The sequence below is a fragment of the Methylorubrum salsuginis genome, assembly GCF_900114375.1.
GTDB classification, from domain to species: Bacteria; Pseudomonadota; Alphaproteobacteria; order Rhizobiales; family Beijerinckiaceae; genus Methylobacterium; species Methylobacterium salsuginis.
The window spans coordinates 1-50,665 of sequence record NZ_FOSV01000030.1 but is presented as its reverse complement, the minus strand read 5'-3'; the positions used below and the strand labels follow the sequence as shown (position 1 = coordinate 50,665).

The following is a 50,665-nucleotide window of genomic DNA, read 5'->3' as shown; positions in this document are numbered from 1 at the left end:
CCGTCCTCACGTTCGGCCCTCACGTCCGGCCGCGGCTGCTCGGCGGCGTGGATCGTGTTTTTTTGTGTGTGATGCGGTGGCGCTTGAAGAAGCGCGACAAGCCGCTCTGGCTGGTGGCGATGCCACGTTCGGCCAGCAGGGCACGCAACTCCGACAGGATCAGGTCGGCATGGGCTTCGATGTGCTGCCAACGCTGGTCGCCGCCGCGCGGCTTGGCCGAGACCCGGCCCTCGCGCTCGAAGCTCTCCTGCCAGCGAATGGCGCTGGCGACACTGACCCCGAACCGCGCCGCCGCCTGACGGCGCGAGGCACCCTCCGCGACGGCCTTCACGACACGCTCGCGCAGATCCGACGAGAACGACGATGCCATCAACCCTCACGCCGATCGCCGAAAGGGAGTCAGATCACCCCACCTCATAAAACCCCAGGCCGACTCACCACGGTCGGCAACAGCTCTAGCTTCAGAATGATGGCAGGCCAGGGGGCCAAGTCAAGAGGAAGCCGGGCCGGCCGCGCGTTCTGGGTCAGCCTCGGCACGCAAGACGAGGTGACGCGCGCGACCCAGCGCGCCGCGGGGATGGCGAAGCGGACCCGCCAAGCGTCGCGTGATCTGAGGGTTAAGCCGCAGCTATGAAAGCTCGCCGACACGGCGTTTCAGAACTTGATCGCGAGTGTTCGCCATCGCGCGCTCGCACCGACAAAACGCGGTCGCGTGGCGCTCAAACCCCTAATTCGTGAGGGGTTCGACACGATCGAGTCCTGGCCCATCCGCGTTCTCGATCCGCGACGCGACACTGTCGATACACAACACTTCGGAGGCGGTGCGCCCGAACGCACCGCGACCGCTCGTTCAGAGGCCGATCACTCGGCCGCCATCGGCGCGGCCTCCACCGGTGCGACCCGCGCGGCGCAGAACTTGAACTCGGGAATCTTGCCGAGCGGGTCGAGGGCCGGGTTGGTCAGGAGGTTGGCGGCGGCCTCGGCGTAGCAGAACGGCATGAAGATCATGCCGGCCGGCACGTCGCGGTCAGAGCGCACCTTCAGCTCGACGGCGCCGCGGCGCGTCTCCAGCCGCATCGTGCCGCCGGGGCGCAGGCCCAGGCGATAGAGCTCCTTGGGCGCCATGAAGGCCACCGCCTCGGGCTCCAGCGCATCGAGCACGCCCGCGCGCCGGGTCATCGAGCCCGTATGCCAGTGCTCCAGCACGCGGCCGGTCGAGAGCACCATCGGGAACTCGGTGTCCGGCACCTCGTCCGGCGGCACGATCGCCGCGGGCACGATCTTGGCGCGCCCGCTCTCCGTGGGGAAGCCGGCGTAGAAGATGATCTCGTTGCCGGGCTGGTCCGGCGCATCGACCGGGTAGGTCACCGCGCCCTCGCGCTCCAGGCGCTCCCAGGTGATGTTGTTCAAGGACGGCATCACCTGCGCCATCTCGGCGAAGATCTCGGCCGGGCCGGCGTAGTTCCAGTCGAGGCCCATCCGCTTGGCCAGCTCCTGGATGATCCACCAATCCTGGCGCGCGTCGCCGGGGGGCGCGACCACCGGCTGGGCGATCTGCACGCGCCGGTCGGTGTTGGTGAAGCTCCCGGCCTTCTCGGCGAAGGCGGAGGCCGGCAACACCACGTCGGCATGGAAGGCGGTCTCGGTCAGGAACAGGTCCTGCACCACGAGGTGGTCGAGCATCGCCAGCGCATGGCGGGCGTGGTTGAGGTCGGGGTCGGACATCGCCGGGTTCTCGCCCTCGACGAACATGCCCTTGATCTCGCCTGCGTGGATCGCGCGCATGATCTCGACGACGGTGAGGCCCTTCTGCGGATCGAGGGACTGGCCCCAGAACTCCTCGAACAGCTCGCGCACGGCCGCCTTCTCGACCGACTGATAGTCCGGATAGACCATCGGGATCAGGCCGGCGTCGGAGGCGCCCTGGACGTTGTTCTGGCCGCGCAGCGGATGCAGGCCGGTGCCTGGGCGGCCGATCTGGCCGGTGATGAGGGCGAGCGCGATCAGGCAGCGCGAATTGTCGGTGCCGTGGACGTGCTGGCTGACGCCCATGCCCCAGAAGATGATCGAGGACTTGGCCCGGGCGTAGAGGCGCGCCACCTCGCGCAGGGTCTCGGCGTCGATGCCGCACACGGGCGCCATCTTCTCCGGCGTGAAGTCGACGATCTTCTCCTTCAGAGCCTCGAAGTTCTCGGTGTAGCCGGCGATGTATTGCTCGTCGTAGAGCTTTTCCTCGACGATGACGTTCAGCATCGCGTTGAGCATCGCCACGTCGGTGCCGTTGCGGAAGGCGAGGTGCTTGTAGGCGTGGCGCGACAGGGTCTGGCGCCGCGGGTCCATGATGATCAGCTTGGCGCCGCGCTGCTTCACCGCGTTCTTGAGGAAGGTCGCGGCGACCGGATGGTTCACGGTCGGGTTGGCGCCGATCACCACGATCACCTCGGCGTCGAGCGCCGCCGAGAACGGCGCGGTCACGGCACCCGAGTTCAGCCCCTCCATGAGGGCCGCCACCGACGAGGCGTGGCACAGCCGCGTGCAGTGATCGACGTTGTTGGTGCCGAAGCCCAGGCGCACGAGCTTCTGGAAGAGGTAGGCCTCCTCGTTCGAGCCCTTGGCCGAGCCGAAGCCCGCGAGCGCCTTGCGCCCGTCGGTGTCGCGGATCTTCTTCAGGCCGCCCGCCGCGCGGTCGAGCGCTTCTTCCCAGGTCGCCTCACGGAAATGCGTCCAGGGGTTGGCCGGATCGACCTGATCGTTGGCGTCCTTGGCCACGTTGTCGAGGCGGATCAGCGGCACCGTCAGGCGGTGGGGATGGTGGACGTAGTCGAAGCCGAAGCGGCCCTTCACGCACAGCCGGTTGTGGTTGGCCGGGCCGTTGACGCCCTCGGCGTAGACGATCCGCTCGTCCTTGACCTTATAGGAGACTTGGCAGCCGACGCCGCAATAGGGGCAGAGCGACTTCACCTCGCGGTCGGGATAGACCGTGCGGGTCTGGTTCGCGTCGAGATAGGCGGACGGCATCAGCGCGCCGGTCGGGCAGGCCTGGACGCACTCGCCGCAGGCGACGCAGGTCGAGGCACCCATCGGATCGTCGAAGTCGAACACGACCTTGGCGTCCGCCGAGCGGTAGGCCATGCCGATCACGTCGTTGACCTGCACCTCGCGGCAGGCGCGGACGCAGAGGTTGCACTGGATGCAGGCGTCGAGGTTGACGCTCATGGCCGGGTGGCTGACGTCGCTCGCCCAGCGCTCGGCGGCGGGGAAGCGGCTCTCCGACACGTCGAGATAGTCGGCCTGGACCCAGAAATGCGACGACGGGTCGTGCGAGGTCGCGCGCTCGGGCTGGTCGGCGACGAGCAGTTCGAGCACCATGGCACGGGCCTTGGTGGCGCGCTCGGTCGCGGTCTTCACCTTCATGCCGATGGCCGGCGTGCGCTTGCACGAGGCGGCGAGGACGCGCTCGCCCTCGATCTCGACCATGCAGGCGCGGCAATTGCCGTCCGGGCGGTAGCCGGGCTCGGGCTTGTGGCAGAGATGCGGGATATGCGTGCCGAGCCGCTTCGACACCGCCCAGATGGTCTCGCCGGGCTGCGCCTCGACCTGCTCACCGTCGAGTTCGAACGTGATGGTCGCGGGCGCGACCGGGGCGTCCTTCAGGCCGAAGGTGCCCGTGGGCTCGGGCGCGGCCTGCCCGCCGGCCTTGGCGCCCTGCGAGTAGGCGCCGCCGGAGGCCGGCTGCGGGCCGCCCACCGGGCCGCCGGCATCCTGCCGTCCGTTGGCGCGAATTTCCGGCCGCTCGGTCTTGTCGCCGCTGCTCATGCGTCCGCTCCAGGCTCTGGCTTCGTCGGGGGCGTCGGTATCGGGATAGTAAGGGGAACGGGCGTCACTCGGCCGCCACGGCCCGCGGCGCCGGAAAGAGATCCGGGAAATACTTGATCACGGAGCTGACGGGGTTCGAGGCCGCCTGTCCGAGACCGCAGATCGAGGCGTCGCGCATGCACTGCGCGAGGTCGCCGAGGAGTTCGGTGTCCCACACGCCGTTCTCCATCAGCATGCGGGCCTTCTGGGTGCCCGAGCGGCAGGGCGTGCACTGGCCGCACGACTCGTCCTCGAAGAACCGCATCAGGTTCAGCGCGGCGCCGCGCACGTCGTCGTGATCCGACAGGACCACGACCGCGGCCGAGCCGATGAAGCAGCCGTATTTCTCCAGCGTGCCGAAATCGAGCGGGATGTCGTTCATGGAGGCCGGCAGGATGCCGCCCGACGCACCGCCCGGCAGGTAGGCCGCGAAGGTGTGTCCGTCCGACATGCCGCCGCAATATTCGTCGATCAGTTCCTGGATCGTCAGGCCGGCCGGCGCCAGCTTCACCCCCGGCTCCTTGACCCGGCCCGAGACCGAGTAGGAGCGCAGGCCCACGCGGCCGTTGCGGCCGTGGCTCTTCCACCACTCGGCGCCGCGCTCGATCAGGTCGCGCACCCAGAACAGGGTCTCGATGTTGTTGATCAAGGTCGGGCGGTTGAACAGGCCCACTTGGAACGGGAAGGGCGGCTTGTGCCGCGGCAGGCCGCGCTTGCCTTCGAGCGACTCGATCAGCGAGGATTCCTCGCCGCAGATATAGGCGCCCGCGCCCCGTCGCAGGTGGATGCGGGTGCCGCCTTCGGGGAGCTTGGCGATCTCGCGGGTCAGGATCTCGCGGGCAATCGGGTACTCGTCGCGCAGGTAGATGTAGACGTCGCTCGCCTCGACCACGTGGGCGCCGATCAGCATGCCCTCGAGGAAGCGGTGCGGATCGGTGTTGAGGTAGAGCTGGTCCTTGAACGTGCCGGGCTCGCCCTCGTCGCCGTTGACCGCCATGAGGCGGGGCCCCGGCTCGCCGCGCACGGAACGCCACTTGCGCCCCGTCGGGAAGCCGGCGCCGCCGAGGCCCCGCAGGCCGCCGTCGTCGAGCACCTTCAGCACGTCATCGACGGGCATGTCGCCGCTGCGCAGCCGCTCCAGCACGGCGTAGCCGCCGCCCGCCCGATAGGCGTCGTAATCGACGTATTCCGGGATGTGGGCGTGAGTGTCCTCGGCCTCGACCGCCGCGCGGACGGAGGCGAGATCGGCCTTGTGCAGGAAGTTGTGGCCGACCTCGACCGCGGGCGCGTGGTCGCACAGGCCGACGCAGGGGGCGCGCACGACGCGCACCGCGTCGGAGGCGAGTTCGCGCTGCAGCGTCTCGACCAGTTCGTCGGCGCCGAACATCGCGCAGGTGATGCTGTCGCAGACCCGGACCGTCAGGCGCGGGATGTCGGCTTCCCCTTCCTTCACCACGTCGAAATGCGCGTAGAAGGTCGCGGTCTCGAACACCTCGGCGAAGGCGAGGCTCATCTCGTCGGCGAGCGCGGCGAGATGGTCGGCGCTGATCTGGCCGTAGGTGTCCTGCACCAGATGCAGGTGCTCGATCAGCAGGTCGCGCTGGCGCGAGCGGGTGCCGAGCAGGCCCTCGATCTCGACCTTGGCCTGCGGATCGACCTGACGACCCTTCGGCACGGCGCGGGCGACGTTGCGGCCACGGCCCGGATGCGCAAAGCGCCGGACGGTCCCCGTATCCTCACTCATGGCGCGACCTGTTTTCAACGTGATGGGCAAAGGGGGCGTGATGCTGCCGGCGAGGGGGCTTACTGCCCGCCGAAGGCCCGCAGGGGCTGACCGGCTTCCGAGCGATGCCGGGTCGTGACCTCGGCCGAGGCCGCGTCGAGCGAGGCGATCCGCGGCCCGACCACCGCGTCGAGCTCCGTCTCGAACGCGTCGAGCGCGGCGTTCAACCGGTCAAGCCGGTCCGTCTCCGCAGCGGCGCCCGGTTCCTCGATGGCCGCCAGCAGGGCGTCCCGCACCTGAGCGACCAATTCCTCCGTGAGCGGCGGCTTCGCCTCGGCGGCGTAAGCCTCCGCGGCTGCGCTCGCCAGTCGGCTGGCATCCATCGACATTCTTACCGGGATCCCTGGGGGAGGAAGCGACGCATTTCGAACCCGTCCATGCCGGCATCACATCAATCTGCGATATAATGCATGTGTATGCCGAACTGGGATCATTTCAAACTGCATCTGAGGCATACCCCGCCAGCGTCTCGCGCATCCATCAGTCCGGCCCTTGCATGCATCTCATTGGAGAGCTTCATGTATCCGGACGTACTTACATTACAGCGCACGCCACATCTTAAGGAAAAAATCTATTTCAATCAAGCACATTACATAAATTTATTGCTGTGTAGGCACGCCCGACAGGTATATATCGAAAAATATTTCATACTAATTCGGATCAATAATTTACTTATGGAGGACTAGGATCGGAAAGTGCCTCGGAAATACGCACCTTCAAATCTTCTGCATCTTTTGGAGAAAGAAGAATCAATGCCTCATTTGCATCAGATTTCCTGATACGAATAGCCATTGTCCTTCCACCATCGATCAACGATGCGCTCACAATGCGTACGGCCGAAAACATGTCAATTTTATCTTTTTCAGACACAGTATCACGCAACGTTGAAATGATTGAATGAGCACATGGGCGGATATGCGGTCAAAGGCGAGCAGTCTACCGCGCGACAGTCCCGATGAACCATAATTTACTGCCCGCCTCGATTTACGTCGCAACATATGTTTCCGTCAACCTCTGAAAGTAGGGCTGCAATACGCAAAAGCTGCCCATAATTTCGGAATTTTTTCTGAGGCTGTGAAGAATATGAAAAGAGTGCCGTTATAGCGTGCTCCATATGAATTATGCATCATATTGCAGCCTTGCCGCCCTCCCGGTCGTTTTAGTTAACAATTATGATTTAGTTTTCAAAATAGGTACCCAAAATAATATCCATTAATTCCAACCGATTCACCGAAATAAAAATGTTTTCTGATTGAAAAGGGCGCCCTTCATGCATCTATCCTCGCTTCTGATTGGCACCATATGGGTTTCAATATTGCAGCATCCTGAATCCCACGAGCCGCAGAGATCGGCTCGCCTTTCAGCGGCGGTAGCGCTCCATGATCTGACATTCGAGCGGAACTGCCATGATCTCGGTCCTTGTTCCAATCGCTGCTGTAAAACTGGTGCTCGGCACGCGCCAAGGATTGTAGGCTCAGCCGAGGAGGGGCGCTGTGCGATCAAATCGGTAGCGACTGCCCAGATATCGGTACGGCCAGTCAGCGTCGTCAGCTCGCTCACCGCCACGCTGCGGGTCGCGGCCATCACGTCGGGAGCTTCGACTTCGTGCAGGCTCAGAGTCCGTCCGATAAATCATGATCCTCGTCCGAGGCGTCGGACGAGGATCATGACGGCGGCCGCGTAGAGGAGGGCCTGCGCCGAAGCCAGGGTCGCCTCCGGGTCCTTCCAGAGGCGGCGGTTGCGGCCGATCCAGGCGAAGAAACGCTCGACGGCCCCGGCGGCGCGGATGGACGGCGAAGCCGACCTGTCCCGGCGGCTTGCGCACGATCTCGATATCAATGCTCGTGGCGGTCGCAGGTCGATCGCCCGCGTGACCCGCATCGGCGGACGCCTTGGTGATAAGGGGAAACGTACGCCGTGACAGTCTCAGCACCGGCACCGCCCCGTCGCGATCCTGCACATCGGCGGGCTGCGGATCGAGGACGAGGGCGCGCCCGTCCGTATCGACCAGAGCTTGGCGCTTGCGGCCCTTCACCTTCTTGCCGGCATCGTAGTCGCGCGGCCCGCCACTCTCGGCGGTCTTGATGCTTTGACTGTCCAGAACCGCCGCGGAGGGCGAATCCTAGCGTCCGACCCGTTCACGGTTGGCGGAGGGGCCCAGGCAACTCATAACGCGTGGCAAGGGAAGCGGAGCGCCGACCGAGATGACGACGGGCGTTGCAGCCCCATTCCGGGACGGTCGGCGCCCCGCGCATGGTCCTAGCAGAGCGCCGACAGACAGCTCCGGGCAAGCCGCGCATTCGGCGAGCGTCTCGATGCCGCGGACTCGGCCGCAACGGGGAAGCCGGAGGGAGGCAGCCCCTTCCTCCGGCTTCCGTGGCCGTTCCCTTTTTCGAACCCGCTCAGAACGCGGCGGCCTGCTTGATGCGGTCGTCGGTGGCCGGGACCTTCCACTGAACGGCGCCGGGCAGGGCGTAGCCGCCCTGGCGGTGCACCGAGCCGGTGTCGGTGGCGAGACCCTGGGTCTCCAGGGTCAGCGCGCCGACCGTCTTGGCGTTGTCGATGCGGCCCGGCTCGCCCGCGAAGGCGGCGGTGGTCAGGAGGGTCAGCGCGAGGCCGGTGACGGTGCGCGCGACGATCTGCTTGGACATGTCAGCCTCTTTTTCGGTTTTCGCGGCGGGCCCCCCGTCGCTTCGTGAGACCGAATGTGCTGATGTCGAGCCCATGAATCAAATGGGCTGATTTCATAATGCGCATCGATCATGTGCATCATGAAATCGGCCCGACCGCGCGGCGCGTCCGGCACGGGGCCGGGAGCGTGTCCGCGCCGTCCTTCCGAGCCCGTCGATCCCGGGTATGGGTCAGGGGCATGGGTGAGGGGCATTCCTCGGAACACACCTTCCACGCTTTCAGACCACGAAGACATCGGCCGCCGTCAGCGCCACCTTGGTATCGATGATCGCGAACTGGACCGCCGCCTTCGAGCCACTGCCGTCCGCATCGTAGGACAGGGCGCCCGTCTTCTTGTCGTAGAGGATACGGTCGTCGGCATCGACCTTCGCACCCGCCACGCTCAGATCCTTGAACGCCGCGGCGGCGAGCGATCCGGCCGATAGGGCCGAGAAGACGCTCTTGCTCAGCCGCACCGTGTCCTCGGTCGCGAAATCGACGAGGTGATCGACGTTGCCCGTGCCGAGCGCCGTGGAGAAGGCGAAGCTGTCCGCGCCGCCCCGCCCGAGCAGCAGATCGGCGCCGCCCTTGCCGTCGAGCACGTTGGCGCCGTTGTTGCCCACCAGCGTCTGGCCGAATTCGTTGCCGGTCAGGTTCAGCGCCGCCGTGCCGGTCGAGGAGAGCAGTTGCAGTCCCTCGACCTGCTGGCCGGCGGCGAGGGCATAGCTGACGGTCGCGACGGCCCTGTCCGTGCCCTGGTTGGCCCCCTCGAAGATCCGATCCGCGGCGTTATCGATGGAATAGACGTCGTTTCCGGCGCCGCCATACATCTGATCGGCCCCGCCCCGCCCGTCGAGGGCATTGGCACCGGCATTGCCGCGCAGGATGTTGGCGAATTCGTTGCCGGTCAGGTTCAGGGCCTGCGTACCGGTGCTGGCGGCGAGCTGGAGCGCCTCGATCGATTGACCCGCTCCGAGGGTGTAGCCGGTGGTGGACACCACGGTGTCGGTGCCTTGGCCGTTCGCCTCGACCACCCGGTCGTCGGCATTGTCGACGGCGTAGGTGTCGTTGCCGATCCCGCCGATCATCGTATCGGCGCCCCCGCCGCCTTCGAGGACGTTGTTGCCGGCATCCCCGGTGATCGTGTCGGCGAAGGCCGATCCCTTCACGTTCTCGACCCCGACGATCACATCGGGCAGCCGGAAGGTGAAGGCCTGCGTCGTCGCGTTGTCGGCGCCCAGCCCCGCCACGAGGCCGAGGAAGGAGCCGTCGGCCACCGCATCGACCGAGCAGCCGTCCTTGGTCATCAGGCCGATGAAGGATTCGATGTAATCCGCGGAGGCGTCGCCGCCGTCGTTCTCCCACCAGCGCAGCAGGGAGACGGTGACGCCCGCCCCCGAGGCACCGTAATCGACCGTGTCGGCTCCAGTGCCGCCGAAGATCAGGTCGAAGCCCGCACCGCCGTCGAGGCGGTCGTTGCCGTCGCCGCCTTCGAGGACGTCGGTGTCGCGGCCGCCGATCAGGGTGTCGTTGCCGATTCCGCCGACGAGGCAATCCTGGCCGTCGCCGCCGTCGAGCCGGTCGTTGTCCTCCTCGCCGAACAGGTCGTCGTGACCGGCCTGCCCGTAGAGCACGTCGTTGCCGCAGCCGCCTTCGAGGCGGTCGTCGTAGGACTTCTCGGGCGTCGCCCCCGCAGGCACGGTCGGATCGCAGCAGACGTTGGGGTTGAGATCGGCGGTGGGCCTCAGGTCGCCGGTGCCGGCGGGCACCTTCGAGGCCGGGTCCGCCTCGCCCCAGATCGTGTCGTTGCCGTCGCAGCCGATCAACCGGTCGTCGCCGTCGCGGCCCTCCAAGACGTTGTCGCCGGTGTCGCCCCGGATCACGTCGGCGAAGCCCGAGCCGACCACGCCCTCGACGTTGACGTAGAGGTCGCCGTCCGATTCCGCGCCGGGTACGGTGGCCCCGTCGATCACCGCCAACCCACCCTGACCGGAGAGCAGGTCGGCGGAGATCGAGGTCTTGGCATCCCGGTAGGAGACGATGTCGAAGCCGATGCCGCCGTCCATGACATCGCTGCCCTCGCCGCCGATCAGGATGTCGCGGAAGGCGTAGGCGTAGAGGGCGGGGGACTTCGACAGGTCGATGTCCCACTGGGCGTCGCCGACGAGGATGTCGTTGCCGCTGCCGCCGTCGAGGACATCGTTGCCCGCACTGCCCTGGACGGCGTCGTCGCCTTCCTCGGCAAAGACGGTGAAGTTGTAGGTCGCGCTCCCGTAGGCGGTCGGCGTCGCGTAGAGGCTGCTGAACCCCTTGATCTCGTCGCCGAAGGCCGAGCCGATCGCGCCCTGATTCAGGCTGATGTTCTGGAAGGTATCCACGATCGCCGAGTTCGCGACCTCGACGCCGTCCGCATCGACGAAATGCGCGCCGGGGCCGCCGACCGGCCCGAGATTGATCTCGAGATGCTGCCCGTTCGTGAACAGGGTGCCATCGGTGATGCCGTGATAATCGACGAAATCGAGGCCGCCGCCGCCGACGATGGTGTTCTTGCCGAGCCCGCCGGCAAAGATCTCGTTTTTGGCCGAGCCCGACATCCGGTCGTCGAACTGCGTGCCCTGGTACTGCTCGATGTTTCTGAGGATGTTGAGTTCCTGGCGCAACTCGCCGGTATCGAAGGTATTGTTGTTGTTGGCGTCGTACCAGATCTCGTAGAGGGCCACACCGTCGCCGGTCTTGAGCTGGCCGGCCGGCAGATTGAAGACCGCGGCGAGTTGCGCGGCGCGGGTACCGTAGGCGATCTCGAACGGCGCCATGACGCCGGAGGGGGCGGTGCCGGCCGGCAGCACCTTGTAGCCGGTCAGAAAACTGGTCGCCGCGAAATAGCCGTCGACGCCGCCGCGCCCGTCGTAGATGTCGACGACGCCGTTTCCGTTCGCGCCGACGAACTCGCCATGCTCGAACGTGTTTCTGTTTGCATCTCCGCTGATGCTATCCGACATCCTCGTGCCGACGACGCCCTCGATATTGTAGAGCGTTGCGTATTTATGGATTTCCGATGACAGGCTATCATCGTCGTAGCGCAGGTCGAGCGTGTGCGCCTGCAGATCGACGGTCAGGCCCCATGTGGCGCCGGCGCGCGTGTTGACGAGCCCCTCGACGATCCCCTGCACGGTGTCGAACCCGTAGCCGCCGTCGATGGTGTCCTTCTCGTACGAGGCCGAGAAAGTCCCGTTGTAATCATAGAACCAGAAGGGAACGAAGGTGTCGTCACCGTTTCCGCCGTACGACCAATCGTCCCCGAGACCTCCAAACAGAAAATCCTTTCCGTTCCCTCCGTACAAGCGGTCTTGACCGTCGTTTCCGTAGAGCACGTCATCGCCGTTCAGGCCGGAGATGTAATCGCCGGCTCGCGATCCTTGAATCGTGTTGGCGTTAGCGTTTCCCGTGTAGATCGCCATGACCGTCGCCCCTCGATTGCATGAGCGAAGAAGACTTCGCCCGCCCAAGCGCGTACGTTCTTAAGGCGATTCACATCCGAAGAAAATCGAAGAGAAAACGTTCATCCCGATATGTTGCTTTCGGGAAACGACCGCCCGAGATAGACTGTCAGGTTGCGTACAATCCGCATCCTTGACCCGGCACTTCGACCGATCGGGCTTCCCTCGGCAAAGCGTCCGGGCACGCGGAAGGCCAAGCACAAAAATGAATTACGTTTCTCGCACGAAATAATCGCGCTCACGCGCAATAGCATTACAGCTTTCAGCAAAATCGAGACCAAGCGGCAAGCGAAGACAAGAGAAACACCGAAGGCATGCGCGACGAAGGCCGGCGAGGCGTCGGTCACACCTCCCCGCCGGCCACCGGAATCGCCTGTCCGGTCACGGCGCCCGCCGCCGCGCCGCAGAGCCACGCCACCGCGTCGGCGACTTCCTCGGGGCGGACGAGGCGGCCCTGCGGGTTGTGGCGCACGAGCGAGGCCAAGGCCGCGTCCCGGTCCCGGCCGGTCGTCGCCATGATCCGCTCCAGGCTGTCGCCGACGATGTCGGTGTCGGTGAAGCCGGGGCAAACCGCGTTGACGGTGATGCCGCTGCGGGCGGTCTCCTGCGCCAGCGATCGGACGAGGCCGACCACCGCGTGCTTGGCCGCGCAATAGGCCGAGACGTAAGGGTAGCCCTTCTGGCCCGCGGTCGAGGCGATGGCGACGATCCGGCCGAAGCCTCTCGCGGTCATGCCCGGCAGCACGGCCTGCGCGGCGTGGACGGTGCCGAACAGGTTCACGTCGAGCATCCGCTGGAACAGGGCCGGCTCGCTGCGGCCGAAGGGGGCGGATTCCGCCGCCCCGGCATTGGCCACGAGGATGTCGATCGGCGCCCGTGCGGCGATCTCCGCGAAGGCGCGGGCGACCGCCGGCCCGTCCGTCACGTCGAGGGCAAGCGCGTGATGCGCGACGCCCTCGGCCACCGCCCGCTGCAAAGCCTCGGCGTTGCGACCGAGGATCGTCACCGTGGCGCCGTCGCGGACGAGCCGCCCGGCGATGGCGCGGCCGATGCCGCGGGCGCCGCCCGTGACGACGGCGTGGCGGGTGGGGCCGGCCACGGCTCAGGCTCCGGGCCGGACGTAGCCCGGCAGGCTCGCATCCGGCACGTCGTCGAGGTTGACCACGATGTTCTCCGGCGTGCGCGCCGTCAGCCAGACCAGTTCGGCGTCCCGGCTCATATTCGCCTCCACATGCGGCATGAAGGGCGGCACGAACACGAAGTCGCCCTCGCTCATGTCGATGTATTCGGCGTAATCCGCGCCGAAATAGATCCGCGCCCGGCCCTTCAGCACGTAGCCGCCGGTCTCGGCCTCGCCATGGTGGTGCGGCAGCGAGCGGTAGCCCGGCTCGTTGCTGACCTTGCCGTACCAGATCCGCGTGGCCGGCGTGTGCTGCGGGCTGACGCCGGAGACGCGCACGGCGCCGCCGGACTGGCCCGTGCGGGTGTCCTCGTGGCCGGCGCGGGTGACGATGGGCTTCACGGTCTCGGACATGCTTGTCTCCCTCGGGATGATCACAGAAGGCCGGTCTCGACGGCGACGCGGCGATAGGCGGCGCCCGCGGTGAAGCCGCCGTCGATCACGAAATCCTCGCCGGTGATGAAGCTCGCCTCCTCGCTCGCCAGGAAGCGGACGAGGCGGGCGACCTCGTCGGGCTCGCCCGCGCGGCCCATCGGCGTCAGGCCGATCATCGGGGCGAGATGGGGCGAGCCGGCATTGAGGCCGGTCACGACGAGGCCGGGGCAGACCGCGTTGACGCGGATGCGGTGGCCCACGAGCTCCATCGCCGCGGTCTTGGTAAGCCCGCGCAGGCCCCACTTGCTCGCGGTGTAGGCCGGGTCGGCATGGCCCGAGAAGGCCGAGTTCGAGGCGATGTTGACGATGCTGCCGCCGCCCGCGTCGCGCATCGCGGGCGCGACCGCCCGGATGCCGAGGAAGGCGCCGGTGAGGTTGACGGCGAGCACCCGGTTCCAGGCGTCGAGATCGGTCGCCGCGACGCCGGTGCGGTTGATGATGCCGGCATTGTTGACGAGGATGTCGAGGCGATCACGCCACGCCAGCGCCCCGGCCACGAGAGCGTCCCAGCCCTCCGGCGCGGTGACGTCGGCGGCCTGGAAGCGGGCCTCCAGCCCCTCGTCGCGCAGGCTCGCGGCATAGGCCTCGCCCTCGTCGGCCAGCACGTCGCAGATCGTCACCGCGACGCCGGATTGCGCCAGCAGGCGGGCCTGGGCTGCGCCCTGGCCGCGGCTGCCCCCGGTGACGAGGGCGGCCTTGCCCTTGAGGTCGGAGAAGGCGCTCATCTCACTCCCCCTGCACCACGGCCTGGCGCTGCTCGCCGAGCCCATCGATCCCGAGCCGCATGGTCTGGCCAGCGCGCAGGAAGACAGGCGGCTTCTGGCCGAGGCCGACGCCGGGCGGGGTGCCGGTGGCGATGACATCGCCGGGGTGGAGCGTCATGAATCCGCTGATGTAGCTGACGAGCTCAGTGACGCCGAAGATCATCCGTGCGGTGCTGCCGGTCTGGCGGCGCACGCCGTCGACATCGAGCCAGAGCCCGAGCGCCTGCGGATCGGGCACCTCGTCGCGCGTCACCAGCCAGGGGCCGAGGGGGCCGAAGGTGTCGGCGCTCTTGCCCTTGGTCCATTGCCCGCCGCGCTCGGACTGGAAGGCGCGCTCGGACACGTCGTTGACGACGCAGTAGCCGGCCACGTGCTCCAGCGCCTCGGCGCGCGTCACGTGCTTGGCGCGGCGGCCGATCACGATGCCGAGTTCGACCTCCCAATCCGTTTTTTGGGAGCCGCGCGGAATCTCGACCGCGTCGTTGGGGCCGCAGACGGCGCTCGTCGCCTTCATGAACAGCACCGGCTCGTCGGGGGCGGGCTTGCCGGTCTCGGCGGCGTGGTCCGCGTAGTTGAGGCCGACGCACACGAACTTGCCGATGGCGCCGACGCAGGCGCCGATGCGGGGCGTGCCCTCCGCCAGCGGCAGGCGGGCGGGATCGAGGGCGCGCAGCCGGGCGAGGCTCTCGTCCGTGAGGAACGGCCCGGCGATGTCGGGCACGTGGTCGCGCAGGTCACGGATGCGCCCTTCCGCATCGAGCAGGCCGGGGCGCTCGGCGCCGGGCTCTCCGTATCGCAGCAGCTTCATGGCGTGTCTCCCGATGGTCGGTTCAGTAGAAGGCCGGCGCCTGACGCAGCGTCGGCCACAGGGCTGGGTCGTGCCCCGGCACCACGCGGGCCTGCGCCCGCTCGGCGACCGCGCGCAGCTTGGCGACGGAGCGCACCGCCTCGGTCACCGAGGTGACGGCGCCGGGGAGCGCCCGGTCCTCCCAGTGGTCCATCGTGTCGGCGGCATCGACCGCCAGCAGCGTGGCGCCGCGGGGCGTGCGCACGAGGAAGGATTGGTGCCCGACCGTGTGGCCAGGGGAGCGGATGCAGGTGATCGCCCCGTCGCCGTAGAGATCGAAGAAGTCGCCCCAGGCCTCGTCGAGCAGGCACCAATCGAGGTTCGGGCGGTCGAAATCGGCCCGCACGAAGGCGCCGGCGCAGAACCAGTCGGGGGCCAGCGCGTAGGCGAGGGCGTCCCGCTGGACGACGTGGCGGGCGTTGGGAAACACCCCGATCGCGCCGGTATGGTCGAGATGGAGATGCGACAGCAGCACGGTGCGCACGTCGGCCGGATCGAAGCCCGCCGCCCGGACTTGCGCGGCGCAATCCCGCCCCGGCGCGACGCGGGGCTCGAACACCGCGGCGACCGGCCCCCAATGCCCGCGCGGATCGGTGACGCAGATGGCCGGGAAGCCGCCGTCGATCACCACGTGCCCGCGCGGATGGGTGACGAGGTACCACGGCACCGGGATCTCGAACGGCTCGCCCAGGCCCTGGTTCAGGTAGATGTCCTGACGGCGGCAGCCGAGCGTGCCGGTCTGGAAGAGATGGAGGCGGATCTCGGACATCGTTCCTCCCGGATCGAGGGGGATCTTTTGCTTCAAGCTTGAAACTTTCAGCATAAGGCCGCCGATCCGCCGCCCTGTCAAGGATAATTTCAAGCTTGAAGCTTGTGCCGACAAAGGTCCGCGCTTAAGGTCCGGCGCAGCGGCGGACGGCCCCCTCTTCGAGGACGAGACCCATGAGCGAGACATCGGCACGCGACGCGGCGGATACCGAAACAGCCCCGCCGCTCCTGCGCACCCTGACCCTGCCGTCGGAGGCCAATCTCAACGGCGGCGTGTTCGGCGGCTGGATCATGGCCGAGCTCGACAAGGCCGCCGGATTGCTCGGGATGCGGCGCGCGAAAGGGCCCTGCACGACCGTCGCGGTCGAGAACCTGCGCTTCGTCGCGGCACTCAAGGTGGGGGAGGAGTTCTCGGTCTACGGGCAGGTCGAGTCGGTCGGCCGCAGCTCGATGCGGCTCAAGCTCGACGGCTTCGCGGGTTCACCGGCCGGGGGCGAGCGGCGGCGCGTGGTGGAGGCGCTGTTCGTCTCGGTCGCCCTGGACGACGAGGGGCGGGCGCGGCCGGTGCCGTAGGGCCGGTGCCCGGCACCGGTATCGGGGCCGCCATCCGAGCGCTGGACGATCGGCTGCTCTCAGTGGCGAGCGATCCTCCACAAGACGTCGAACCGCGGACATCCGCTGCTGAATCCACAGGAAAGGCAGGCCCCGTCAAGCCTGCGGACGGCTCATACCGATCGGCGACGACCCTGACGCATCGCCGATGGCCCCCGCGACGGCGGGACGGCGGGCGTCCGCCGGAGGCACGGAACAGGACCATCGGTCCGGTTCCGTGCCGCTAGGTATGACTTGAACGCGTTCCGACGAAATGGATGCCGGTTCGTCGAATGAATGCCCAGCAAAAATAAGGCCTGAGAGACACTGACCCGATGCAATAAGGTCAGATAGGGTTTTTTGCCCAGTTCAGTCGCAGATTTTCACTCGTATAGGCGCAGCCCGATGAGCGGCCGCGGCGATCTCTGCCCCAAAAATTAGATTTGGTGCATTTGCCGCATATGAGGATGGCAAAAAATAATTGACTGATTTACATCTCAAAAATATCGAATCCGCGAGGGCGGAATTGATTGGGGGCAATCATGGCAATCGAGTGGATCGGCCCATTTTATTCAGAGACGTATGAAAATAGCGGCAACCCAGGAATGGCGATCAGCGCCCGTGATAGCAACGGCTGGTCGGTGCATCTTTCCGTCGAAGACGGCGGTAACGGTGCCTTGCTGGAGAACTACTACAATTACCTGCGCATCAAGCCCGCGCTCTGGGAGGGATCGGAGGGCTACGAGGCCCATCTGACCTCCGACAACCTGTTCACCGCCAAGATCAAGGCGACGGTCTACGATCCCAGCACCGGCGGCGTGGCCTACACGGCCTATCAGACCTACAGCTTTCGCGTTCTCGACTCGTCGCCCCCTGGCCGCGACGGCGACATCATCATCGATGAAATCATCGGCGAATGCTCGGCCACCGATACGCCGATCACGGACGCCTACGGCAGGCCCTATTATTACGGCAAGGCTTACGCGAGCGACGGCTGGGGCAACGGCACATTGAAGCTCGTCGACGACGCGGGCGGGCGCTTCAAGCTCGAGACGGTGGGCGACAACCAGTACCTGCGCGTCGCCGATGGAGCGAAACTCGATTTTCAGACCTACGCGGCCGCCGGCGGTCAGGCCTACAAGCTCGCCTTCGAGGTCTCCGACGGCACGACCACGCTCACGAAGGTCGGTTACATCTCCCTGAGGAATGCCACCGGCACGCTGACGGGCGATTTCTCGGCGGAGGTCGCGCCCAAAGGCGCCTACACGCTCACCGCTGCCGATCTGGGTGCGGAGAAAGCCGGCGCCAATCCCATCTTCGTCGTCAGCAACCCAACCGGCGGAAACCTCGTGCTCAAAGGCGCCACCACGCCGGTGACGAGCTTCACCGGTGCCGATGTCGCCGCTGGCAAGGTCCAGTTCGTCCAATCCGGCAAGGGCCTGACGGCCTCCTTCGACGTTGCCGCCAGGGACGGGGGCGAGCTCACGGCGACCAAGACGTTCAGCCTCAGCGTCGCCAACCAGGCGCCGAAGGATATGATTTATGTCGGGCCGCTTGGCGGGGGGGCGACCACCCTCAACTACCAAGAGGAGACGGAGCAGAGCTGGGGCCTGCGTGTCACTGACCCGGAGGGCGAGACAAACACCACCGGACTGAAATGGTCGATCGTCGGCGGTGCCGATCGGAACGCCTTCACGATCCTGGAAAAGGGCATTGGGGGCGGCACTCTCGACTTCAAGACCGCCCACGACTTCGAGGCGCCGACGGATGCGAATCGCGACAACCGGTACGAGGTCGTCGTTCGGGTCGCCGACAGCTACGGCGCATACCTCGACAAAGCCTGGACGGTCTCGGTCATCAACCTGAAGGAGGTCGTGGTTGCCGAGGGTGCGGCGGCGGGCACCCTGGTTCAGGGAGCGCAATCGATCCCGGTGCCCGGCTCGCCGATCTCCATGAAATACGCCCTGCCCGCGGGCGAGGGCCGCTTCACCATCGACCGCAACACCGGTGCCATCAAGGTCGCCGCCGGGTTCAAGATCGACTTCGAGCAGGCGAGCACGATTCGTCTGACGGTCATGAAGGATCCGTTCGCGCCGGAGGCGGTCGATGCCTCGCACTCCACGCCGATCCTGATCAAGGTCCGGGACGTGCGCGATGAAATCGTCAGCGGCGACGGTCGCGACAACACGCTGGTCGGCGGGGCGGGCAACGACACGTTCTTCGGCCTCGGCGGCGCCGACGACCTGACCGGTGGGAACGGGCGCAATCGCCTCGATGGGGGCACCGGAAACGATCGGCTCATCGGTGGGCTGAACGAAGACACCTACGTCGTCGACAGTCTCAAGGACATCGTGTCGGAACAGACCGGCGGCGGCCGCGACACCATCGAGGCCAGGATCAGCTACGATCTCGACGCCCAGGCGAAGGCGAAGTTCATTTTTGGAGCCGTCGAGGATCTGACGCTGCTGGAAGGCCGCGCCGCCCTGAAGGCGACCGGCAACGCGCTCGCCAACACGCTGCGCGGCAACGGCAACGCCAACACGCTCGACGGCAAGGGGGGCATCGACACGATGCAGGGCCTGGGCGGCAACGACACCTACTTCGTCGATCATGCCCGCGACAGCGTGATCGAGGCCGCCAAGGGGGGCGTCGATACCGTGCTGACGAGCGTCGGCTACACACTGGCCGCGCGACAGGAGATCGAGGCGCTGCGCACGGTCAACGCCGCTGCCAAAACGGCACTAAACCTGACCGGCAACGAGTTCGGGCAGACGCTGCAGGGCAACGCGGGCGCCAACGTCCTCAACGGCATGGCTGGCAAGGACATCCTCACGGGCTCATCCGGCAAGGACACCTTTGTGTTCTCGACGGCGCTGGGGGCGGGCAACGTCGATCGCATCACCGACTTCTCCGTCGTGGACGACTCGATTCAGCTCTCGAAAGGCATTTTCACCGCCCTCTCGGCCGGGACGCTCGCGGCAGGCGCGTTCAAGGATCTGAGCATGGTGGGCGCCAAGGTCGATGCGGACGACCGCATCCTTTACAACAAGACCACGGGCGCTCTGTCCTACGACGTCGACGGCAGCGGGTCGAAGGCGGCGGTGCAGTTCGCCACCATCGACACGAAGGTGGCGCTCACCCACGCCGACTTCCTCGTGGTGTAAACGTGCGAAACGCCTCGGCCGAGCGACCCCCGTTCGGCCGGGATTGCTCGATAGAGGCAGCCAAGGGCGTTTCTTCGCCGATACCAAGCGCCATGGAACAGGACCGATGGTCCTGTTCCATGCGTCCGGCGGACGCCCGCCGCTCCGCCGTCGCGGGGGCAATCGGCGATGAATCAGGATCGTCGCCGATCGGTATGGGAGCATCGGTCCGAAAGCCGGAAACCACCTTTCGGGACGAGGCGCTAACCGCCCGCCCGCCGCCGGGCCGGCTCGCGGGGCGCGATCCGCCCTTGCGCCGAGCGCTTGAGCCGGGCGAGGCCGTCGGTCAGCGTCGCGGTCTCCTCGTCCGAGAGGCCGGCGAACAGCTCCTCGACCCAGCCGTGATGCGCCTCCGCCATGGTGCGGAAGGCGGCGCGGCCCGCGTGCGTCAGGCGGATGATCTGGACACGACGGTCGGTCGGCGAGGGTTGGCGGGTGATGTAGCCGCTGGCCAGGAGCTTCTCGACCACCGCGGTGACGTTGCCGGCCGAGACCATCAGGAGCTTCGAGGCCTCGCCGAGGACGAGCCCGTCCTCGGCCTTGTCGAGCTGGGCCAGCAGGTCGAAGCGCGGCAGGGTGAAGTCGAACTGCTCGCGCAGACGCGAGCGGATCTCGTTCTCGATCAGCGTGGTGCAGGTGAGGAGGCGCAGCCACGCCCGCACGGCCGTGCGCGTGTCCCGCCCCTCCGCCCCGGCCGCGGCGCCGCTCTCCTCCGCCTCGTCCAAATCCAAAGCCCCGGCCCGCTGAACGCTTCGGGCGTCATCAGCCCGATTTCGCGGGGCAACGCAAATGCGGGCGGCCGCGCTCCCGCTCACGGCGCGACCGTGGCGGCCGGGAGGCGCAGCTCGGCCCGGGTCTTGGGCCGTCCACGCGCCTTGAGATCCTCGAGGTCGGCCCGGTCGCGCACGGAGTTCCGAAAGATCTGGTCCTTGCCCGGCGCGTATTGCGGCGGGCAATGGATGCCGTCCGCGCCGTACCAGGCGGCGGCGCGGAGCGTAAAGCCGGGGTCGGAAAGGTGCGGCCGACCGAGGGCCACGATGTCGGCCCGGCCCGCCGCCAGGATGGTGTTGATCTGGTCGGGCGTCGTGATGTTGCCCACGCACATCGTGGCGGTGCCGGCCTCGTTGCGGATGCGCTCGGCGAACGGCGTCTGGAACATCCGGCCGTAGAGCGGGCGCGAGACCGTCGCGGTCTGACCCGTCGAGACGTCGACGAGATCGACGCCGGCCTCGCGGAAGGCGCTGGCGATCGCCACCGAGTCCTCAGGGCTGAGGCCGCCCTCGGCCCAGTCGGTCGCCGAGACGCGCACCGACATCGGTTTGTGCGCGGGCCACGCCGCCCGCATCGCGGAAAACACTTCGAGCGGGAAGCGCAGGCGGTTCTCGATGGAGCCGCCATAGGCGTCCCTGCGGTGGTTGGTCAGCGGCGAGAGGAAGCTCGCCAGCAGGTAGCCGTGGGCGCAGTGCAGTTCCAGCATGTCGAAGCCGGCCCGCGCCGCCCGTTCGGTCGCCAGGACGAAGTCGGTGACGACGGTGTCCATGTCGGCGCGGTTCATCTCCCGCGGCACGGCGCTGTCGGGGAAATAGGGGAGGGGCGAGGCCGACATCACCTCCCAGCCGCCCGATTCGAGCGGCCGGTCGATGCCCTCCCACATCGGCTTGGTCGCCCCTTTGCGTCCGGCATGGCCGAGCTGGAGGCAGAATTGGGTGCCGGAATTGGCGTGGACAAAGTCGACGATGCGGGTCCAGGCCGCCTCCTGCTCGTCGTTCCACAGCCCGGCGCAGCCCGGCGTGATGCGGCCGTCGCGCGAGACGCAGGTCATCTCGGTGAACATCAGGCCGGGTCCGCCGATGGCGCGGGCGCCGTAATGGACGAGGTGGAAGTCGTTCGGTACGCCGTCTTGGGCGGAATACAGGCACATCGGCGACATCGCGACGCGATTGGGGACCACCATCTCGCGCAAACGCAGCGGCTGGAACATCGGCGCGGCGGGCTTGTCGAGGAAGACGTCGAAGCCCTGGCGGCGCACGCCCTCGGCGAAGGCGCGGTCCATCTGCGCGACGAAGTCCGGCGCGCGCAGGCGCAGGTTGTCGTAGGTGATCGCCTTGGCCCGGGTCATCGCCCCGAAGGCGAACTGGACCGGCTCGAAATCGAGATAGCGGGCCACGTGCTCGAACCAGACGAGCGAGACGTCCGCCGCGTGCTGGATTTTCTCCACCTCCTCGCGCCGGCCCTTCTCGAACCGGGCCAGCGCCGCGGGCACCTCGGCCTCCGCCACCAAAGCCTCGTAGAGGGCGATGGCGTCCTCCATGGCGAGCTTGGTGCCCGAGCCGATGGAGAAATGCGCGGTCGCCTTGGCGTCGCCCAGCAGCACCCGGTTGCCGCGCACCCAGCGGGCGTTGCGGATCATCGGGAATTGCCGCCAGATCGAGCGGTTGGTCAGCACCTCGTGCCCGCCGAGGACATCGGCGAACACGCGTTTCATGAAAGCCGCCGAGCCCGCCTCGTCGAGCTGGCCCAGCCCCGCCCGCTCGAAGGTGTCCGGGTCGGTCTCGAACACCCAGGTCGAGCGCCCGCGCTCGTACTGGTAGGCATGGGCGATGAACGGGCCCCATTCCGTCTCGCGGAACAGGAAGGTGAAGGCGTCGAGCGGCTTGGTCGAGCCCATCCAGACGAAGCGGTTGGGGCGCAGATCGACGCTGGTGCCGAAATGCTCGGAATGGCGCTGCCGGTAGGCGCTGTTGATGCCGTCGGCGACGATCACGAGATCGTGGTCGTCGAAATCCTCCGCGTCGGCTTCCGTCTGGAAGACCATCTCGACGCCGAGCGAACGGGCGCGCTCCTGCAGGATGGTCAGCAGCGTGGCGCGGGCGCAGCCGCAGAAGCCGTTGCCGCCGATCCGGTGGACCTCGCCCTTCACGTGGATGGCGATGTCGTCCCAGTAGGCGAATTCCTGCGTGATGCGGGCGTAGCTCTCGGGGTCGTAGCGCTCGAAGATGTCGAGGGTGGCGTCCGAGAACACCACGCCGAAACCGAAGGTGTCGTCGGCCCGGTTGCGCTCGTAGATCGTGATCGCCGCCTCGGGGAAGCGCTTCTTGACCAGGATCGACAGGTAGAGCCCGGCGGGCCCAGCGCCGACGACGGCGATGCGCAGGGGCTTGCGGCCCGCCCCCTCGGGGCGAAGACCGGAAAAGCCGGCAACCGCGCTGGTGACATCTCCCATCGCACCCTCCTGGAAAGCAGACCCGCGGACCGAGCGCCGCGATATGCTTCAGGCTTAAAGCATCTTGTGCAGGCCGACAAGATGCTTTAAGCCTAAATCATTCCGGCGGACGACGCGGTCCGGCCGGCCCGCACTCGAACGCGAGGGCCTCACCGTGGATGCGACCTCCCCCTCGGCGATTGCCGCCGACTCTTGCGCCATCGATACCTTCGCCCGCGACCATCTTCCGCCGCGCGAAACTTGGCCCGACCTGATCTTCGCGCTGCCCGAACTGCGCTATCCGCGCCGCCTGAACTGCGTGACGCCCTTCCTCGACCGCTGGATCGCGGAAGGGCGCGGCCATGCCCTGTGCCTGATCGGCGAGCACGAATCGCTGACCTACCGGCAGCTGTTCGAGCGGGTGAACCGCATCGCCAACGTGCTGGTGAACCGGCTCGGCCTGCGCCCCGGCAACCGCGTGCTCCTGCGCTCGGGCAACACTCCGATGATGGTGGCGACCTACCTCGCCGTGCTGAAGGCGGGGGGCGTCGTGGTCGCCACCATGCCGCTGCTGCGGGCCCGCGAGATCGCCTATCCGCTCAACAAGGCGCGCATCGCCATCGCGCTCTGCGACCATCGCCTCGCCGAGGAGATGGAGGGCGCCCGCACCCACGCGCCGGGGCTGGAGCAGGTGGCGTATTGGGGCGGCGGCGGGCCGGATTCGCTCGAAGCCCTGATGGCCGCCGAGAGCCCGGCCTTCACCGCCGCCGACACCGCCGCGGACGATGTCTGCCTGATCGCCTTCACCTCGGGCACGACCGGCGAGCCCAAGGGGGCGATGCATTTCCACCGCGACCTGCTCGCGATCTGCGATACTTACGCCCGCCACGTGGTGCGCGCCGGGCCGGACGACCGCTTCATCGGCTCGGCGCCCTTCGCCTTCACCTTCGGGCTCGCCATCATCCTGTTTCCGATGCGGGTCGGCGGCTCGGCAGTGGTGCTGGAACGGGCGGGCCCCGAGGATCTGGCGCTCGCGATCGGGCGGGAGCGGGCCACGATCTGCTTCACCGCGCCGACCGCCTACAGGGCGATTCTCGCCAAGCTCACCGCCTACGACCTCTCGTCGCTGCGCCGCTGCATCTCGGCGGGCGAGTCGCTCAGCCGCGCGACGTTCGAGGCCTGGAAGGCCGCCACGGGCCGGACCCTGCTCGACGGCATCGGCGGCACCGAGATGCTGCACATCTACCTCGCCTCGCCGGAGGAGGAGGTGCGCCCCGGCGCCACCGGCCGCCCGGTGCCGGGCTACGAAGCCCGCGTGGTGGACGAAGAGGGCAGGGAGGTTCCCCCCGGAACGATCGGGCGTCTGGCCGTCCGCGGCCCCACCGGCTGCCGCTACCTCGCCGATCCGCGCCAGGGCACCTACGTGGTCGAGGGCTGGAACTATCCCGGCGACAGCTACCTCATGGATGAGGACGGCTACTTCTGGTATCAGGCCCGCTGCGACGACATGATCGTCTCCTCCGGCTACAACATCTCCGGACCGGAGGTGGAGGCGGCGCTCCTGCGCCATCCCGACGTGCTCGAATGCGGCGTCGTCGCCGCGCCGGACCCCGAGCGCGGCACGATTCCGAAGGCCTACGTCGTCCGCGCGCCCGGCGCCACGGCCACGGCCAAGGCGTTGCAGGACTTCGTCAAGGCCGAGATCGCGCCCTACAAGTATCCCCGCGCGGTCGAGTTCGTCGAGAGCCTGCCCAAGACCGCCTCCGGCAAGATCCAGCGCTACGCGCTGCGCCTGCGCGCGGCCGAGGCGGTCGCCGAAGCAACCGGAGAGTCCACCCCCCTGGCGGTGTCGGCATGAGCCCGTCTGCCCGTGCGGAGCCGCCGGTGAGGGCGGACCAATCGGGCCTGTTCCACGCCCCCGTGCGCGTGCGCTTCTCGCACTGCGATCCGGCCGGCATCGTCTACTTCCCGCGCTGGTTCGACCTGCTGAACGGCGTGGTGGAGGACTGGTTCACGGAACGGCTCGGCCTCGACTACCAGGGCTTCCACCAGACCCGCGGCATCAGCCTCGGCTACGGCCATGCCGAGGCCGACTTCCTCCGGCCCGGCTTCTGGAACGACCGGCTCGACGTGTTCGTGCGGGTCGCCCGCATCGGCGGCGCCTCCCTCGACCTCGCCGTGACCGGCTTCCGCGGCGAGGCGCCGGTGATCGCCGCCCGCCTCGTCATCGTCACCACGTCGCTGACCGAGCGCCGCGCCATTCCCCTGCCCGACGACCTTCGGGCCGCCGCCGAGCGCGACCGCGACGCCCACCCTCACGCATCCGGAGACACCCCGTGAGCCTCATGACCGACATCCGTCCTCAGGGCGCCGCCAGCCCGAAGCCTGCCGCCATCCTGCAACCCGCCGGCTGGCCGGCGCCTCGCGGCTACGCCAACGGCATGGCGGCCTCCGGCCGGCTCGTCGTCACCGGCGGCGTCGTCGGCTGGGACGCGGACGAGCGCTTCCCCGAGGGGCTCGTCGCCCAGGTGCATCAGGCGCTCACCAACATCCGGGCGATCCTGGCGGAGGCCGGCGCCGAGCCGCACCACCTCGTGCGCCTGACATGGTACGTCACCGACATGGACGCCTATCTCGAAGCCCGCCGCGATCTCGGCGGGGTCTACCGCGACGTGTTCGGCACCCATTTCCCGGCCATGGCCCTGGTGCAGGTGGTCCGCCTCGTCGAGCCACCCGCGCTCGTCGAGATCGAGGCCACCGCCGTGGTGCCGGAGTGAGGCGATGAATCCCGAGGACCGCGACCGGCTCGACCGCGAATACAATGCGCGGGCGAGCGTCCCGAGCTTCGAGGCCGAGTACGCCCGCTACGTCGCCGCGAGCGCCGAGGCGGTCTCGCGCCTCGAGCGCGTCGCCGACCTCGTCTACGACGCGCCCTCGGGCCAGACCCTCGACCTCTACCCGGCCGGGCCGGGCAGCCCGCTCTTCCTGTGGATCCACGGCGGCTACTGGCGCGCCCTGTCGAAGGACGACAACGCCTTCCCGGCGCTCGGTCTCGTGCCGAACGGCGTCTCGGTGGCGGTGATGAACTACGCGCTGGCGCCCGCCGTCACGCTCGACGAGATCGTGCGCCAGACCCGCGCCGCGCTCGCCTGGCTCCATGCCGAGGCCGCCCGTTACAGGATCGAGGAACGGCGCATCCATGTCGGCGGCTCCTCGGCGGGCGGCCATCTCGGCGGCATGCTGCTGGCGGGCGGCTGGCACGGTGCGTTCGGCGTGCCGGAGGATGTCGTCGCCTCCGGGCTTCTGCTGTCGGGCCTGATGGATCTGGAGCCGCTGATCCACACCCACATCAACGCCTGGATGCGGCTCGATCCCGAATCCGCCCGTCGCAACAGCCCGCTCCACGCGCTTCCCGAGCGCTCGCGGGCGCGGCTCCTCGCCTCCGTCGGCGGGCTGGAGAGCGACGCCTTCAAGGACCAGACCGAGCGCTATCTCAGGGCCTGGACCGGAGCCGGCCATGCCGGACGGCGGATCGCGATGCCGGGCTACAACCATTTCGACATCGCGCTGAGCCTGCGCGAGCCGGACGGGACGCTCGCCCGCGCCGTCGCCGCCCTCTGCTGAGATCGGGAGCCGGCGGCAGGGTCCAAGTATCAGGCATCGGGTATCAGGCACCGGGCATCCGAATCGTCCGAACATGAAAACCCGGCCCTCCGAGGGGCCGGGTTTTTCGCTTTCGGCGCGTCGGAGCGACGTCAAATCTTGAGCAGCGGCTGCGTTCCGGGTGAGCACTCTGCTCAATATATTGCAGACGCTCACAGCGATACCGCGCCGCAACATCTTCGACGGGCGAAAGCGCAATTCGAAAAGATCCGAATATTTGGAATATCCGTCGCATTGCTGCGCGATCCGGACAATCGCAACGTGTTCGGGATAGCCCGGCACGCCGGCCCGGATGACATTTCCTGCATGAGGAGCGCCCCGAACCGGGCACTTGAGCGAGGAGGGTCGTCATCATGGTCACGCAACGCAACGTCTGCGTCATCGGCTCGGGCATCAGCGGGCTGGCTGCGGCGAAAGCCTTTCGCGAGCGCGGCCACCGCGTCACCGTGATCGAGCGCGGCCCCGAACTCGGCGGCGTGTGGGACCCCTCACGCTCCTATCCCGACGTGAAGACCCAGACGCCGAAGGACATCTACGCCTTCAGCCAGATGAAGATGCCGGCCGATTACCCGGAATGGCCCTCGGGCGGCCAAGTGTTCGCGTACCTGCGCGCCTATGCCGAGCGCTTCGGGCTCGTGCCCCTGATCCGCTTTGGCCAGTCGGTGGAGACGCTGAAGAAGCGCTCGGACCGCGGCTGGGACGTGACGGTGTCGGGCGCCGACGGCGCGAGCCGGACCGAGGCTTACGACTTCGTCGCCCTCTGCACCGGCCAGTTCAGCCAGAAGAACAAGCCGGTCCATCCCGGCGCCGACGATTTCCGCGCGCTCGGCGGGACGATCCTGCATTCGAGCGAGCACACCGACGCGGAATCGGTCCGCGGCAAGCGGGTGATCGTGCTGGGGTACTCGAAATCGGCCACCGACGTGGCGGTGAGCGCGGTCAAGCACGGCGCGCAGGGGGTGACGCTGGTCTATCTCGATCCGGCCTGGAAGATCCCGTACTTCTTCGGCGGCCTGATCAACTTCAAGAACATCCTCTATTGCCGCGCCGCGGAATCGATGTTCCTGCCCTTCGACGCCGGCCCGGTCCGGCGCCTCGTGCAGAAGCTCGCCACCCCGCTGATCTGGGCGAACTGGCGCGCGCTGGAGACGCTGCTGAAGACGCAGTTCAAGCTGAAGAAGAACGGCCTCTTGCCCAAGACGCGCATCGAGGACGACATCCACTGCAACCTCGCCGTCGAGACGCCGGGCTTCTACAAGCTCGTCACCGAGGGCAAGATCAAGACGATCCAGGGCACCATCGCCTCCTACGAAGGGTCGAACGCGGTGCTCACCGGGGGCCAGCGTGTGCCCGCCGACCTCGTGGTGATGGCGACCGGCTGGCGCCAGGACATCCCGATCCTCGACGCGTCCGACCGGGCCAAGCTCATCGACAGGGACGGCCAGTACAAGCTCTACCGGATGGTGGTGAACCCGGACCTGCCCGATCTCGGCTTCGTCGGCTTCAATTCGAGCTTCGCCACCAACCTCTCGGCCGAACTCGGCGCCAACTGGCTGGTCCGCTTCATGGACGGGAAGCTCGCGCGCCAGCCGAGCCGGGCGCAGATGGAGGCCGGCATCGCCCGCTCGCTGGCATGGCGGCGCAGCGAGCGGCCCTCGGCCAAGGCCTATGGCGGCCTCTGCATCGCGCCCTACCACAACCATCACTTCTCGGGGCTCCTGGCCGATATCGGCGTGCGGACCCGCGAGGGCAATCCGCTGACCGCCGCCTTCCTGCCGCTGCGCCCGCCGGTCTACGCCGCGCTGCTCGAGCAGGCGCCGGACTATCGGGCGGTCGCCGCGCCCCAGCCCCTCGGCCTCCGGGCGGTCGAGACCTCGCGGGCGGCGTGACGCCGGGTCTCTCCTCCCCCTTGTGGGGAGGGGACGAGCGCGGAGACTGGCATCCCGCGGGCTCAGCGCCGCCGGTTGCGCAGGGTCTGGGACGGCACCTCGCCGAAGCGGTCGCGATAGGCGGCCGCCGCGCGGCCGAGATGGTTGAGCCCGACCGCCAGCGCGAGGTCGCCGACCTTGGCCTCCGGATCGGAGGCCAGGAGGAGCGCCCGCCAGCGATCCAGGCGCTGGGTGAGGATGAAGTCCGAGATCGTGCTGTCCCGGAACTGGCGAAAGCCTTCCTGCAACGAGCGGACGCTGCTTCCGGCCTTCTCGGACAGGTGCGGCAGGGTCAGAGGGGAATCGAGATGCGCGCGGATATACTCTTCGGCCCGGCGCACATGGGCCGGCGCGACGGAGACGCGCTGCGGCCGCAGCAGCGAGGCGCTGCCCTCCGCATGCTCCAGCATGTGCCCGACGAGCAGGGTGACGAAGGCGGAGGCGAGTTCGCTCTCGAACACGTCCATGCCGGCGCCCGGTTGCGGCTGGCTCTCGGCGAGGTGCTGCAGGAGCTTGGCCTGGGACAGGATCGCCGCCCCGCGCGGGCGCCGCAGATCGATCGCCGGATCGAAGCCGAAGGGCTTGGGGATCCGGTCGAGGACGCGCACGACGTGCTCCTCCGCGACCTCGCGCGGCACGAGGATGATCAGCTTCTCGCAGCCCGCCTCCCAGACCATCCGGGTCGGCAGCAGCGGCGAGAGCAGGGTCGCCCGCTCGGGATCGGCCAACGTCTCGTGCGGCCCGCTGCGGACCAGAGCCGCGCCGGCGAGGGGGATCTGCAACAGGAAGAACCGGTCGAGGAAGCCGGGATCGATCTCCACCTCGGCGCCGTAGGCGACGTAGTTGATGGTCAAGCCCCCGAAGCCGACCATGTGATGGCGCGCCTCGAACAGGGCGGCGGCGTCCGCGCCCACCGGGACGAGCCGGTGCGGGCAGAAGATCCGCCCGATCCGGTCGCGCGCCGCCTCCGGGTCACGGGTCTCGACGAGCGCGTAGCGGGCCAGCGGACGGGAGGCGTCCGGCCGGTGTCCCACATCGCGGTTCGCGTCGTCGTCCATGGTCCCATCGCTCGTCCAGGCCCATCGGCGGATGGTGCCTGTGGCCGCAAAACCGAGGCAAGCCCCCTCGTGCGGGACGCTCCGGTTTTCCCGCGCGATCCGGATAGCCGGCTCGCGAAAGGGATAGCCGGATCGAGGCCGAAACCTGACTATTTCCCGAAACGGGCCGTCGTTATTCAGAATTGACCGCCCAACAAATCAGCAGAGCGAGGAAAAGATGAGCGATATCGGACCGCTGGCCGCCGGCATTACCCGAGCCGGCGAGGGCGTCGACGGAACCGTCTGGAACGTTCTCGGCCACACCTACTGGTTCAAGGCCAATTGCGACAGCGCCTTCTCCTTCGAAACCTACGATCCGCCGGGCACCTTCGTGCCGCCGCACATCCACCCGACCCAGGACGAGTTCATCTACGTCCTGGAAGGGACCTTCGACCTCTATCTCGACGGCCAGTGGCTGAAGGCTGGCGTCGGCGACCTCGTCTGCATGCCGAAGGGCAAGCCGCACGCCTATTACAACCGCACCGACAAGCCGAACCGGGCGATCTTCTGGGTCAGCCCCGGCCGGCGGCTGAAGGAGCTGTTCGACCAGCTCCACGACCTGACCGATCCCGAGGAGGTCGTGCGCCGCTCCGCGGCCTGCGAGGTCGATTTCCTGCCGCCGGGCTCGGTGCCGGGCGCCTGAGCCCCTCCCATCCACACCGCGCCTGCCCGTCGGGCGGGCGCGACGAACGACGAACGACGAACGACGGGGGCAGACATGACGAGACGGAAAGCGGCAAGGCGGGAGAGAATCGCGCGGCGGGCCGGATGGGCGCTGGCGGCAACGGTGGGGGTCGCGGCCCCGGCGCAGGCCTACGACCTGCCCAACCTCAACCTCGGCTTCACCAGCTTCCTCGACGGCGCGCCGCCCTCCGGCCCCGGCTGGTACCCGACCCAGTATCTTCAGGTCTATTCGGCCGGGCGCCTGACCGACAATCGCGGGGCCAGCCTCGGCCTGCCGCGGGAGAACGTCACCGTCTTCGCCAGCCTCACCCAGCTCCTCTACGTCTCGCCGATCAAGATCGGTTCGGGGTCGCTCGGCATCGACGTCATCGTGCCGGCGATCATCGATTCCAGCGCCGATGACGGCCTCGGCGGCGCGGTGCTGAAGGCGCGCCAGGGCATCGGCGACCTGCTGATCGGCCCGTTCATCCAGTTCGACCCGATCATGGGCGAGAAGGGGCCGCTCTTCATCGGCCGCATCGAGGCGCAGATGATCCTGCCGACCGGGCGCTACGACCCGCAGGCGGCGGTCAATCCCGGCTCGAACTTCTTCTCGTTCAACCCCTACGTCGCCGGCACCCTGTTCGTGACGCCGGACTGGACCGTCTCGGCGCGGTTCCACTACCTTTGGAACGCCGAGAACGACCGCCCGAATGTCGGCTTCGGCCCGACCGCGCTGACGACGCAGGCCGGACAGGCGCTGCATGCCAACTTCGCCAGCGAGTTCAGCGTGACGAAAGAGCTGAAGCTCGGCGTCAACGGCTACTGGCTGCAGCAGATCAGCGATACGCTCGCCAACGGCGCCGCGGTGCCGGGGCGGCGCGAGCGCGTCTTCGCGCTGGGCCCCGGCGCGCTCTACGCGATCAACAAGGACAACTTTCTGTTCTTCAACGCCTATTACGAGTTCGGCGCGCAGAACCGGCCCGAGGGTCAGCGCTACACCATGCGCTGGGTCGGCCACTTCAACTGAGAGCGACGCGTCCGGCTCACGGACCGGACGCTTTGCACACGGCCGACGGTGCGCATACCATCGGCGCCCGGCGGATCGATAGGGCGGGACAGGAATGAAGACGTTCTTCGTGCAGATCAAATGCGAGATCGGCAAGACCTACGAGGTTTCCGACAGCCTCCTGTCCATGAATCTGGCATCGGAAATCTATTCGACGGCCGGTCGGTTCGATATCATGGCGAAATTCCATGTCGACAACGAGACCGACATCGGCTTGTTCGTCAACGAGTTCCTGCTGCAACTCAAGAACGTCAAGGATTCCGAGACGATCATCGCCTTCAAGGCGTTTCTCTGACAGGGCCGCCCAGGGACGGCGGTCATAGGCTCGCCAAGCGCCGCGGCGCCGATATCCCGGCCATTCCGCACGAAGCCCCGCAAACCCGCCGACGGCCGTGGGGCGAGCGGGGCAGCGGAGCCGGGCCGCATCGGGGCATCGGCCCGAACGGTGGAAACCGGCTTTCGGGACGATGCTCTAACGTTCGACGCCGTGCCGGGCCGCGACATGGCCACCGTTCAGCCGGCGTAGCGACACCTGGAGACGCGCCTGCGAGGCCTTGATCTCGTTGAGGGCCCGGTGGGTGTAATGGATGTGCATCTCCGCGGCGTTGCCGGCCTCCTCGACGTTTCCGGCCATGACACTCTCGTAGATCGCCCGATGCTGCGCCCGCAGCTGATCGCGCGTCTCCGGACGTGAAAACAGCGTCTCCCGATTCTCGATCACGCCCTGACGCAGCATGCCCGAGAGCGCCCGCATCGTATGCAGGACGACGAGGTTGTGGCTCGCCTCGTAGACCGCGATGTGCAGGTCGACATCCGCCTCCGCCTCCTCGCGTTGCGCTCCGCCCTCATGGGCACGGTCGATGCGCTCCATGCAGGCGGTCAGGCGCTTGCGGTCGACCACGTTGGCCCGCTCGGCCGCGAGCCGGGCGGCCATCCGCTCGGTCGTGGCACGAAATTCGAGATAGTCGTCCACGACCTCCGCGTGGGAGGCGATCAGGGCGATTAGCGGATCGGTGATGTCCCGCCCGATCGGCGCCACCGAGCGGCCCGACGGGGTGGCGACGATGAGGCCCTCCTCCTCCAGGATCTTGATGCCCTGCCGCAGGGTCGGGCGCGACACGTTGAGCTGCTGAGCGAGATCGCGCTCCGGCAGGAGCTGATCGCCCGGGCTGAGGGCGCCTTCGACGATCAGGTCCTTGAGGTGGCGGGCCGTGCTCTCGGCGACGCTGCTCCCCTTGATCGAGTCCTGCTCCACCGCCTGCTCCCGCGATCGGATCCAATGGCCAAACCGACGGCCCGACCTTAACGCGGGAAACCGAGATTTCCAATTGACGCGTGTGGTAAAATCAATTTACCAAAGAATCGCACTCGGTTCACACAGGAAACCGAGGCTCTGCGACACAGCTGATCGGACACGGCCTCCGGCTTCGACGCGCACGCCACGCGTCGGGGCCGACGATGGAGGCTGTCCGGCTCGCGGCGAGGATCACGTCGTGCATTGGAGGGGGGACCGCACCATGAGCTGGAACCAAGTCTACGATCCGTTGGGAAATGCGTTCTGGTCGACGGCGCTCGCGGCGCTGCCGATCCTGGTGCTGCTGGGCGGCATCGGTCTTCTGCATCTCAAGGCGCATATCGCGGCGCTGCTCGGCCTCGCCGTGGCCCTGGCCGTGGCGGTGCTCGGCTTCGGGATGCCCGCCCCCATGGCCGGCGCGACGGCGGCCTACGGAGCCGCGTTCGGCCTCCTGCCGATCGGCTGGATCATCCTGAACGTGATCTTCCTGTACCGCTTGACCGAGCGGACCGGGCAGTTCGACATCCTGCGCGACTCGATCGCGGGCATCACGCCGGACCGGCGGCTGCAGCTGCTGTTCATCGCCTTCTCGTTCGGCGCCTTCTTCGAGGGGGCGGCGGGCTTCGGCACGCCGGTGGCGGTGACCGCCGCCATGCTGATGGGGCTCGGCTTCACGCCGCTCGCCGCCGCCGGCCTCTCGCTCATCGCCAACACGGCGCCGGTCGCCTACGGCGCGCTCGGCGCCCCCGTCATCGCCCTTGCCGCGGTCACGGGCCTCGACCTGATCGAACTCTCCGGCATGATCGGGCGTCAGCTCCCGTTCTTCTCGCTTCTCGTACCGTTCTGGCTGATCTGGGCGTTTGCCGGCCGCAAGGGCATGCTGGAAGTCTGGCCGGCGCTCCTCGTGGCCGGGCTCGCCTTCGCAGTTCCGCAATATCTCGTCTCGAACTTCCACGGTCCCTGGCTCGTCGACGTCGTCGCGGCGATCTGCTCGATGGCGGCGCTCGCGGGCTTCCTGCGGGTCTGGCAGCCGGCGCGCATCTGGACCGCGACGGACGGCGGCGCGCAGCCCGCCACGGTCGCACCGCGCCACGGCCACAGCGCCGGGACGGTGTTCCGGGCCTGGCTGCCCTGGCTGATCCTGTCGGTCTTCGTCTTCGCCTGGGGCGCACCGCAGTTCCGCGCTTGGCTCGACGCGATCTGGGTGTGGCGGATGCCGATCCCCGGCCTGCACAACCTCGTGTTCAAGATGCCGCCGGTCGTCGCCAGCGCCCATAGCGAGACGGCGGTCTACACCCTCAACCTGCTCTCGGCGACCGGAACCGGCATCCTCCTCTCGGCGATCGTCGGCGGCCTGATCCTCGGCTTCAACCCGCTCAAGCTGCTGCGCGAATACGGACGCACCGCCTGGCTCGTGCGCTACTCCCTGCTCACGATCTCGGCCATGCTGGCGCTCGGCTACGTCACCAAGTATTCGGGCACCGACGCCACCCTGGGGCTGGCCTTCGCCCAGACCGGTTTCATCTACCCCTTCTTCGGGGCGATGCTGGGTTGGCTCGGCGTGGCGCTGACGGGTTCGGACACCGCCTCGAACGTGCTGTTCGGCGGCCTGCAGAAGATCACGGCGGAGCAACTCGGCCTTTCGCCGATCCTGATGGCCGCCTCGAACTCGTCGGGCGGCGTGATGGGCAAGATGATCGACGCGCAATCGATTGTCGTCGCCTCCACCGCGACGCAGTGGTACGGCGGCGAGGCGAAGATCCTGCGCTACGTCTTCTTCCACTCGATCGCGCTCGCCGCCCTCGTCGGCGTGCTGGTGATGCTGCAGGCCTACGTGCCGCCCTTCACCGCCCTCGTCCCGGCCATGCCGGTTCCCGCCCTCGCGCACTGAGCCTTCCGGACCGGGGGCCCGCGGCGGCCCCCGGCCTTCCTTCCTCATCCGGCGCCGCCACGCTGCGCCAGCGGAGACCCGAGATGCGCTTGAAGAGCTGCCACAGCTTCCACGATTTCCGCCGCATGGCGCAGCAGCGCCTGCCGGGGCCGATCTTCGACTACATCGACGGCGCGGCCGACGACGAAGTCACCTATCGGCGCAACACCACCGCCTTCGAGACCTGCCAGCTCGTGCCCAACGTCCTGCGCGGCGTGGGCGAGATCGACATGTCGGTGACGGTGATGGGCCAGCGCCTGGCCATGCCCGTCTATTGCTCGCCCACCGCCCTGCAGCGGCTGTTCCACCATCAGGGCGAGCGGGCGGTCGCGGCGGCAGCGGGAAAATTCGGGACGATGTTCGGCGTCTCGTCGCTTGGAACCGTGAGCCTGGAGGAGGCGCGCCGCATCAGCGGCAGCCCCCAGGTCTACCAGTTCTACTTCCACAAGGATCGCGGCCTGAACCGCGCCATGATGGCCCGGGCCAAGCAGGCCGGCATCGAGGTCATGATGCTGACGGTGGACAGCATCACCGGCGGCAATCGCGAGCGCGACAAGCGCACCGGCTTCTCGATCCCCTTCCGGCTCACGCCGGCCGGGATGATGCAGTTCGCGCTGAAGCCGGCCTGGGCGATCAACTACCTGACCCACGAAGGCTTCAAGCTGCCGCAACTCGACGGTCACGTCGACATGGGCGGAGGCGCGCTCTCGATCAGCCGCTACTTCACCGAGATGCTCGATCCCAGCCTGTCATGGGACGACGTCGCCGCGATGGTGCGGGAATGGGGGGGCCAGTTCTGCCTGAAGGGCGTGATGTCGGTGGAGGATGCCAAGCGTGCGGTCGAGATCGGCTGCACCGGGATCATCCTGTCGAACCATGGCGGCCGGCAACTCGACGGATCGCGCTCGGCCTTCGACCAACTCGCCGAAATCGTCGATGCGGTCGGCGACCGGATCGACGTGATCATGGATGGCGGCGTCCAGCGCGGCACCCATGTGCTGAAGGCGCTGTCCCTCGGAGCCAAAGCCGTCGGCCTCGGCCGCTACTACCTGTTCCCCCTCGCGGCAGCCGGTCAGGCCGGCGTCGAACGTGCCCTCGAACTCATGCGATCCGAGATCGAACGCGATATGCGGCTGATGGGATGCGCGTCCATCGATCGGCTCACCCGGGCAAACCTGCGTTTTTCCTGAAGCGGCCATCGTCTCAGTCGAAGGTCAGGAAGCACAGCCAACATTCGATCATCGAACGCTTGCGACACGATCCCCCCAACGGCGTCCATCATTTCAGAGATCGGCATCACTCAGCCAGCGGAATCACAATGCGCGCGCTCAATGAGGACGAGAAGGCTGTTCTACAAGCCCTGACCGATGAATTCATCAGCACGTCGGTCATCAAAATACGATCCGGGTTCTCAAGCGGTGTGAAGAACGCGAGCACTCTCGCCGCCTGTTTGGAGCTGGAACGCCTGGAATTGGCGGAGTGCAGACGTTCCGGCCCAAGCGCGATGCAGCGCTGGCGGCGGGCTGCCGGCAAAATGGATCCTCCATGACGCCGGGACGGCATCGTTTCCGGCCGCCGTCGCGGGTCCATGCTCGGTCCCGGCCCGTGACGTGATGGGTCACCAGGGAGTCGTACGGGACCTCGTACGGGCCGAAGCCCGCCGCGCGGACGAGGACGGGCGACGCAAGCCGGCAAAGCGCGGTCTGCACGCGCACCGCTGACCAAGCGAAGCTGGCCCGTTCGGCCAGAAAAATCCCGTACCCGGTCACCTCGCGCGGGATCGAAACTTAGAAAACCAACGATCTCAACAACTTGGAGATCAGTTGGTGCCCAGGAAAGGACTGGGCGTTTTGGCAAGCACATTCAAGCAAATCAATGGGTTAGATCTGCCGCTAACAGGGCATGTGTAGCACCACTGTGTAGCATTTTCTAGACCTACCCAACGCAGTCGTCAGTAAAATTGACCACACCACTTGATGAAACTCATCACCCCACCCATCCTCAAGCCCTAGTTCGGCCTGTCGCTGATGCACCTGGCTTCGGCTGGTTGCCTGACACGTGACCCGGTGGCTCCGCCTTCCTGTGCAGCGCCAACGGAGAATTGCAGCCTCAAGGCACCCTCGCTGATCGGGGTGCCCTCAAAGCAGCATCACGGGCTTTTCCGAACGCAACCTTGGAAGAGCGACGATGCCACCATCCATCGGTCACAACTCTCGACGTACGCCCCCACCGCCTCGACTCGGGCTGGTCTGCGATGACCCAACCACGCCCGCTCAGCACGTGGCCGCTGGCCTCCTCCGCGCGATGCTGCGGCGGGGCCAGGGCTACGGCATCAAGGGGCCGACCTGGCGCCAGGGCCGTAACCATCGCCCGCCCGCGCGCCCGCGCGATGCAAAAGCAGCCGCTCGGAAGCTCACCAAGCGGCTGCGCAAGCACGCCGCGGGTGATCCTGAACTCCTCCGCATCGCCGCCCAGCTGCGCCGTTGCGACCGCCGCCACCGCTGCCTGCATCCGGCCTGTCCGCAGTGCGGCCGGGCGGTGCAGCGACTTATGGTGCGGATCATCGCGCGCTTCCATAAGGCGCACGCGGAACTTGGCCCCTGGCGGGTGCTGTCGATCATTCTGCCGGCGCGCCCGGGAGACGCGGCGATCGCGTTTGACAGATCGTGGGAAGGCTACGCCGCGTTGCTCCAGCAGGCCGGGCTGACTCGCGGCGTGTTTGGGCTCGACCTGAGCTTCAACGAGGACGATCGCCGTGCGCTCGACAAGGCGGACCGGTTCGAGCCGCACGCCTGCGTGCACCTCTACGGTCTTGCCCCGGCAGTGGATGTCGAGGCCGCAGCGCCGAAGTTGAAGCGGCTTGTGCCCGCGACGGACGCGGTCCGCCGCCCCGTTCGCTCGACGCCCTTCGATGGCGACCTCGCGGCGGTCGCCTACAGCTTCAAATCCGATTTCGCCCGGCGCCAGACCATCCAGCAAGACAAGCCGGGTCGGGCCAATCCGGTGCGAAACACTCGCGACCGCCCGCTCACCGTCGAACAACAGATCCGCACGGTTCGGGCGCTCGACCGAGCCGGGCTGAACGGCCGGATCATGCTGCTCGGCTTGAGCATGAAGGTCATCGCCTGAGCCTGGGCGGTCACAAAGCCCAAATCTGAGGGAGGAGCCCGGAAGCCAAAACGAAGGCCAGCAACCCCAAGCCCCCGAAACGAGCTCGAAGGAGGCGAGCCCCCAACGACGCCCATTGTCACCCGGCACAACCACTCGATGAGGGATGGTGCCGATGAAGCCGAGAAGGAGATCCTGCCCGCGGTCGCGGTGCCCTTCTGCACTGAACCATGCCGCCGACCGCTGCGCGGTCAGCGCCGAACCTAAGGAGCGCGAACGCAAATTCACTGCCCCCATCACGCGTGCACGACGCCTCTGCGAGGCCGCGTGCCGTTCGATGCGAAGGAGCCTGAAACCGAAGCCGATGTCGTCACCGAAACCCGTCCTTCCTCAACGACTGGCCTGGGGGGACTGCAGAGGAGTCTCCGACCACGAAAATGATGTGAACTGCAGCACGCTCATTTCACCGTGAAATGCACGACCGTAGCGCGCCCAGAGAGCGTGCCACCCGTGCCGGGCGTGCCACCCCCATTAAACCCAGCGCGCCCGCTCCCGGCACAGCCGGTACGCGCGGCACGCTAACAATGCGAGATTGCCCATGCCAGGCAAAGCTCTGATCCCCTACCGGAAGCCGGCGCGCCGCGACCGGCAGCGTAAAACAGTCAAGCTCGAACGGATCCAGTCGGCCCCACGTCCCGTCGTCGCCAAAGTTGCCCGTGTCGTCGATGAGGCGACCAATCTCGCGTTCGACCGCTTCGAAGCGATGTCCGACCTCGGCGAGCGCGTCCTCGCTGACGTGCCGTGCGAAAAATCGGAAAGGCCGACGGAGGTTCTGGCCGCGCTGCGCAAGCACAACGCCGCGCTTACGACCAAGGCGTCTGCGGACGCGATCCAAGCCGCCATCGACCAGCCGCCCCCGTGCTACGTGCGCCATGCTGCGCAGCCCGGGTGGTACAAGAACGGGCAGGATGCGTTCGTGCGCCCGACCCATGTCGTCGGGGCCATTCCCGGCATCGCGGAGGTGCTGCCGCCCCGGCCCGAGCCCGGCAAGAAGCGTCAGATCGTGTTCGGCAACGTCGGAACGATCGAGGGTTTTCAGCGTGATATCGCCCGCCGCGCGCGCTGGTCCACGCGGGCCACGCTGATGCTCGGGGTGCCCTTCGCCGGCCCGCTCCTGCGGCTGCTCGGGATGCAGTCGTGGGGCATCAACCTGTTTGGCAAGACGAAAACCGGCAAGTCCACGGCGCAGGTCATCGGGGGCTCTGTCATCGGCCTGGGTACGGAGGCGGCGCTGCCGAGCTTTAAGGCGACCATCACCGGGCTCGATCAGATCGCCATCACCAGCAACGACGGCGTGCTGTTCGTCAACGAGGCCGGCCTGCTCGGCCGGAACGCCTACGCCACCCTCAGCCCGATGATCTATGGACTGAGCGAGGGCAAGGACAAGGTCCGCGCCGGCGAGTCGGTCTACGCCAGCGATGCGGCCGCCTCAGGCTGGTCGCTCGTCTACGTGCTGTCCTCGGAGGAGGCCATTGAGGCGCTGGCCCTGCAGGCCGGAACGACGCGTCAGGGCGGCGAGGTAGCTCGCTGCCTCGACGTACCGGCGGTGCACAGCGGCAACTCCACGGTCTTCGACCGCCGGCCGCCCGCCCTGACGGACGAGGCGTTCACCCGCTGGGCGCACCGCCAAATGGCCGAGATGCGCGAGGCCTGCGCGGCGAACCACGGCGTTGTGTTCGACGCCTATCTGCGCGGACTGATCGACCTCGGCGAGGAGCTCAAGCCGCGTGCGCAGGCCTACGTCGATGAGTTCGTGAACAGCCTGTTTCTGAAGGACGCCGATGGAGCGGTGAACCACGCGGCGCGCAACTTCGGGACGGTCTACGCCGGCCTTCGACTGGCCATGGACATGGGGCTGCTGCCGCCGCCTTGGCGGGCCCTTGCTGCTCGGAAGGCGGTCAAGGCGTGCTTCCGCGACGGACTCAAGCTCAGCCGGCTGCGCGACACGACATTGGAGGAGGCCAAGGCGATCCTGCACCAGCGCCTCACCGAGATGCCGTTGCCGCGCAAGCAGGAGGCGCGGCTCGATACGGATGTCGGCTTCCGCACGACCGAGGGGCCCGACGAGTTGGTGGCGATCCGCTCGACGGAGTTCGTGCGCTGGTTCAAATCTGATTCGGCGCATCTTCAGGCTGTGTTGTCGTGGCTCGACGAGCAGGGCGCGCTGGTGAAGTCGGACGCGGCCAAGCGTCCGATGGGCCGGGGCTACGAGTGGGCGGTGACGACTCCGCGCGCGCCGGGCTGGAAGGGCAAGTGCATCGTGTTGCGCCTGCCGATCCCGAAGTAAGACCACCCGCCGACTTCCCTCCCCGGAGGGAAGTCGGCGGGGGCCGACATTCCGTTTAAGCCGATCATGACAGCGCGGTAGCAAACGCCTGCACTGCCTCCTACAGAGGAGGATGCGCGCTGGCGTAAGCACCTTGGTCGGCTGCGCAAGGACAAGAGCACCCGGAAGTGTGTTCCCTTGTCCGACGACGCCTCCAGGGCGGCCCTAACTCGAACTCGCAGAGGTCTCCGGTCGAGGCCTTGACCTCGTAGCGCCAGCGATCGCCGTTGGCCCGGACGGCCTCGAAATCATAACCCAGGCCGTCTTCGCCCCCGTCGCCGAGCAGGCTGACAGCACGGTTTGGAGAGCGCCACGCGGCTTCGGCCTGTTTGGGCATCAGCTTTTGCCGCCGAGCGATCCATCCCAGCGCCTTGGTCTTGCCGAGAAGTCCGATAGCGGACCGCTGCGCCTCGGACACCCTGAGAATCGGCGTGGAAAAAGGGTTCATCCGCACTTTCAGTGCTTTTGGGCTATCGTTTGCCGAAGCTCTGCCGGTCTCGGTTCATGCGACATGCAGGACGCGCTGGCGCAGAAGATCGAACTTGGCCCGGCCGTACATGCTGCGCTTGATCAGTTTGAGGCGGTTGACCTGCCCTTCGACCGGGCTGTTGCTCCGGGGTTCGACGATGGCTGCGCGCACGGCTGCTTCGTCCTGCCGGAGCCCGGCGACGAAGCCGCCGAGATCGGTTGCGGCTGCAGCCTCCAGCCATGGCGTCAGTCCGGTGGGATCTCTCTGCCGCTGGAGGTCGGCGAAGGCGCGTACATCCTCGGCGGCTTGCTTCAGCTTCGGCGCGGCGATGCAGACCGCGTCGGCGAAGGCGCGATCCTCCCGTGACAGCGCGGTCGGGTCGCAGGTGAGTCAGTGGGTGATGCGGCGTGTCGAGGGGATCCGGGCGGCCGGTGGTCGGGCCGGCGCACCCTGCCTCCGTCGCGCAGCCCAGCATCGGACGATGTCGGTGCCGGTGAAGCCCTGCGCGCGCAACTCGCGGTGAAGGACGGTGGCGCTGTGCTGGCCCTCCTGCCAGCGCGTCTCGACGAAGGGGAGATGGCGGTCGAGCCGGCTCGAACCCGGTGCTCGACGGTAGGGCATGAACCGGCCCGCCCGGAGCCAGCGGCGCACAGCGTCGCGTGACGCACCGATACGGCGAGCGATCTCCTTGGTCGACAGACCTTCGCCGTGGAGGCACAGGGCTGTCTCGCAGCGGTCGCGTCGCCGGCTGTTTACCTCTGGCGTGCGTGCGCTCTCCGTTAGGTCAGGGGAGGCAGAGCGATCGTGCATGCCGCGGTGGAACACGTCCCGGATCTAGAGGCTGGTGCCGTTCGACGATACCGCGCAGCGCCTCGGACGCGTTGACGAGCAGATGCCAGCGATCCGCGACCTGCGTCGCCGCCGGCGCTCACGTGCGCGCGGCCTCGGCGTAGGGTCCCGAGCGGTCACGGCTGATGAGGGTCACGCTCGGATGGGCGGCGAGCCAGTCCCGCACCGGCGCCGACGAGCGGCCGGGCAACAGGTCGATGACGCGCTTCCGTTCCAGGTCGCACACGATGGTGCCGTAGGATCGGCCGCGCCGCCAGGTCCAGTCGTCGATGCCGACTACGCGCGGCGGCGAGGACGGCACGGTCCCGCGGCGGCGGATCAGGCGCAGGACCGTGTCGCCGCTGACCGGCATGGCCAGCCGCCGCGACAACCGAGCGCCGGGCTCCCCGCCCAGCACCATACCGATATCGGTTTGCGCCTCGGCCAATCGGTCGCTGCGGCGCGCCTTGCGCGCGCCCAGCCCCGGCACGCGTTCGGCGAAGATCCGACCCGGGAAATGGCTGCACCGGAAGCGACACACCCTTCCTCGACCACGCGCTCGCGCAGGTCCTCGTGCGGGCACCGGATGGGCTTCGCGATATCGCGTACGCTTGTGCGACGCCACCAGAGCCGCGCCGGCGGCGCGAAGCCGAGGTCTAACGGCGCGGTCGCGGGCATCAGGCCGCCCGACGCAGGAACGACACTTTGACCTGTGAACGCCTGCCGTTGCGGGCTCGACCAAGGTCCGGCGGCCCTCGTCCGCCGACCGCCAGACGAACTGCGGAATGCCCTCCATGAGTATGCGCAGGCGCTCCTCGCTCTTGACCAACGCCTGCTGCACGCGACGGGTCTCGGTGACGTCTTGACCGATCTTGATGATCTCGCGGATCTAACCCCCGCCGCTCACGAGCGGCTGCATCAAGCCGTCGACGAAGATGCAAGAGCCGTCCTCCTGCAGCTGCCAGCGGACGTCCGGCCCGAGACCCTCACGGAAAGCGGTCTCCAGCTCCGCCTTCGGAGCGCCGCTGGCGATGTGTTGGGCGCAAACGTCAGATCATCGGAGCAATCCAAGATTTCAGCCGCCGACCAGCCGTAGACGGCCGCAGCACCCGCCGGCCGCGAGGAAATGATTTCCTAGTCTTCAAGGGTGAAAATGGCGTACTGATCCGGCGGCTCATGCTTCGCGCCGCGGTCCGCCGGTAGTACCGAGAAACAGGTCAGGCCGTCGATGCGGTCGCCCGACAAAACCGTCGGGGTACGCTCGCGTTGTGCATCGGTTCTGACCAAAACCGGAAGGTCTCCAGCGCCTAATCGGCGACGCAACTGGGAACACTGTTTGCTATAAGATGCCTACCTCTTGAGACTTGGACAGCAGCTTTAACAAAGCCGCACTTTGCGTCTCGTTCGGAACTTTTGCCGGAATCTGAATAGCAACGCGGAGCAAAGCAAGATCCCTCGGACCAAACAAGCAACGATTTGTGCCTTCGCGGAGTAGCAAAGACCACTGTTGCGGAGGCACAGATAGTACTCGCCGTTGAGCCTCGATACCGTTATCGATTTTCTGCGTCTGCTTGGCGGTTCTTACCTCATGCTTGTTATCCTCAGCACTTTCGAGCAGCTCCCAAAAATAATTAGGGAGATCCTCAGAGATACGATCAACCTGCGCAACCAGTCTATTCCAGCAGCCGTCCTTTTTACACCACTCCGAAATGTTGGAAATTCCAGCGGGCGGTTTAGTGATGTCCGCATGCACTGCACTAGCTATTACAACTATAGTTTCGAGAAGCGACTCATCGACGGCCTGTGTATTCCAAATGCGCAGAAAATCCAAAGCAGAAGAACGACGTTTGACGATTTCGGACAGCATAGAAAGCGTATATGCGACGATATTCGCTCGATAGCCACCATTGTACCAAGACTGAGCCGAGACAAGCTTTTCAGTTGCACGAAAGATAATGTTCCGCGCAATTGCTCTCTTGAAATACCATTCATTAAAATGGTCGGATGAACGCTCCCACTCCTTCCCTATCCTTAGCGCATAGCGCGCGAAATTTTTTTGACTTCCAAGATTGACCCATCTTGGATGTTCATCGAATACGTTTTCGAACTTAGCCAGATCGGTTTTGGTAAACATCTGGCTCTTAGGGTATTCTAACACAAAAAGCTTCTGCTCGCCAGATAATAATTTAAGCTGCTCGTCAGAATACTGTCCACGTGCCCGCTCGTAGAACCACTTTGTCTCGCGCTGAGCTCCCTGCTGTGCAGGCGCCCAGATCCGACGCGAGAAGTCGGCCATACGCAGATGGTATGGATGATTGGAAAAAAAGTCAGCCGCATTTACCCGATTCTGAGTGTTTGCATACTCCGAGATTCGCGGGACGATAATCTCACTTTGTTCACTATCAACAACGGAAAGTTTCATTTGAACGAATACTTGCGACAAATCAGCTTTGTCACGCCGCTGCGTGTGAAACAACGAGGCAGTGGTTTGGCCGCCATTCACGATTTGAAGATCGGTGATGCGAACTAACTGCAGCCCACCTGCGGAAAGAGACGTTTCAACTTCCTGAGCCGTTGCAGTGATGCCGTTGTTGTATGCAAAAAACATTTGTGGCTCGTTGATAATGGTCCCCCGGATCCCCTTATTTACTTGAGCGCGAGCTTGGAGGAACGTCCTTACGTTTTGCTCCAGTAGCCGGGCGCTAAATTTATCGTAGAGCGCAGCGAGTATCGTTGCTGGCATCACGGTCAAGTATGAAATATAAGTATCTGACCCGAGATTGGCCGGGAGGCAACTGATGCCGTGCCCAAACAACTCAATAAAATCAATATTAAGAGGCTCTTTGCGCCCGCGCGAGCTGTGTTGACGCTGAAACCTCGCCATATCCCAGACGTGATACGCGGAACGAACACCGCCAACATTTCCGTCGGGGAATGATTGGTTCCGAGTGCTGAACTCACGCTCTGACGTCAAATAGAAATTTACTTGACGCAGAACTGAACGTCGGGCCGCGATTTGTTGAACCAAGCTATACTCAGGCGTAGTCACGTCAGGCATTAAGGTGCCCTCAAGACTCGCCTCGAAAAAGTTTGCAGCTCGCTTGAACGCCGCAGTGGCTTCCGCGTGGGTAAGCCTCTCAAGCTGACGGCGACAATCGAAATCGGCAACGAAGATATCAATCGCACCTTCGTCGTTGAACCAATAGCCATCGACGCGCATGCCGCGCCGGGCTCGATAATGGCAGTGCTCAAATCCCTCAACGAAGCCTGTCTCGATCAGCTCCGTCGAGGTGGCTTCCATGAAAGCTTCGAGCGAAGAAGTACTGTTAGCCTCCGCATTGGCCAGAGTTCCTTGACGGAAGTTGTGAAAAAACTGCTCAACAAGCAGTTCTAACTGCTTACCCGAAGACGGTGGCGTTGTCGCATTCATAGGGCGCGATGCTTTCTAATCTGATATCGTATGCAACCGCATCAATGCCAGCGGGCAAGACGGCCCGTACGAGGCGCGGAAATTCTCCAGTTACATGGTAGCTGCGTACGTCACTTACGATGTATTTTGTGTTGTCGTAATCAGGAAGAGGAGCATAGCCGTAACTTTGAAGCTTGCTATCAATTATATCGGCTGAGTCCGCGAACTGAGCCTGTATGGACGCCACCATCTCATTGAGAGAGCGCGCGCCTACCGCTTCAGATAAGTTGCTCAAGCGATAGATGCGCAAAAACAAACGGTCATTGAGTGAACAAAGCTGGTCTTCTGAGGAAATGCAAACTGTATTTCGCTCGCTGCCGGAAACTGACTTGATCTCAATCGCCGTATTTCCGAAAATAAAATCTTGATGAGACCTTTCAGGGCCGAGCCAGGCTTCGGCTGCGTCGCTGGTTGACGCCTTTTGGTCGGCAAGCTCCGATAAGAAGGCGAGTTCAGCGAAAAGGCCCCGTATCTCCTCCGCTGACAATTTTCGCTTCTGCCCGGAAAGGAAAGCCTTCCACCGACGGATCTGTGTCAGGGTAATTGATAGCGCACTACTAGAGTCTGTCGCGCGTTCAAGGGAGGAAACGAGCGTGCGACAAAGACTTTCGAAGAGGTCGCGATCAGCTTGTTTTTCCAACGAAAGGACAAGGCGCTGTTGCCCGGGGTCGCCGCCACTAAGGTCAACCCTAATGCCATGAACTGTGACCGCGTTCTTTCTATACTGAAGGACATGATCGCCCTGAAGCTCCACTAAAAATAAGCAGGATCCGTCGCTGTCTCTTCCCCAAAAACAAGGAACAGTCGGTTCGCCGACTACCTGGCGAACGTTGAAGTCAGCATTTGGAATCGCGATATCATCCCAGGGCGCGGTCTTAGGCGTCATAATCTTCTTCCTCGTCCGGGGTATCGCCATAGCCCTGCATCTGCTGCAGCCAAACCTTGTTCACGACAACATTGATTGTGGTCGAGTAGTCGCCATACGGGAAACTGACACCAAATGCAGCGACCGGCCCAACGAGTGCTTCATTTCGAGGTGCGAGACTGTGGATCATGAGGAGGGGCTTATTCCGCACCATTCGGTAGTGGGTATCGGAAACAGTTTCGTTGCCGTTCTCCTCCGTTGCCAAAGCCTCCGCTTCCTTAAGCTGAGTGTCGCTGAGTCCAAGCTTTTCATCTCCACGGGACGCAACGCGGTCCTTGTTCAGGCGCCATGCCGTACCGTTCGCCTGATCCTTTCCAACGACACGCACTTGATTCTTGAGGGTGTAGGGTTGGTCGCCGCCCGATCCAGCCGAGGGTGAAATTAGGAGAACGTCAGCAAGCGGGCGTCTCTCCGCGATGCGCTCGAGATAGCTAACTACGTCCGCTTTAAGCCCAGCAAACGTCGAATGTGTCTCAAACCGCTTGAGAAAGTCCTCCACCACGCCAATCGGGACATCGCGGAAAATGACACCCTTATCAGTCTGCTCTTCGGGACGTCCTGCAAAACCGCTGCGCCAGTACTCCGCGATCAACGCGAAGTTGCGACCGTTAACATCAGGATTAGTCGATACAATGTAACTTTCCCTCAGGCGGCCACTGAAGCTTTGTTCAACTGTTAACTCTTCGCCGGAGCGCATTTTATTCGCGGCCGTGATAAGCAGGCTGTCTGGGTGAGCCCGAACGTAAAGTCCGAAATCTCTCGGGCTCATGCCGTCGCGCCGCATCCGCTTGATCTGCTGGGTAAGTTCTTCAGCAGCCTCGGCAATGTGCGAATACCAGTTGATAGATTCTCGTGAGAGATGAACTCGGCAGAGGTCTTGGAAGCCCGGACGATAACCGAACCAGCGCCCCATTTGCATCAACGTGTCGTACATTCTAGTATTGCGATACATGTAGCTGACGGTGAGGCCCTCAATAGTGAGACCGCGCGAAAGGCTTAGGCCACCGACGGCAACTGCGGTTAAGCCGATCCCTTCCCTCTCATATCGAGCATAATCGAGTGCTTCATCGCTTTTGCTGTTGATGACATATAGGTGAAGATGATCAAACACGCTGTTCAGATGAGATTTGACTTCAATCCAAGTATGGCCTACTTCGGCGTACTCGGCATCAAATGCCGTTCTGAGCGCCTGCATGTACAGGTTCGCAGAAGAGACGGACTCCGGCATAAGGTAGTTAGCCCGAACCGCCTCTCTCATTTTCTTCTCACGTAAGCTTATGAAGTCTCGCACCGCCTTCTGGATAGGCACAAAGCGGGAGACATTAATCATCATAGAGCAGTGTTTGGTTCTCTGTCCCCGTAGGTTTCGAATGGCACGGGCGACGATGAATTGATCGAACGCATGGTAGAGGCTTGGTGGGAGTTCAAGGATCAGCGCGTCACGTCTGTGCGAGTGAGGGAGGAAATCCTCGCAATCATCGATGGGTCTAACGACGGACTGACTTGTATCTTCATCGAGGAAGACTTTTTCTGCGCCAAAGTAAGTTGTAGGCGCGTCAAGGCAGTAGATAAAATCTCGGGGAAACAGCTCCTCGCGAACTTCCTCATCGTAGGCGTCATGGTTGATGAAAATGTTAGCGAAGGGTGTCGCTGTATACCCGACATAGCAGGATTTTGCGAACAAGCTTAGAATGCGCCGAAGCATCGCATTTGTGCGTGTTGGATTGAGATCTTCTTTATTGGTGTTGATAGATGCGTTGTCAGCTTCATCGTCAATAAGCAGCATTGGAACGTCTGCAATTCGACCGTCACCTTCGGCATTTAGCTCCTTTAGCCATTTGTGGAGAGCTGTCAAAGTTGTGACGTTTTTCTTAATGACGAGAATTATCGGCTTACTAAAGTCGTTGATTTTCCAGCCGCTTTTTGTAGCCGTATTTTTATTAAAATCCTCATTGATGTTGGTCAGAGTTGCGGGATTTGGGAACCCGGGAGTGAGGCCAACTCCGATTGCGCGGCGGTCGTCAGGATCACTGGATCGACCGATGAACGCCTCGTCAATTCGCTCTTGGGTCTGCTTGCGTAGATTGTTGTGGATGCCAGCTATTACAACGATGAATTTGTAGCCAGCATCTGCTGCCCGCGCGATCAGGCCGGTGTAATTTGCCGTTTTGCCTGATTGGACGTGACCGATAACGAGGCCTCGTCGACTCCAATTTGCTCCTTCACTGAGCGGGTCCTCCAAGTGCCCAAGGATACGAGCGGTGACATCGCTGAGCGACTGCACCATCTGAGGCGGCCAGCCGTCCTTCAATAAGAAGTTTTCGTAGGCGTTAGAATACGTCCAAGCGACGTCGCTGCGTTTGCGGACCCACTGATCATCGTGTTTTGCGGCAACATCAACTAGCGACACGCCAGCACCCATGCGCGTGTCTACCGAGATCATAGCCTCCGTGACAATGTTGCGGAGGTCGCCGGAGTAGCCGAAGATCCCAGCTATCTGCTTGGCCTTATCTTCTACTTCATCTCGCGTCGGCGGTTCGGCCAAGTTTGCCAGCCCCGATATCAGAGCATTCGCGATGTTTCTCTCTTCCGTAATCACGGTCGTGGTCATATGAAGCTCTCGCTGATAAAGTTTTCGACGATCTCGACATGGCCTTCGAATAGACGTGTCGAGCGTACAATCTGAAGAAACGCGTTTGCGTCACCTAGGCCGTCGCCGTATAGTGCCTTCTTGAGACCTTTAAGCCGCCGGAGTGCTTCCAGCGCATCCACTTCCGTTTGACGTACTATTGACGGATTTGTTGAGTAGTCGGAGTATATCATCTCCACAGGCAAAGAGGCAGCGACTGACTGGATCAGTAAGTCGAGCGAATGTGCGTCGTTTGGGGTGAGTCGAGAACGTAGTGCTGCGACAAGAGGATGTTCTGCGTTAAGCGCGAAGCGGATGCCCAGCTGATCGGCATAGCGTTCCCAAAACGGAGCCGGATCTTCCTGAAACAGCTTTTGGCCGCGGCCCCGATGAATGCTGACACTGCGGGCAGTGATCTGGTCGATAATTTGACGCAATCGATGACGCACTACAGGCGGCGGGCGAGCCCGGGATTTTTTTATGTCGATAGTCCAAGCTTCGTCGAGGCTGTTCGTGAAGTCGATCTGGACACGGGCGAGCTTGGTCGTTTCGCCTTTGGGTATAAGTCGGAACCAGTCTCCCCAGGCCATCAGGCGACCGTTCCGATAGATATATGCACCCTGATTTGATACAAAATCACTTCGATCCTGGTAGTATTTGTGTTCTGATGCGGTAAGTCGACTATGGTGAGGTAGTATAAAAGGTTGAATCGCTATTACCTCATTGCCAATCCAGACCTTTTCCTCTCGCAACACTTGGGTTGCCTCGTTCTTTCGACAGAACGGATCGAAAGGGGTGACTGGATGGCCGTTGATGCGGATAGCAAGCCTCCGCCGGCCTTTCACTTCGCCGGCGAGGAAGCGGTGGAAGACGAGTGATAGATGACGCTCGACTACGGCAAGCTTTTCGTTGACGATTTCGTCACGTCTTTCGCCAGTTTCATCCTCAAAAAGACGATCAAGATCGCGCCAGATCACTAGCGTTCCTGTATTCTTCAGTTCAGTAAGGTAGGGCTGTTCGGATATTTCTTTGCAATCGAGAATGTTGATGAACCAGTCGTCTTCCGCTTCGACCTGCGCGAGGTCCCACTCGGCACCGGCATACTCTCCACTTTGCGAGCTTATCACCGTCAGGCGGCGGCATTGCGAGAAAGAGGCAGTTTTCAATCCAAGGCCGAATCTTCCAAGATCTTTTGGCCCGCGGTCCTGCCGTGGGTCAGTTGATCCATGACGCATAGCTGAAATTACTTCAGCTTTAGTCATACCTCGCCCGTTATCGGCGACAACCAAGACAGCGGGGGTGCAGCTCAGATTGCAGAAAATTCGAACATCGGTTGCATCAGCCGTGATGCTGTTGTCAATTAGATCAGCAATTGCGGTTTCAAGTGCGTAACCAAGATCACGCAGAGACGCTGTCAGAGTAGCGGCGCTTGGTGGCAGATGATGGAGCGTGGCCATCGGAGCGTTTCCGTTATATATGTTGTTTTTTCTGGGCACTTCTTCGTGCCCTTTTGTTAAGATTTTGTCGTACATTAAAAAATGCGAACAAACAGTTGGCTCCTCAGCTCCTGCGGCGCGATATGTTGCTTAGTCTCCGCACGGCTTCATCATCTTGGGCGAATTGCCGTTTATCTCCGATTCGAGCTATGCTGCTAACCTCGTGATCAGATTTCGGAGCGACTGTGCTTCGGTATGCCGCAACGCTGAACCGGCCCTTATCCGACGCGGCTCTTAGGCTACAAGGATGACAAGCATGGTTCATCGCCCATTCCTCTCGGTTCTGCAGCATCAAGGCATGAATTTGGGTTGGAACGAAGCTGGTGCTCCACGGCGGTGTCAAACAATTTCCGGCTGTGTCTTTTCGAGCACGCTGTAGGATGTGCCGGCCGGTTGCTACCGGATCCGGGTGAGCCGGACTTATGCTGGGCAGTGATCGGGCGGGGCTGTGAATCTATCTTTCGGTTTGGGCTAAGCATGATGGGTTGGCCGCTCCCAAGGCATCGGGGCTCGACTTCGATGCCGAGCTTGAGCGCAGTCGTGGCCGGCTTCTCGCCGGTGTTGCCCTGATCGACGAAGGCGATCTCCACGCTGTCGTCGGAGGCTGCCTGCACGGCCTTGGCCAGATGCGCGAGTTGGAAACGGTCATGAGCGGGTCCGCCGCCATGTGCAGCTTCGAGCCTTGCTTGCGCTTTGCCCCGTCGTAGCCGGCCCGCTCGCCGCTCTAGGTGTTTGATCCCGTGGTGTGGTGGTACGTTTGACCACCACGCTGCGAGGGATGCGCTATGGGCCAAATTCTTCACGGAAGCGCCCGTACGACGGAGCGGCTGTGTTGAAGGTCAAGCGGTGAGTGGCTGCCAAGGCGTGCGGTCGCGGACGATGGCGTTGAGCGTCACCAAGAGCTTTCGCATCACCG

33 protein-coding genes and 4 pseudogenes are annotated in these 50,665 nt (G+C 65.1%); 15 read left to right on the top strand and 22 right to left on the bottom strand.

Annotation, left to right across the window (positions count from 1 at the left end):
* The 12 genes and pseudogenes from BM140_RS22845 to attM all read right to left on the bottom strand — a co-directional run.
* Nucleotides 1-370: pseudogene (locus BM140_RS22845) on the bottom strand (helix-turn-helix domain-containing protein); the annotation flags it as partial.
* 491 nt (nucleotides 371-861) lie between these two features.
* On the bottom strand, nucleotides 862-3,816 hold the full coding sequence (gene fdhF / locus BM140_RS22840) for a formate dehydrogenase subunit alpha (protein ID WP_165616534.1): 2,955 nt from the start codon (nucleotides 3,814-3,816) through the stop codon (nucleotides 862-864).
* Between the two features lie 64 nt (nucleotides 3,817-3,880).
* Nucleotides 3,881-5,599: an NAD(P)H-dependent oxidoreductase subunit E gene (locus BM140_RS22835; RefSeq protein ID WP_091951453.1), complete on the bottom strand. Its 1,719-nt coding sequence runs from the start codon at nucleotides 5,597-5,599 to the stop codon at nucleotides 3,881-3,883.
* 59 nt (nucleotides 5,600-5,658) lie between these two features.
* A complete protein-coding gene (locus tag BM140_RS22830; RefSeq protein ID WP_091951451.1) occupies nucleotides 5,659-5,967 on the bottom strand; it encodes a hypothetical protein in 309 nt (102 codons plus the stop codon).
* 1,303 nt (nucleotides 5,968-7,270) lie between these two features.
* Nucleotides 7,271-7,787, bottom strand: a pseudogene (locus BM140_RS22825) (transposase); the annotation flags it as partial.
* A 253-nt stretch (nucleotides 7,788-8,040) separates the two neighbouring features.
* Nucleotides 8,041-8,289, bottom strand: a complete 249-nt coding sequence (locus BM140_RS22820) for a hypothetical protein (protein WP_091951449.1) — start codon at nucleotides 8,287-8,289, stop codon at nucleotides 8,041-8,043.
* Nucleotides 8,290-8,547: 258 nt separating this feature from the next.
* The gene (locus BM140_RS22815; protein ID WP_091951447.1) at nucleotides 8,548-11,766 is read right to left on the bottom strand and encodes a calcium-binding protein; all 3,219 of its coding nucleotides are present in this window, start codon (nucleotides 11,764-11,766) and stop codon (nucleotides 8,548-8,550) included.
* A gap of 382 nt (nucleotides 11,767-12,148) precedes the next feature.
* Nucleotides 12,149-12,904: an SDR family NAD(P)-dependent oxidoreductase gene (locus BM140_RS22810; protein WP_091951445.1), complete on the bottom strand. Its 756-nt coding sequence runs from the start codon at nucleotides 12,902-12,904 to the stop codon at nucleotides 12,149-12,151.
* Nucleotides 12,905-12,907: 3 nt separating this feature from the next.
* Nucleotides 12,908-13,339 (bottom strand): cupin domain-containing protein, encoded by a 432-nt coding sequence (locus BM140_RS22805; protein ID WP_091951443.1) that lies wholly within the window; start codon nucleotides 13,337-13,339, stop codon nucleotides 12,908-12,910.
* A 20-nt stretch (nucleotides 13,340-13,359) separates the two neighbouring features.
* Complete coding sequence (locus BM140_RS22800; RefSeq protein WP_091951441.1) at nucleotides 13,360-14,145, bottom strand: SDR family NAD(P)-dependent oxidoreductase; 786 nt, start codon at nucleotides 14,143-14,145, stop codon at nucleotides 13,360-13,362.
* 1 nt (nucleotide 14,146) lies between these two features.
* Nucleotides 14,147-14,992 (bottom strand): fumarylacetoacetate hydrolase family protein, encoded by an 846-nt coding sequence (locus tag BM140_RS22795; protein WP_091951439.1) that lies wholly within the window; start codon nucleotides 14,990-14,992, stop codon nucleotides 14,147-14,149.
* 22 nt (nucleotides 14,993-15,014) lie between these two features.
* On the bottom strand, nucleotides 15,015-15,800 hold the full coding sequence (gene attM / locus BM140_RS22790; RefSeq protein ID WP_091951437.1) for an AttM family quorum-quenching N-acyl homoserine lactonase: 786 nt from the start codon (nucleotides 15,798-15,800) through the stop codon (nucleotides 15,015-15,017).
* A 173-nt stretch (nucleotides 15,801-15,973) separates the two neighbouring features.
* Between attM and BM140_RS22785 the strand changes: the two genes are divergently transcribed.
* Both BM140_RS22785 and BM140_RS22780 read left to right on the top strand, forming a co-directional pair.
* Complete coding sequence (locus tag BM140_RS22785; RefSeq protein ID WP_244535594.1) at nucleotides 15,974-16,372, top strand: acyl-CoA thioesterase; 399 nt, start codon at nucleotides 15,974-15,976, stop codon at nucleotides 16,370-16,372.
* A gap of 560 nt (nucleotides 16,373-16,932) precedes the next feature.
* Nucleotides 16,933-19,554 carry a cadherin-like domain-containing protein gene (locus tag BM140_RS22780; RefSeq protein ID WP_114436016.1) on the top strand — a complete coding sequence of 874 codons (2,622 nt, stop codon included), beginning with the start codon at nucleotides 16,933-16,935 and terminating at the stop codon, nucleotides 19,552-19,554.
* 242 nt (nucleotides 19,555-19,796) lie between these two features.
* On the opposite strand, the gene BM140_RS22775 is transcribed toward BM140_RS22780, so the two are convergent.
* Together BM140_RS22775 and BM140_RS22770 are read right to left on the bottom strand one after the other, a co-directional pair.
* Nucleotides 19,797-20,318 carry a MarR family winged helix-turn-helix transcriptional regulator gene (locus BM140_RS22775; protein WP_425287081.1) on the bottom strand — a complete coding sequence of 174 codons (522 nt, stop codon included), beginning with the start codon at nucleotides 20,316-20,318 and terminating at the stop codon, nucleotides 19,797-19,799.
* Between the two features lie 86 nt (nucleotides 20,319-20,404).
* Complete coding sequence (locus BM140_RS22770; RefSeq protein WP_091951459.1) at nucleotides 20,405-22,747, bottom strand: bifunctional salicylyl-CoA 5-hydroxylase/oxidoreductase; 2,343 nt, start codon at nucleotides 22,745-22,747, stop codon at nucleotides 20,405-20,407.
* 223 nt (nucleotides 22,748-22,970) lie between these two features.
* On the opposite strand from BM140_RS22770, the gene BM140_RS22765 reads away from it, so the two are divergent.
* The 5 genes from BM140_RS22765 (at nucleotide 22,971) to BM140_RS22745 (ending at nucleotide 28,347) form a co-directional block, all read left to right on the top strand.
* Nucleotides 22,971-24,653, top strand: a complete 1,683-nt coding sequence (locus BM140_RS22765; RefSeq protein ID WP_091951433.1) for a benzoate-CoA ligase family protein — start codon at nucleotides 22,971-22,973, stop codon at nucleotides 24,651-24,653.
* 26 nt (nucleotides 24,654-24,679) lie between these two features.
* Nucleotides 24,680-25,135 (top strand): acyl-CoA thioesterase, encoded by a 456-nt coding sequence (locus tag BM140_RS22760; RefSeq protein WP_207549498.1) that lies wholly within the window; start codon nucleotides 24,680-24,682, stop codon nucleotides 25,133-25,135.
* Between the two features lie 5 nt (nucleotides 25,136-25,140).
* Nucleotides 25,141-25,572, top strand: coding sequence for a RidA family protein (locus tag BM140_RS22755; protein ID WP_091951457.1), 432 nt, complete (start codon nucleotides 25,141-25,143; stop codon nucleotides 25,570-25,572).
* Nucleotides 25,573-25,576: 4 nt separating this feature from the next.
* Nucleotides 25,577-26,419, top strand: a complete 843-nt coding sequence (locus BM140_RS22750; protein WP_091951429.1) for an alpha/beta hydrolase — start codon at nucleotides 25,577-25,579, stop codon at nucleotides 26,417-26,419.
* A 392-nt stretch (nucleotides 26,420-26,811) separates the two neighbouring features.
* Nucleotides 26,812-28,347 (top strand): flavin-containing monooxygenase, encoded by a 1,536-nt coding sequence (locus tag BM140_RS22745; protein WP_091951426.1) that lies wholly within the window; start codon nucleotides 26,812-26,814, stop codon nucleotides 28,345-28,347.
* A 62-nt stretch (nucleotides 28,348-28,409) separates the two neighbouring features.
* On the opposite strand, the gene BM140_RS22740 is transcribed toward BM140_RS22745, so the two are convergent.
* Entirely contained in the window at nucleotides 28,410-29,444 is a 1,035-nt protein-coding gene (locus BM140_RS22740) for an AraC family transcriptional regulator (RefSeq protein WP_091951424.1), read from the bottom strand.
* Nucleotides 29,445-29,670: 226 nt separating this feature from the next.
* On the opposite strand from BM140_RS22740, the gene BM140_RS22735 reads away from it, so the two are divergent.
* From BM140_RS22735 to BM140_RS22725, 3 genes are all read left to right on the top strand, one after another.
* Entirely contained in the window at nucleotides 29,671-30,126 is a 456-nt protein-coding gene (locus tag BM140_RS22735; RefSeq protein ID WP_425287082.1) for a cupin domain-containing protein, read from the top strand.
* A 75-nt stretch (nucleotides 30,127-30,201) separates the two neighbouring features.
* A complete protein-coding gene (locus BM140_RS22730; protein WP_091951420.1) occupies nucleotides 30,202-31,176 on the top strand; it encodes a SphA family protein in 975 nt (324 codons plus the stop codon).
* Between the two features lie 94 nt (nucleotides 31,177-31,270).
* Nucleotides 31,271-31,510, top strand: a complete 240-nt coding sequence (locus BM140_RS22725) for an Lrp/AsnC ligand binding domain-containing protein (protein WP_091951418.1) — start codon at nucleotides 31,271-31,273, stop codon at nucleotides 31,508-31,510.
* Nucleotides 31,511-31,687: 177 nt separating this feature from the next.
* On the opposite strand, the gene BM140_RS22720 is transcribed toward BM140_RS22725, so the two are convergent.
* Nucleotides 31,688-32,470: an FCD domain-containing protein gene (locus BM140_RS22720; RefSeq protein ID WP_091951416.1), complete on the bottom strand. Its 783-nt coding sequence runs from the start codon at nucleotides 32,468-32,470 to the stop codon at nucleotides 31,688-31,690.
* Between the two features lie 262 nt (nucleotides 32,471-32,732).
* On the opposite strand from BM140_RS22720, the gene BM140_RS22715 reads away from it, so the two are divergent.
* The 5 genes from BM140_RS22715 to BM140_RS22700 all read left to right on the top strand — a co-directional run bounded on the left by BM140_RS22715 (nucleotide 32,733) and on the right by BM140_RS22700 (nucleotide 39,894).
* Nucleotides 32,733-34,400, top strand: coding sequence for an L-lactate permease (locus BM140_RS22715; RefSeq protein ID WP_091951414.1), 1,668 nt, complete (start codon nucleotides 32,733-32,735; stop codon nucleotides 34,398-34,400).
* An 83-nt stretch (nucleotides 34,401-34,483) separates the two neighbouring features.
* The gene (locus BM140_RS22710; RefSeq protein WP_091951412.1) at nucleotides 34,484-35,629 is read left to right on the top strand and encodes an alpha-hydroxy acid oxidase; all 1,146 of its coding nucleotides are present in this window, start codon (nucleotides 34,484-34,486) and stop codon (nucleotides 35,627-35,629) included.
* Nucleotides 35,630-35,757: 128 nt separating this feature from the next.
* Complete coding sequence (locus BM140_RS25575) at nucleotides 35,758-35,988, top strand: hypothetical protein (protein ID WP_131803936.1); 231 nt, start codon at nucleotides 35,758-35,760, stop codon at nucleotides 35,986-35,988.
* A 731-nt stretch (nucleotides 35,989-36,719) separates the two neighbouring features.
* Entirely contained in the window at nucleotides 36,720-37,568 is an 849-nt protein-coding gene (locus BM140_RS22705) for a hypothetical protein (RefSeq protein WP_091951410.1), read from the top strand.
* A gap of 577 nt (nucleotides 37,569-38,145) precedes the next feature.
* A complete protein-coding gene (locus BM140_RS22700; RefSeq protein WP_091951408.1) occupies nucleotides 38,146-39,894 on the top strand; it encodes a DUF927 domain-containing protein in 1,749 nt (582 codons plus the stop codon).
* Between the two features lie 541 nt (nucleotides 39,895-40,435).
* Here BM140_RS22700 and BM140_RS22695 read toward each other — a convergent pair.
* From BM140_RS22695 to BM140_RS26455, 6 genes and pseudogenes are all read right to left on the bottom strand, one after another.
* Nucleotides 40,436-41,774, bottom strand: a pseudogene (locus tag BM140_RS22695) (ISL3 family transposase); the annotation flags it as partial.
* 795 nt (nucleotides 41,775-42,569) lie between these two features.
* Nucleotides 42,570-44,660, bottom strand: a complete 2,091-nt coding sequence (locus tag BM140_RS22685) for an AIPR family protein (RefSeq protein ID WP_091951404.1) — start codon at nucleotides 44,658-44,660, stop codon at nucleotides 42,570-42,572.
* Nucleotides 44,629-45,585: a PD-(D/E)XK motif protein gene (locus BM140_RS22680; RefSeq protein ID WP_091951401.1), complete on the bottom strand. Its 957-nt coding sequence runs from the start codon at nucleotides 45,583-45,585 to the stop codon at nucleotides 44,629-44,631. The genes BM140_RS22685 and BM140_RS22680 overlap by 32 nt, the downstream gene beginning before the upstream one ends.
* The gene (locus BM140_RS22675; protein WP_091951398.1) at nucleotides 45,575-48,235 is read right to left on the bottom strand and encodes a Z1 domain-containing protein; all 2,661 of its coding nucleotides are present in this window, start codon (nucleotides 48,233-48,235) and stop codon (nucleotides 45,575-45,577) included. The genes BM140_RS22680 and BM140_RS22675 overlap by 11 nt, the downstream gene beginning before the upstream one ends.
* Nucleotides 48,232-49,710 carry an ATP-binding protein gene (locus tag BM140_RS22670; RefSeq protein WP_091951396.1) on the bottom strand — a complete coding sequence of 493 codons (1,479 nt, stop codon included), beginning with the start codon at nucleotides 49,708-49,710 and terminating at the stop codon, nucleotides 48,232-48,234. Before BM140_RS22670 ends, BM140_RS22675 begins: the two co-directional genes overlap by 4 nt.
* A gap of 548 nt (nucleotides 49,711-50,258) precedes the next feature.
* Nucleotides 50,259-50,473, bottom strand: a pseudogene (locus BM140_RS26455) (IS5/IS1182 family transposase); the annotation flags it as partial.
* Nucleotides 50,474-50,665 lie beyond the last annotated feature (192 nt).

Bases quoted from the DNA above. Each gene is read 5' to 3' on its own strand.
- BM140_RS22680 (WP_091951401.1), bottom strand. From the start codon at position 45,585: ATGACGCCTAAGACCGCGCCCTGGGATGATATCGCGATTCCAAATGCT.
- BM140_RS22740 (WP_091951424.1), bottom strand. From the start codon at position 29,444: ATGGACGACGACGCGAACCGCGATGTGGGACACCGGCCGGACGCCTCC.
- BM140_RS22795 (WP_091951439.1), bottom strand. From the start codon at position 14,992: ATGAAGCTGCTGCGATACGGAGAGCCCGGCGCCGAGCGCCCCGGCCTG.
- BM140_RS22670 (WP_091951396.1), bottom strand. From the start codon at position 49,710: ATGGCCACGCTCCATCATCTGCCACCAAGCGCCGCTACTCTGACAGCG.
- BM140_RS25575 (WP_131803936.1), top strand. From the start codon at position 35,758: ATGCGCGCGCTCAATGAGGACGAGAAGGCTGTTCTACAAGCCCTGACC.
- BM140_RS22820 (WP_091951449.1), bottom strand. From the start codon at position 8,289: ATGTCCAAGCAGATCGTCGCGCGCACCGTCACCGGCCTCGCGCTGACC.
- BM140_RS22675 (WP_091951398.1), bottom strand. From the start codon at position 48,235: ATGACCACGACCGTGATTACGGAAGAGAGAAACATCGCGAATGCTCTG.
- BM140_RS22805 (WP_091951443.1), bottom strand. From the start codon at position 13,339: ATGTCCGAGACCGTGAAGCCCATCGTCACCCGCGCCGGCCACGAGGAC.
- BM140_RS22730 (WP_091951420.1), top strand. From the start codon at position 30,202: ATGACGAGACGGAAAGCGGCAAGGCGGGAGAGAATCGCGCGGCGGGCC.
- BM140_RS22710 (WP_091951412.1), top strand. From the start codon at position 34,484: ATGCGCTTGAAGAGCTGCCACAGCTTCCACGATTTCCGCCGCATGGCG.
- BM140_RS22700 (WP_091951408.1), top strand. From the start codon at position 38,146: ATGCCAGGCAAAGCTCTGATCCCCTACCGGAAGCCGGCGCGCCGCGAC.
- BM140_RS22715 (WP_091951414.1), top strand. From the start codon at position 32,733: ATGAGCTGGAACCAAGTCTACGATCCGTTGGGAAATGCGTTCTGGTCG.
- BM140_RS22815 (WP_091951447.1), bottom strand. From the start codon at position 11,766: ATGGCGATCTACACGGGAAACGCTAACGCCAACACGATTCAAGGATCG.
- BM140_RS22685 (WP_091951404.1), bottom strand. From the start codon at position 44,660: ATGAATGCGACAACGCCACCGTCTTCGGGTAAGCAGTTAGAACTGCTT.
- BM140_RS22745 (WP_091951426.1), top strand. From the start codon at position 26,812: ATGGTCACGCAACGCAACGTCTGCGTCATCGGCTCGGGCATCAGCGGG.
- BM140_RS22725 (WP_091951418.1), top strand. From the start codon at position 31,271: ATGAAGACGTTCTTCGTGCAGATCAAATGCGAGATCGGCAAGACCTAC.
- BM140_RS22755 (WP_091951457.1), top strand. From the start codon at position 25,141: ATGACCGACATCCGTCCTCAGGGCGCCGCCAGCCCGAAGCCTGCCGCC.
- attM (WP_091951437.1), bottom strand. From the start codon at position 15,800: ATGTCCGAGATCCGCCTCCATCTCTTCCAGACCGGCACGCTCGGCTGC.
- BM140_RS22780 (WP_114436016.1), top strand. From the start codon at position 16,933: ATGGCAATCGAGTGGATCGGCCCATTTTATTCAGAGACGTATGAAAAT.
- BM140_RS22750 (WP_091951429.1), top strand. From the start codon at position 25,577: ATGAATCCCGAGGACCGCGACCGGCTCGACCGCGAATACAATGCGCGG.
- BM140_RS22785 (WP_244535594.1), top strand. From the start codon at position 15,974: ATGAGCGAGACATCGGCACGCGACGCGGCGGATACCGAAACAGCCCCG.
- BM140_RS22800 (WP_091951441.1), bottom strand. From the start codon at position 14,145: ATGAGCGCCTTCTCCGACCTCAAGGGCAAGGCCGCCCTCGTCACCGGG.
- fdhF (WP_165616534.1), bottom strand. From the start codon at position 3,816: ATGAGCAGCGGCGACAAGACCGAGCGGCCGGAAATTCGCGCCAACGGA.
- BM140_RS22830 (WP_091951451.1), bottom strand. From the start codon at position 5,967: ATGTCGATGGATGCCAGCCGACTGGCGAGCGCAGCCGCGGAGGCTTAC.
- BM140_RS22835 (WP_091951453.1), bottom strand. From the start codon at position 5,599: ATGAGTGAGGATACGGGGACCGTCCGGCGCTTTGCGCATCCGGGCCGT.